Origin of the sequence: Paracidovorax konjaci (assembly GCF_900112675.1) — a bacterium.
GTDB lineage: Bacteria > Pseudomonadota > Gammaproteobacteria > Burkholderiales > Burkholderiaceae_C > Paracidovorax > Paracidovorax konjaci.
The window spans coordinates 398356-446024 of the sequence record NZ_FOMQ01000004.1 but is presented as its reverse complement, the minus strand read 5'-3'; the positions used below and the strand labels follow the sequence as shown (position 1 = coordinate 446024).

At 69.5% G+C, this 47669-nt stretch carries 46 protein-coding genes and 1 riboswitch; of the genes, 23 read left to right on the top strand and 23 right to left on the bottom strand.

Features of this window, described 5'->3' with window-relative positions:
• A partial coding sequence (locus BM144_RS08530; RefSeq protein WP_139225676.1) for a transposase occupies positions 1-282 on the bottom strand: 282 nt, incomplete at its 3' end.
• Between the two features lie 80 nt (positions 283-362).
• Between BM144_RS08530 and BM144_RS08525 the strand changes: the two genes are divergently transcribed.
• The 3 genes from BM144_RS08525 to BM144_RS08515 all read left to right on the top strand — a co-directional run bounded on the left by BM144_RS08525 (position 363) and on the right by BM144_RS08515 (position 3412).
• Positions 363-1055 carry a CoA transferase gene (locus tag BM144_RS08525; RefSeq protein WP_092951076.1) on the top strand — a complete coding sequence of 231 codons (693 nt, stop codon included), beginning with the start codon at positions 363-365 and terminating at the stop codon, positions 1053-1055.
• Positions 1056-1234: 179 nt separating this feature from the next.
• A complete protein-coding gene (locus BM144_RS08520) occupies positions 1235-1648 on the top strand; it encodes a hypothetical protein (protein ID WP_092951074.1) in 414 nt (137 codons plus the stop codon).
• A 105-nt stretch (positions 1649-1753) separates the two neighbouring features.
• The gene (locus tag BM144_RS08515) at positions 1754-3412 is read left to right on the top strand and encodes a GGDEF domain-containing protein (protein WP_092951072.1); all 1659 of its coding nucleotides are present in this window, start codon (positions 1754-1756) and stop codon (positions 3410-3412) included.
• Positions 3413-3547: 135 nt separating this feature from the next.
• Here BM144_RS08515 and BM144_RS08510 read toward each other — a convergent pair whose 3' ends face one another.
• The 3 genes from BM144_RS08510 to azu all read right to left on the bottom strand — a co-directional run bounded on the left by BM144_RS08510 (position 3548) and on the right by azu (position 6945).
• Positions 3548-5971, bottom strand: a complete 2424-nt coding sequence (locus tag BM144_RS08510) for a YgiQ family radical SAM protein (RefSeq protein WP_092951070.1) — start codon at positions 5969-5971, stop codon at positions 3548-3550.
• A 178-nt stretch (positions 5972-6149) separates the two neighbouring features.
• Entirely contained in the window at positions 6150-6350 is a 201-nt protein-coding gene (locus tag BM144_RS08505; protein WP_092951068.1) for a hypothetical protein, read from the bottom strand.
• Positions 6351-6489: 139 nt separating this feature from the next.
• Positions 6490-6945: an azurin gene (azu, locus tag BM144_RS08500; protein ID WP_092951163.1), complete on the bottom strand. Its 456-nt coding sequence runs from the start codon at positions 6943-6945 to the stop codon at positions 6490-6492.
• A 203-nt stretch (positions 6946-7148) separates the two neighbouring features.
• Between azu and BM144_RS08495 the strand changes: the two genes are divergently transcribed.
• From BM144_RS08495 to BM144_RS08485, 3 genes are all read left to right on the top strand, one after another.
• Positions 7149-7736, top strand: a complete 588-nt coding sequence (locus BM144_RS08495) for an IMPACT family protein (RefSeq protein ID WP_092951066.1) — start codon at positions 7149-7151, stop codon at positions 7734-7736.
• A 139-nt stretch (positions 7737-7875) separates the two neighbouring features.
• Positions 7876-9288: a dihydrolipoyl dehydrogenase gene (locus tag BM144_RS08490; RefSeq protein ID WP_092951064.1), complete on the top strand. Its 1413-nt coding sequence runs from the start codon at positions 7876-7878 to the stop codon at positions 9286-9288.
• Positions 9289-9426: 138 nt separating this feature from the next.
• Positions 9427-9630 (top strand): YjfB family protein, encoded by a 204-nt coding sequence (locus tag BM144_RS08485; protein ID WP_092951062.1) that lies wholly within the window; start codon positions 9427-9429, stop codon positions 9628-9630.
• A gap of 76 nt (positions 9631-9706) precedes the next feature.
• Here BM144_RS08485 and BM144_RS08480 read toward each other — a convergent pair whose 3' ends face one another.
• The 4 genes from BM144_RS08480 to dsdA form a co-directional block, all read right to left on the bottom strand.
• Positions 9707-10849, bottom strand: coding sequence for an NAD(P)/FAD-dependent oxidoreductase (locus BM144_RS08480; protein ID WP_092951061.1), 1143 nt, complete (start codon positions 10847-10849; stop codon positions 9707-9709).
• A 23-nt stretch (positions 10850-10872) separates the two neighbouring features.
• Entirely contained in the window at positions 10873-12450 is a 1578-nt protein-coding gene (locus tag BM144_RS08475) for an amidase (protein WP_092951161.1), read from the bottom strand.
• A 124-nt stretch (positions 12451-12574) separates the two neighbouring features.
• A complete protein-coding gene (locus tag BM144_RS08470; protein ID WP_092951059.1) occupies positions 12575-13558 on the bottom strand; it encodes a Bug family tripartite tricarboxylate transporter substrate binding protein in 984 nt (327 codons plus the stop codon).
• 102 nt (positions 13559-13660) lie between these two features.
• Positions 13661-15022, bottom strand: a complete 1362-nt coding sequence (gene dsdA, locus BM144_RS08465) for a D-serine ammonia-lyase (protein ID WP_092951057.1) — start codon at positions 15020-15022, stop codon at positions 13661-13663.
• A gap of 93 nt (positions 15023-15115) precedes the next feature.
• Here dsdA and BM144_RS08460 point away from each other — a divergent pair, with 93 nt between their 5' ends.
• From BM144_RS08460 to BM144_RS08445, 4 genes are read left to right on the top strand one after another with little or no spacing between them, the layout of a single operon-like run.
• Positions 15116-16090, top strand: a complete 975-nt coding sequence (locus tag BM144_RS08460) for a LysR family transcriptional regulator (RefSeq protein WP_092951055.1) — start codon at positions 15116-15118, stop codon at positions 16088-16090.
• Positions 16091-16130: 40 nt separating this feature from the next.
• Positions 16131-16442, top strand: a complete 312-nt coding sequence (locus BM144_RS08455; RefSeq protein ID WP_092951053.1) for a helix-turn-helix transcriptional regulator — start codon at positions 16131-16133, stop codon at positions 16440-16442.
• Positions 16443-16481: 39 nt separating this feature from the next.
• Entirely contained in the window at positions 16482-17828 is a 1347-nt protein-coding gene (locus BM144_RS08450; RefSeq protein WP_092951051.1) for a type II toxin-antitoxin system HipA family toxin, read from the top strand.
• A gap of 54 nt (positions 17829-17882) precedes the next feature.
• Positions 17883-18458, top strand: a complete 576-nt coding sequence (locus BM144_RS08445; RefSeq protein ID WP_175525979.1) for a prolyl hydroxylase family protein — start codon at positions 17883-17885, stop codon at positions 18456-18458.
• A gap of 105 nt (positions 18459-18563) precedes the next feature.
• On the opposite strand, the gene BM144_RS08440 is transcribed toward BM144_RS08445, so the two are convergent.
• The 4 genes from BM144_RS08440 to BM144_RS08430 all read right to left on the bottom strand — a co-directional run bounded on the left by BM144_RS08440 (position 18564) and on the right by BM144_RS08430 (position 23760).
• Complete coding sequence (locus BM144_RS08440) at positions 18564-19970, bottom strand: PQQ-dependent sugar dehydrogenase (RefSeq protein ID WP_092951049.1); 1407 nt, start codon at positions 19968-19970, stop codon at positions 18564-18566.
• Positions 19971-20487: 517 nt separating this feature from the next.
• A complete protein-coding gene (locus BM144_RS22700) occupies positions 20488-21762 on the bottom strand; it encodes a S1 family peptidase (RefSeq protein WP_139225675.1) in 1275 nt (424 codons plus the stop codon).
• A gap of 202 nt (positions 21763-21964) precedes the next feature.
• A complete protein-coding gene (locus BM144_RS08435; protein ID WP_092951047.1) occupies positions 21965-22810 on the bottom strand; it encodes a fumarylacetoacetate hydrolase family protein in 846 nt (281 codons plus the stop codon).
• A 212-nt stretch (positions 22811-23022) separates the two neighbouring features.
• A complete protein-coding gene (locus BM144_RS08430; RefSeq protein ID WP_092951045.1) occupies positions 23023-23760 on the bottom strand; it encodes a transporter substrate-binding domain-containing protein in 738 nt (245 codons plus the stop codon).
• 293 nt (positions 23761-24053) lie between these two features.
• Here BM144_RS08430 and BM144_RS08425 point away from each other — a divergent pair, with 293 nt between their 5' ends.
• From BM144_RS08425 to BM144_RS08415, 3 genes are all read left to right on the top strand, one after another.
• The gene (locus BM144_RS08425; protein ID WP_092951043.1) at positions 24054-24659 is read left to right on the top strand and encodes a chromate transporter; all 606 of its coding nucleotides are present in this window, start codon (positions 24054-24056) and stop codon (positions 24657-24659) included.
• The gene (locus BM144_RS08420; protein WP_092951157.1) at positions 24656-25246 is read left to right on the top strand and encodes a chromate transporter; all 591 of its coding nucleotides are present in this window, start codon (positions 24656-24658) and stop codon (positions 25244-25246) included. The genes BM144_RS08425 and BM144_RS08420 overlap by 4 nt, the downstream gene beginning before the upstream one ends.
• Positions 25247-25407: 161 nt before the next feature.
• Positions 25408-26376 (top strand): aldo/keto reductase, encoded by a 969-nt coding sequence (locus tag BM144_RS08415; RefSeq protein ID WP_092951041.1) that lies wholly within the window; start codon positions 25408-25410, stop codon positions 26374-26376.
• A 31-nt stretch (positions 26377-26407) separates the two neighbouring features.
• On the opposite strand, the gene ribB is transcribed toward BM144_RS08415, so the two are convergent.
• The 4 genes from ribB to BM144_RS08395 all read right to left on the bottom strand — a co-directional run bounded on the left by ribB (position 26408) and on the right by BM144_RS08395 (position 29868).
• Positions 26408-27019, bottom strand: a complete 612-nt coding sequence (gene ribB, locus BM144_RS08410; RefSeq protein ID WP_245783595.1) for a 3,4-dihydroxy-2-butanone-4-phosphate synthase — start codon at positions 27017-27019, stop codon at positions 26408-26410.
• Between the two features lie 256 nt (positions 27020-27275).
• Positions 27276-27458, bottom strand: a riboswitch (FMN riboswitch).
• Between the two features lie 54 nt (positions 27459-27512).
• Entirely contained in the window at positions 27513-28250 is a 738-nt protein-coding gene (locus BM144_RS08405; protein WP_092951039.1) for an SIR2 family NAD-dependent protein deacylase, read from the bottom strand.
• Between the two features lie 5 nt (positions 28251-28255).
• A complete protein-coding gene (gene rlmB, locus BM144_RS08400) occupies positions 28256-29008 on the bottom strand; it encodes a 23S rRNA (guanosine(2251)-2'-O)-methyltransferase RlmB (protein WP_092951037.1) in 753 nt (250 codons plus the stop codon).
• Between the two features lie 149 nt (positions 29009-29157).
• The gene (locus BM144_RS08395) at positions 29158-29868 is read right to left on the bottom strand and encodes an ABC transporter ATP-binding protein (protein WP_092951035.1); all 711 of its coding nucleotides are present in this window, start codon (positions 29866-29868) and stop codon (positions 29158-29160) included.
• 18 nt (positions 29869-29886) lie between these two features.
• Between BM144_RS08395 and BM144_RS08390 the strand changes: the two genes are divergently transcribed.
• Complete coding sequence (locus BM144_RS08390; protein ID WP_092951153.1) at positions 29887-30555, top strand: arylesterase; 669 nt, start codon at positions 29887-29889, stop codon at positions 30553-30555.
• A gap of 27 nt (positions 30556-30582) precedes the next feature.
• Here the strand turns inward: BM144_RS08390 and BM144_RS08385 are convergent, their stop codons facing one another.
• From BM144_RS08385 to BM144_RS08375, 3 genes are all read right to left on the bottom strand, one after another.
• On the bottom strand, positions 30583-30786 hold the full coding sequence (locus BM144_RS08385) for a hypothetical protein (protein ID WP_092951033.1): 204 nt from the start codon (positions 30784-30786) through the stop codon (positions 30583-30585).
• A gap of 91 nt (positions 30787-30877) precedes the next feature.
• The gene (locus tag BM144_RS08380; RefSeq protein WP_092951031.1) at positions 30878-32122 is read right to left on the bottom strand and encodes a PLP-dependent transferase; all 1245 of its coding nucleotides are present in this window, start codon (positions 32120-32122) and stop codon (positions 30878-30880) included.
• A 73-nt stretch (positions 32123-32195) separates the two neighbouring features.
• The gene (locus BM144_RS08375; protein WP_092951029.1) at positions 32196-32666 is read right to left on the bottom strand and encodes a BON domain-containing protein; all 471 of its coding nucleotides are present in this window, start codon (positions 32664-32666) and stop codon (positions 32196-32198) included.
• A gap of 117 nt (positions 32667-32783) precedes the next feature.
• Here BM144_RS08375 and BM144_RS08370 point away from each other — a divergent pair, with 117 nt between their 5' ends.
• The 4 genes from BM144_RS08370 to BM144_RS08355 all read left to right on the top strand — a co-directional run bounded on the left by BM144_RS08370 (position 32784) and on the right by BM144_RS08355 (position 37135).
• Positions 32784-34550 carry a SulP family inorganic anion transporter gene (locus tag BM144_RS08370; RefSeq protein ID WP_092951027.1) on the top strand — a complete coding sequence of 589 codons (1767 nt, stop codon included), beginning with the start codon at positions 32784-32786 and terminating at the stop codon, positions 34548-34550.
• Between the two features lie 83 nt (positions 34551-34633).
• Positions 34634-35377 carry a GGDEF domain-containing protein gene (locus BM144_RS08365; RefSeq protein ID WP_434802654.1) on the top strand — a complete coding sequence of 248 codons (744 nt, stop codon included), beginning with the start codon at positions 34634-34636 and terminating at the stop codon, positions 35375-35377.
• 10 nt (positions 35378-35387) lie between these two features.
• The gene (locus tag BM144_RS08360; protein ID WP_092951023.1) at positions 35388-36251 is read left to right on the top strand and encodes a MinD/ParA family protein; all 864 of its coding nucleotides are present in this window, start codon (positions 35388-35390) and stop codon (positions 36249-36251) included.
• An 80-nt stretch (positions 36252-36331) separates the two neighbouring features.
• On the top strand, positions 36332-37135 hold the full coding sequence (locus tag BM144_RS08355; RefSeq protein WP_092951021.1) for a sulfurtransferase: 804 nt from the start codon (positions 36332-36334) through the stop codon (positions 37133-37135).
• Positions 37136-37201: 66 nt separating this feature from the next.
• Here BM144_RS08355 and BM144_RS08350 read toward each other — a convergent pair whose 3' ends face one another.
• From BM144_RS08350 to BM144_RS08340, 3 genes are all read right to left on the bottom strand, one after another.
• Positions 37202-38152: a pirin family protein gene (locus tag BM144_RS08350; protein WP_092951019.1), complete on the bottom strand. Its 951-nt coding sequence runs from the start codon at positions 38150-38152 to the stop codon at positions 37202-37204.
• 106 nt (positions 38153-38258) lie between these two features.
• The gene (locus BM144_RS08345; protein ID WP_092951017.1) at positions 38259-38813 is read right to left on the bottom strand and encodes a flavodoxin family protein; all 555 of its coding nucleotides are present in this window, start codon (positions 38811-38813) and stop codon (positions 38259-38261) included.
• Positions 38814-38888: 75 nt separating this feature from the next.
• A complete protein-coding gene (locus BM144_RS08340) occupies positions 38889-39590 on the bottom strand; it encodes a pirin family protein (protein WP_092951015.1) in 702 nt (233 codons plus the stop codon).
• Positions 39591-39692: 102 nt separating this feature from the next.
• Between BM144_RS08340 and BM144_RS08335 the strand changes: the two genes are divergently transcribed.
• The 5 genes from BM144_RS08335 to BM144_RS08315 all read left to right on the top strand — a co-directional run bounded on the left by BM144_RS08335 (position 39693) and on the right by BM144_RS08315 (position 44703).
• Positions 39693-40640, top strand: a complete 948-nt coding sequence (locus tag BM144_RS08335; RefSeq protein WP_092951013.1) for a LysR family transcriptional regulator — start codon at positions 39693-39695, stop codon at positions 40638-40640.
• Between the two features lie 125 nt (positions 40641-40765).
• Positions 40766-41881, top strand: a complete 1116-nt coding sequence (locus BM144_RS08330) for an NAD(P)/FAD-dependent oxidoreductase (RefSeq protein ID WP_175525978.1) — start codon at positions 40766-40768, stop codon at positions 41879-41881.
• Complete coding sequence (gene gluQRS, locus BM144_RS08325) at positions 41878-42858, top strand: tRNA glutamyl-Q(34) synthetase GluQRS (protein WP_092951011.1); 981 nt, start codon at positions 41878-41880, stop codon at positions 42856-42858. Before BM144_RS08330 ends, gluQRS begins: the two co-directional genes overlap by 4 nt.
• On the top strand, positions 42855-43613 hold the full coding sequence (gene trmB, locus BM144_RS08320) for a tRNA (guanosine(46)-N7)-methyltransferase TrmB (protein ID WP_245783584.1): 759 nt from the start codon (positions 42855-42857) through the stop codon (positions 43611-43613). Before gluQRS ends, trmB begins: the two co-directional genes overlap by 4 nt.
• Positions 43614-43659: 46 nt before the next feature.
• A complete protein-coding gene (locus BM144_RS08315; protein WP_092951009.1) occupies positions 43660-44703 on the top strand; it encodes a GGDEF domain-containing protein in 1044 nt (347 codons plus the stop codon).
• A gap of 179 nt (positions 44704-44882) precedes the next feature.
• On the opposite strand, the gene alaS is transcribed toward BM144_RS08315, so the two are convergent.
• Positions 44883-47570 carry an alanine--tRNA ligase gene (alaS, locus tag BM144_RS08310; RefSeq protein WP_092951007.1) on the bottom strand — a complete coding sequence of 896 codons (2688 nt, stop codon included), beginning with the start codon at positions 47568-47570 and terminating at the stop codon, positions 44883-44885.
• Between the last annotated feature and the right edge of the window lie 99 nt (positions 47571-47669).

The window sequence follows — 47669 nt, the reverse complement described above, 5'->3', positions numbered from 1 at the left end:
GCGCAACTCATCGAGCAACAGCAGATGCAGGCGATGCCACACTCCCACGGCCTGCCAGTCACGTAGACGCCGCCAGCAAGTCATGCCGCTGCCAAAGCCCAGTTCCTGGGGCAACTCTTCCCAAGGGATGCCGGTGCGCAAAACGAACAGGATGCCGTTGAGGGCCATCTCGTCGCTCACCCGCGGGCGACCGCCCTTGGCCGAGGCGGCGACTACCGGCAACAGCGGCGCAACCTTCTTGAACAGTGCTGCGCTTATCTCTTTTTTCTTGTTTCGACTCATGCATCACCAAACGCTCTTCGCTCGATTTGCGATGACATGGTTTTGTTAGCCGCTTTTATTGCCCGGAGGCCTATTCCGACTTGCACGAGGGCATCCGGGTCCTTCGCGCAGATCTCAAGACGGATGCGGGACGGCAATTGCTTCAGCAGGAGTTGGCCGCCACGGACGTGCTCATCACGTCCTTCCGTCCATCCGCGCTCCGCAGGCTGGGCATGGACTGGGATGTGCTCCACACGACATATCCGGCGCTGTCACTGGTCCGGATCGTAGGGATGCGGGGCGACAAGGCCGAAGACCCCGGCCATGACCTCACCTACCAGGCTGCAGCCGGGCTGATCCCATCAGGAACCGATGTACCCCCCTCGCTGTACGCGGACATGGCCGGCGCCCTTCTGGCCAGCGAAGCCGTGCTGCGCTCCCTGCTGGCGCGGCAGGCAAGCGGCCGGGGCGTGCTGGAGGAAGTAGCCCTGGCGGACGCGGCGCACTGGCTGGCCGCGCCACGGGGCTGGGGCATCGCGCTGCCGTCGGGCGACGTCGGAGGAGCGCACGCGGGCTACCGTGTCTATCGGTGCGCGGATGGCCGGGTTGCGGTGGCAGCGCTGGAGCCGCATTTTCTCGCCCGGCTGTCCGCTGCAGCGGGTTGGCAAAGCTCCCCGGACCCCAGGAAACCCGCCACGCATGACGCCATCGCGGCATACCTCAGTACACGCACACGGGCCGAACTGCAGTGCCTGGCCGACGAGAAAGACCTGCCCCTGCATCCGCTCGACTGAGCCTGGGTGGGGCCTTGGCCCATCCATCGGCTGAATCAGCCGACATGCAGAGGCCGATCGCCGCCGTCCGACAGTGCAGCGCTGGGTTGCCCTACCCTCCCGCCCAAGGCGCCATAGCCCAATGGACCAGGAAGCGCAGCACGGCCGCGCTGCGCACGAACCTCACCAAAGGCAAGTCCATGAAGCCCTTCGCACTCGATCCCGACATGACGTCGTCCACCGGCACGTTCTATCCCACCGGCTACGTGTTTGCCCTGTTCCCGGGCGAGCAGCCGAGCCGCGATGCGGCCCAGGCTCTCTCGGACCAGGGTTTCGCCGACATTGCCCATGCCGCACCGGACGCGATCCACCAGCATGTGGTCCGCACGCTGGGCAATGCGGACACGCCCTTGCCGAGCGTGGGCGCCGAGGGCGTGATCGTGCGGCGCATCGCTGACCTGGCGGCGCAGGGCCACCATGCCCTGTTGATCCGTCCGCGCGATGACGATGGCCCCGAATCGCTGCAGGCGGCGCTGCAACCTCTCGGGGCAGGGGCTGCCTTTTTCTATCGGCGTCTTATCATCGAAGATCTGATTCCCCAGCCCGCTGCGTGATCTCGACATGCCCCGGACTGGTCCCGCGGGCAGTCTTCCTTTGAGGCGGCAGGCGCTGCCGCGAAGGCTGGCGGCCCGCTGCAGCCCTTACCAAGACCTGCACCCATGACCTTGGACGCCGCCTCAGCATCCCCCCTGCGGAGCCGTATCTGGCCATTCGTGGCGATCGTGATGCTGCAGGTGCTGCTGGCGTCCGGCAGCATCTACGTGCTGTCGGCGGTGCGCGCCTTCGTCGCGGGTGAAAGCCAATGGTCGAAGGCCCAGAAAGACGCGATCCACCGACTGGACCACTACATCGTCTCCGGAGATCGCCAAAGCTATGACCGTTTCCGAGAAGCCCTGCAGATCCCGCAGGCCGACCAGGAAGCGCGCGAGTTGCTGGAGACGCCCGATCCCGACATGGACAAGGTGTTCGATGCCGTGGTGCGCGGCGGCAACCACCCGGAAGATGCGGGAGCACTCATCTGGATGCTGCGCAACTTGCAGCACCATGCCCTGCTGAGAGAGCCGCTGAACCACTGGAGAGTGGGCGACCGGTACCTGCACGATCTGGCAGTGCTGGCCGAGGAGGTCCGCGATCGGCACGAGAACGGCGACGCGCCGGACGCGCCGTCGGTGCAGCGCTGGCAGCGCGCGCTGCAGGACATCGATGCAGGCGCCAGTCCGGCCGCCTCGGACTTCAGCGAAGCGATGGGACGAAGTTCGCGGCGCATCGTGGCATGGCTGCTGTGGTTGAACGGCACGGCGGCGTTCGTGCTGGTGGCCCTGGCCCTGTGGCAACTGAGGCGCGCCAGGCTGCACCGGCGCCGCTCCGCGGATGCACTCGCCCAGGAGCGCGCCCGGGGCGATGCGACCCTGGCGGCCGTGGCCGATCCGCTGCTCAGGGTGGACGCGCAGGGGCGGATCGAAGCCGCCAACCCGGCGGCACAGCGGCTGCTCGGCCGCTCGGCTCCCGCCCTGCAGGGGCAGGCGGTGGAAGAATTGCTGGCCTTCGCCCCCGAGCCAGGCGTGCTGGACGCGGAGCCGGTCACCCGGCAATGGCTTGCCCGATTGCTGCATGGGGCCCCCTTCCCGGGCGCGGACCGCATCCACCACCTGTACCCGCCGGCAGGGCCACCGCTGCCCGTGCGCCTCGGCGGGGGCCCGCTGTTGCGTGACGGCGTCTCCACTGGCGCCGTGCTGACCCTGCACGACAGCCGGCGCGAGGCGCAGACCTCGGAGCGCCTGGATTGGCACGCCACGCACGATGCGCTCACGGGCCTGCTCCACCGCCAGGCGTTCATTGCAGAGATGGCGTCCGTATTGGAGCAGCACCGTGCGGCCAACGCGGCTGGCGGTTTGCTGCATCTGCACCTGGACGCATTGAAGGCCATCAATGAAGCCCATGGGCACATGGCGGGCGACGAATTGCTGGCCAGCGCAGCCCGCGTATTGCAGGCCGACCGGAACACGCAGGCCCTGCCCGCGCGGCTGGGCGGTGCGGAGTTCGCTGTGCTGCTGCCCGGATCCCGCGCCGCAGTGCAGGAAACCGCCGAGCGGCTGGGCAACGCCCTTCGGAACATGGAGGTGCCCTGGCACACCGACCGGCTCCGCACGACGGCGAGCATCGGCATGGCTTACCTGACGGCCGATGTGGTGACGGTCGAAGAGGCGCTCCAGGCAGCGCGCCAGGCGTGCGGCGCGGTCAGGCGCCAGGGAGGCGACGGAGTGGGGCCGTGGGCCCCCGCCGGCAAACCGCACTCGCCAGGGCCGAGCCCGGTCTGAAATCCAACGGCCACCGCGCGCCGCAGAGGCCCGGGCGCTTCAGGCCATATGAAAGGTCGGCCGTTGCGACGGCCGTCTGACAGGCCACCATGCTCTTCACGCGGTACGGAACATACGGCGAGGAGCCACCGCCGTTCAGCGGCCTTTGCGCAACCCGCCACCGGGCCGGGGAGTCCCCCCCGCCTTCGGCGCTCCTGCGGCGGGCTTGGGGCCACTGCGCACGCCCGCCCGGGGCGGGAGGCCCGTGTGCTGGGTCAGCAGCTTTCCGGGCGCAGGGCCCTTGCCGGGGCCGGCCCCGGTACTGTTCTTGCGGCGGGCGCTCTGGTAGCTGCCGTCGGTCATCGGCTGGAAGGTAGGGATCAGGTGCTGCTTGCCATTGCCGATGAGGTCGGCGCGGCCCATGCTTTTCAGCGCTTCGCGCAGCAACGGCCAGTTGTTCGGGTCGTGGTAGCGCAGGAACGCCTTGTGCAGGCGCCGCCGCTTCTCGCCGCGAACGATGTCCACCGACTCGCTGTCGCGTCCGATCTTGCGCAGCGGGTTCTTGCCCGAGTGGTACATCGCCGTGGCGGTGGCCATGGGGCTCGGATAGAAGGTCTGCACCTGATCGGCACGGAAGCCGTTCTTCTTGAGCCAGATGGCGAGGTTCATCATGTCCTCGTCGCTGGTCCCAGGGTGGGCTGCGATGAAGTACGGGATGAGGTATTGCTTCTTGCCGGCCTCGGCACTGAACTGCTCGAACAACTGCTTGAAGCGGTCGTAGCTGCCGATGCCCGGCTTCATCATCTTGGTCAGCGGGCCCTGCTCGGTGTGCTCCGGAGCGATCTTGAGGTACCCGCCCACATGGTGCTGCACCAGCTCCTTCACGTACTCGGGCGACTGCACGGCCAGGTCGTAGCGCAGCCCCGAGCCGATCAGGATCTTCTTGATGCCCTTGAGCGCCCGCGCGCGCCGGTAGATCTTGACGAGCGGGCCATGGTCGGTGGTCAGATTCTGGCAGATGCCCGGGAAAACGCAGCTGGGCTTGCGGCAGGCCGCCTCGATCTCGGGGCTGCGGCAGCCCAGGCGGTACATGTTGGCGGTCGGGCCGCCCAGGTCGGAGATGGTGCCCGTGAAACCCTTGACCCGGTCGCGGATCTCCTCGACCTCCTGGATGATGGAGTCCTCCGAGCGGCTCTGGATGATGCGGCCCTCGTGCTCGGTGATCGAGCAGAAGGTGCAGCCGCCGAAACAGCCGCGCATGATGTTCACGCTGAAGCGGATCATTTCCCAGGCGGGGATCTTGGTCGCGCCGTCGTGGCTGCCGTTCTCGTCGGCATACGAGGGATGCGGGCTGCGCGCGTAGTGCAGGCCGAACACCCAGTCCATCTCGGCCATGGTGAGAGGCACCGGAGGCGGGTTGATCCAGACGTCTCGCGCCGTGACGCCTTCGCCGTGGGTCTGCACCAGCGCACGGGCGTTGCCGGGATTGGTTTCGAGGTGCAGCACGCGATTGGCATGGGCATAGAGCACCGGATCGCTCTTGGCCTGCTCGTAGCTGGGCAGGCGGATCACGCTGCGCTCGCGCGGCGGTACCTTGATGCGTGCCCGGAGCGCCGGATTGGGCACGAAGCGCAAAGGCTGGATCACGGCGCCACCGGGCTGCGACTGCGGGTCTTTTGTGCCGCATGCCGCCGGATCCATTACATTGTTTGCTACATTATTTATAGCATCCTGCGGCGCATCGTCCTTGCTGCACGACGCCCCCTGCGACGCCGCCTGCTCGCTGGTGGTCATGTAGGGGTTCACATGGGCTTCCACGCGGCCCGGCTCGTCCACCGTGGTGGAATCGATCTCGAACCAGCCCTTGCCGGTCTCGTCGTCGGCACGGCGCACGAAGGCCGTGCCGCGCACATCGGTGATGCGCTCGATGGGCTCGCGCGCAGCGAGGCGGTGCGCGACCTCGACCAGCGCGCGTTCGGCATTGCCGTAGAGCAGCAGGTCGCACTTGGCGTCGACGACGATGGAGCGCCGGACCTTGTCGCTCCAGTAGTCGTAGTGGGCGATGCGGCGCAGGCTGCCCTCGATGCCTCCCAGGACGATGGGCACGTCCTTGTAGGCCTCGCGGCAGCGCTGGCTGTAGACGATGGAAGCCCGGTCGGGCCGCTTGCCGCCCACGTCGCCGGGGGTGTAGGCGTCGTCGCTGCGGATCTTCCGGTCGGCGGTGTACCGGTTGATCATGGAATCCATGTTCCCAGCCGTCACGCCCCAGAAGAGGTTCGGGCGGCCCAGCGCCTTGAAGGGCTCGCTGCTTTGCCAGTCGGGCTGCGCGATGATCCCCACGCGGAAACCCTGGGCCTCCAGCACGCGCCCGATGACGGCCATGCCGAAGCTCGGGTGGTCGACGTACGCGTCGCCCGTCACGAGGATGACGTCGCAGCTGTCCCAGCCGAGGCGTTCCATTTCGGCGCGGCTCATCGGCAGGAACGGCGCGGTGCCGAAGCGCTTCGCCCAGTAGGGGCGGTAGCTCGTCAGCGGCTTGGCGGCGCGCGCGAAAAAGGAAACGTCGACGGGGGCGTTCATGGACTGCAGGCGTGGGGAGGGCCGCCGATTTTAGGCGCTTGGCCGTCGCCCGCCTGCAGGCAGGGACTCTCTGCCTGGCCTAAGCCGTGAAATGCGTTGTTGCTATGCACCGCGCGCGCACCAGGGCAGCGCCGGAAATGGAAGGGATGCGAAGGAGTACTCAGCGAAGACCCGTGCTCTACCACTCCCCGGAAGCCCGCACCCGCTGGTCCAGATCATGGGCCGGCGTCTCGTAGGCGGAGCGCAGTTCCTGCTCCGCCATGGTGCCGCCCTGCCCGGCCGGCACGGCGGCACGCCCCGCGGAGGCGCCTGCCTCCACGGGCAGGAGCGGCGCCGAGAACAAGGCGCTGAAGGTCTGGGTCAGGGCGTTGGCGAACATGGCGTCTCTTGGGGCATCGGCGAGCAGGGCATCGATCCTTCGAGCGTAGCGGCCGCCCATGACGCTTCCGTGTAGGAACACGCCGTTTCCAGCCCGGCCGGGCCCATGTGTCGCCATTGCCACACCCGGCCGGACGCGGTCACTTCACCAGCGTCAGCGTGCCCTTCATCAGCGCTGCGTGGCCCGGGAACGAGCAAAAGTACGCATAGGTCTCTCCGGCCTTGAGGGCGCTGGTGGAGAAGGTCACGGCGTCGGATTCGCCGCCGCCCAGCAGCTTGGTGTGGGCCAGCACGCGCTTGTCGCCTGCGGCCACGTAGTCCTTGGCGGCACCGGCGGCGATGCCGTCGGTCACCACCGGTTGCTGGTCTGCCGCCTTGGAGAGCACCCAGTTGTGGCCCATGGCCGTCTTGGGCAACTTGCCCACGTGCTTCAGCTTGACGGTGAACTGCTTGCAGCTCTGGGGCACGGAGATCGCAGCCTTGTTGAACTGCATCGCGTCATTGCCTTCGATCTCCACGGCGCAGTCGGCCGCCCAGGCGGATGCGCCCGATCCGAGCGCCAGTGCGAGGGCCAGGGCTTTCCAATGTCTTGCCATTTCAGTTTTCTCCTTGATGAATGCAGGCGCTCCCGCGCCGATGGAACGCCATCGGTCGAAGCCCGGGAAGCGGCGATGGCCCATCGTAGGAAAACGGGGCGGATCGCCCGTTGACATGCATCAAGCGCGCGCCGATTGCGCGCTGGCGCCATCGATGCCGCACGCCGCCAAGCGACTGCCGCGCGCCTACACTTTCGCACCCCATGCCGCAGACACTCCACGCCCCGACGCACAGCGAAATCGTCATCAAGAAGAGCCGGTTCATCGGCTGCGTGCAGCCCATGGCGGACAGGGCCGCCGCCCAGGCGGTGGTGGAAGCGCTGCGCCGCGAGCATCCGGGTGCCGCCCATGTCTGCTGGGCCCTGCTGGCCGGCGGCCAGTCGGCCGCGGTGGACGATGGCGAGCCTGGCGGCACCGCCGGCCGGCCGATGCTGGAGGTGCTGCGCCACCAGGACCTCGAAGGCGTGCTCGCGACGGTGGTGCGTTACTTCGGCGGGGTCAAGCTCGGTGCCGGCGGGCTGGTGCGCGCCTACACCGACACCGTGGCACAGGCCCTCCTCCATGCGGACAAGGTGCCCCTCGAACGCATGGCGGTGCTGCGCTGCCAGGTGCCCTATGCGTTCGAAGGTCTGGTGCGCCGCGAGGTGGAAGCGGCGGGCGCTGCGCTGCAGCAGGTGGAGCACGGATCGCTGGTCACGCTGCAGGTGCAGTTGCCCGAATCCCGGGCCGCGGCATTCCGCCAGCGCATCGACGATGCGGCGCAAGGCCGCGCAGGGTGGCTGCGCGCCTGAGGGATTGGAAGCATCAGCGAAAGCGGCAGAAGGCTTTCGCCCCAAAGCGCCCGGGCAAGACTGCCTTTCCACCTACACGCCGCCGTGATCGCGCACCGCGACACTGTCCAGCCAAGTTACATGCTGGAGAGCTTTCCCCATGAGTGCTGCGCTGGACGCGATCATCATCGGAGCCGGATCCGCGGGCCTGGCCGCGCTGCGGGAGGTGCGCAAGCGCACCGACCGGGTCCGCATCGTCAACGACGGTCCGTGGGGCACCACCTGTGCCCGCGTGGGCTGCATGCCGTCCAAGATGCTCATCGAAGCGGCCGAAGCCTTCCACCGCCGCCAGGCCTTTGATACCTTCGGCATCCGCGGTCAGGCGGGGCTCAGCGTGGACCTTCCGGCCGTGCTGGAACGTGTGCGGGCCCTGCGGGACGACTTCGTGGCGGGGGCTCGCAAGGCATCCGACATCGGCACGCTGGGCATCGCGGGCCGCGCCCGCATCCTGGGGCCGCACCGCGTGGAGGTGGACGGGCAGGTGCACGAAGCCGGCAGCATCGTGATCGCCACGGGCTCGCGGCCCACGGTGCCGGAGGACTGGCTCGCGTTCGGCGACCGGATGCTCACCACCGACACACTGTTCGAGCAACCCACCCTGGGCCCGCGCCTCGCGGTGATCGGCCTGGGCCCGCTGGGCGTGGAAATGGCCCAGGCGCTCGCGCGGCTGGGCGTGGAAGTCTCGGCCTTCGCCACCGGCAAGGAACTCGCGGGCCTGTCCGACCCCGCAGTGAACGATGCGCTGCACGGCCTGCTGAAGGACGAATTCCTGCTGCACATCGGCGGCGACGTGCGCCTGCGGGAAGTGCCGGGCGGCATCGAGGTGACGAACGGCAGCGCGACGGTGGTGGTGGACCAGGTGCTGGCCGCCATGGGCCGCCGCCCGAACGTCGAGCACCTCGGCCTGGAGACCCTGGGCCTTGAACTCGATGAACACGGCATGCCCCCGGTGGACCGCCGCAGCACGCAGGTCGGCGACCTACGGGTGTTCATGGCGGGGGATGTCGACGGCCACCGCACGCTGCTGCACGAGGCCGCGGACGACGGGCACATCGCCGGGCTCAATGCGCTGGCGCCCGACGTGCGGGGGTTCCGCCGCCGCACGTTGCTGTCGATCGTCTTCACGCACCCCAACGCGGCCGTGGTCGGGCGGCGCTACAAGGACCTCAAGCGGGGCGAATCGGTGACGGGCACCGTCGATTTCACGCAGCAGGGCCGCGCCCGCGTGGCCCTGCGCAACCACGGGCGGCTGAGCGTCTATGCCCAGCGGGACACCGGCCGCCTGCTCGGCGCGGAGATGTGCGCACCCGGCGGCGAACACATGGCGCACCTGCTGGCCCTGGCCGTGGACCGCGAGCTGACCGTGCAGGATCTGCTGCGCATGCCCTTCTACCACCCCGTGCTGGAGGAAGGGCTCCGCACCGCCCTGCGCGAGGCCGCGGGCCAGTTGCCGAAAGGGAGCGATTCCGATCTGTCCGCCTGCGGGGCCTACGGCTCCAGTGCGCTGGACTGACACCGGCTGCCGGGCGGCGGGAGGGCCGGGCCGGACGGCGGGGCGCTGAAATAACGTTCAAGTTGGCGCGGGCCCGGCCGATACAGCAAAGGTCTTTCGCCATCGGCCTCCGCCTGGAGGCCCCACCAGGAGCCCCCCATGGATGTCAGCCTTGCCCAGTCCGTCGTCAACACCGCTACGGCCCTGGCCAGCCAGAAAACGTCGGACGCCGTGAACATCACTGTGCTCAAGAAGGCCCTCGACATCCAGAAGTCGTCCGCCGCACAGTTGCTCGAAGCGCTGCCGCAGCCGCAACTCGCCACCTCCGGCAGCCTGGGCACCCAGGTCAACACCTTCGCCTGACGGCGAACACCCCTTTGCGGCCAGTGCCGCAGGCGCGGCGCCTGCCGTGCCCGCCCATGGCGACGCAGCGCCGCCGTCAGCGCAGGCGGGCAGGCGACAGCGCCGCCGCCTCCACGCCCTGCCGCGCCAGGGCGGCGTCCATCGGCTCGCGCAGCAGCAGGCCCCGCGCCAGCAGTGCGGCCCCGGCGGCACTCTGGATGCCGTAGCCCCCCTGCCCCGCCAGCCAGAAGAATCCCTCGGCGTGGTTGTCCCACCCGATCACCATGTCGCCATCGGCCACGAAGGAGCGCAGCCCTGCCCAGGTGTGCGAGGGCCGGCGGATCTCGAAGGTGGTCATCTGCTCGATGTTCCAGATGCCCGTGGCCACGTCGAGTTCTTCCGGCACGACATCGTGCGGGTGCGTGGGGTCGGCATTGGCCGGCGAACCGAGCAACTGGCCCGCGTCGGGCTTGAAATAGAAGCTCTCGTCGATGCCGATCACCGCCGGCCAGCGGGCCGCGTCCATGCCCGCGGGCACCGGGAAGGTGAACGCCGTGCGCCTGCGCGGCTCCAGCCCGCTGGCCGGCACGCCCGCCATCGCGGCCACGGTATCGGCCCAGGCCCCCGCCGCATTGACGACGGTGCGCGCGGAGATCGACTCTCCCGAGGCCAGGCGCACGCGCCAGCCATCGCCCTCCCGTTCGATGGCGCCCACCTCGGCATGGGGGCGCAGCTGGCCGCCGCGCTGGCGCATGCCGCGCAGATAGCCCTGGTGCAGGGCGTGCACATCGATGTCGGACGCGCCGGGCTCGCTCATGCCGGCCGCAATCGCCTCCGGCCGCAGGCACGGCAACCATTCCAGCAGCCGCTCGCGGGACACCCGCTCCACGTTCGGCGACCGCGCCACAGCCTCCGCATAGGCGGTCTCCAGCAGGTCGAGCTGGTCCGGCCCGGCCACATAGACCACGCCGCGCGGCGACAGCAGCGGCCCGTCGTCGGCGAACCCGGCGGGCGGCTGGTCGTAGAACGCCCGGCTGGCCCGCGTGAGCGCCTGGATCTGCGGCGTGCCGTAGGTTTCCATGAACAGCGCGGCGGAACGGCCGGTGGTGTGGTAGCCGGGTTGCGACTCGCGCTCCAGCACGAGCACGCTGGGGCGCGAGGGCGTGTGCGCCAGCTCCCAGGCCACGGAGGCCCCGGCGATGCCGGCGCCGATGACGAGGAAATCCACGGATTCGGTCATGCGGTGGTCCTTGCTTCGGTGCGTTACACGGCCGAGGCCTGCGCATGCCCGGTGCCCGGCGCGCCGCCAGCCCGTGGCACGCCCTTGGCGTCACGCGGGTCGGGCGCCACGGTCACGAGGGAATCGAGCGCGGGCTCCACGCGGGCCAGCCGGTCCAGGGCCGGCCGGGGGCGCTGCAGGCCGGCGATGCCCGTGAAGGCCTGCTCCATCGCGCGGCCGATGGCCAATGTGCCCAGGTCGTCGCGGAAGCGCCCCACCACCTGCAGGCCGAAGGGCATCTCGCGGCCATCGCGGCCGCACGGCAGGCTGAGCGCCGGGTGGGTGGTGAGCGTGGTCACGTAGGTCAGCGCGAGCCAGCGGTAATAGTTGGCCTGCGGCTCGCCGTTGATATGGCTGGCATACAGCTCGGTCCACGGGAACGGCGACACCGGGGTGGTCGGCGCGAGGATCACGTCGAACGACTCGAAGGCCTCCTGGAAGCGCGCCAGGATGCGCGTCTGCTCGGCCTGCGCCCAGGCGCTGTCGATCAGCGTCATGGCCGCGCCCATTTCATAGTTGGCCCGGGTGTTGGGCCCCAGGCTGGAAGGATCGCGCTCATACGCCTCGCGGGTGCCGGCCACGAAGGCTTCGGCACGCAGCACGTCGAAGCAGCGATGCACGTCGCCCAGGCCGAACGCGACCGGATCGCAGCTGCGGAACAGATGCCGCATGGCCGCGATCTTGGCCCGGAAGGTGGCGCGAATGCCCTCGTCCACCGCGCAGGCGCCGAAATCCTCGGTGTAGCCCACCCGCAGCCCGGCCAGATCCACCTCGGGCAGCGACAGGAAAACGCCCGGGTCCAGCGGATAGCTGAGGGGATCGCCCGCCGACATGCCGGCCGTGGCGGCCAGTTGCAGGCAGGCCTCTTCCACCGTGCGGCCCATGGGGCCCACGACGGAGATGGGCGTCCAGCCCAGCAGCTTGCGCGAGCTGGGCACCACGCCCGGCGAGGGCCGGAAACCCACCACACCGCATTTGGCGGCGGGGATGCGCAGGGAGCCTCCGGTATCGGAGCCCGTGCAGACGGGCAGCATGTCGCAGGCCAGCGCCGCGGCGGAGCCGCCGGACGATCCGCCCGCATTCAGGCGCGGATCGAAGGGATTGCCCGTCGCGCCCCAGACCGTGTTGCGCGAATTCGCGCCGGCGCCCATCTCGGGGATGTTGGTCTTGCCGGTCACGATGGCGCCGGCCCGGCGCAGACGCTCGACCAGCACGTTGTCCTGCGCGGGAATGTGCTCGCGGTAGATCTGCGACCCGTAGGTGGTCAGCAGGCCGGCCGTGGCCTCCAGGTCCTTCACGCCCAGCGGCAGGCCGTGCAGCAGGCCCAGCGCGTCGCCGCGCAGCACGGCCTGCTCGGCCGCCCGGGCCTCGGCCCGCGCGCGGTCGTAGCAGGTGGCGGTGATGGCATTCACATACGGGTTGACCGCCTCGATGCGGTCGATGCAGGCCTCCAGCAGTTCCACGGGCGAGACGCTCCGGTCCGCGATGCGGCGGCGCAGTTCCGGGGCGGTCATCTCGACCAGGGACGACGATGGCGAAGGGGTCGGGGCGGCAGGGTTCATGTCGGTCACCGCGGGCGCGGTGTTGTCTCGGGTGGGGGCATTGTGGACGGACGCAAGGCGCCCGCACAGCCGCCGGCGATGCCGGCGGCCCGCGCGGGCAGGTCACGGGCGGACAGCGGCGGGCTCAATCCGCGGTGATCGCGGCGCGCTGCGCCACCGCGCGCATGAGCGGCAGTTCCTTCTCGATCAGCGCCGCGAGCGCCTTGGAGGAGCCATAGGCCGGCTCGAAGCCGTTGGCCAGGAGCTTGTCGCGCGTGTCGGGATCGGACACCACCTGGGCCAGCGTGAGTTCCAGGCGCGATTTCACCGCCGGCGGCAGCCCGGCCGGCGCCACCACGGCCAGCCACGTGTCCATCTCCACACCGGGGTAGCCGCTTTCCACCAGCGTCGGCACGTTGGGCAGCAGGGCGGACCGCTTGGCCGAGGTGACGGCGATGGCCTTGATCTTGCCGTCCTTGAGCTGCGGAATGGCCGCCGACACGGTATCGACGGTGAAGGGGATCTGTCCGCCCATCAGGTCCACCATGGCCGGCGCGCTGCCCTTGTACGGCACGTGCTGCACCTTCACGCCCGCCGCGTTGAAGAAGGCCTCGCCCGCGAACTGCGACGTGGTGCCCGAGCCGAAGGAGCCGTACGAGTATTTGTTGGGATCGGCCTTCACGAGGGCCACGAACTGCTTCGCGTCCTTCACCGGCACGTCCTTGTTGGCCAGCAGGATCAGGCCCGTGCGACCCGTGATGCCGATGGGCTCGAAGCTCTTGACCGGGTCATAGGGCAGCCGCGGACGCACGGCGGGATTGACCGTGAAGGTCGTGCCCGAACTCATGAGCAGCGTGTAGCCGTCCGGGGCGGCCTTGGCCACGTAGGTCGCGCCGATCACGGTGCCCGCACCCGCGCGGTTGTCGATCACCACGCTCTGACCGAGCTTGTCGCCCAGCTTCTTGCCGATCAGGCGGCCCAGCACATCGGTGGCGCCGCCCGGGGGAAACGGGATCACCAGCGTGATCGGCTTGCTGGGATAGACATCTTCCGCCAGTGCCGGGGTGAGCGCGGCGGCTCCCAGGCTGCAGGCGATGGCGGACAACAACATCCTCTTGGCGCGGTTCATGGCGGTCTCTCCGGGGTGGCGATGGGTCAAAGGTCAGTCAACGAACGAAAAACAAACGAAAGCGGATGCGGGCGAACGGCACGATCTCCGGCGCGGAGCGCGTCAGCCCCGGGCCAGCAGTTCCCGGCCGCGCTGCTCGAAGCGCTGGTGTTCGGCCTCCGGCACGAACAGCCCGCCCGTGGTCCACACCACGTGCGTGGCCCGCGGCAGGTGCGGCGCGAGGCCCTGGGCATGCAGCCAGCGGCGCCCGGCTTCCGAGCCGGTGAGCCATCCCGGGCCGTCGAACCCGGCGGCCGCCGAGGGCTCGATGCGCTCGCCCGTGGCGTCCAGGACCCGCACGAGGTGTTCGAACAGCGTGTCGTCGCGCACGGTGAAAACGCCCGAGAGCAGCGGCTCCATGAGCCGGGCGGCCAGCAGCGAGGCGCGCGGCACCGCGAGGCCGTCGGCCTCGGTGCGGTTGTTCAGCCCGATGTCGTAGACCGATGGATGCGCGCCTTGCGGCGCGGCCATCTGCACCAGGAAGCACGGCGACTGCACGGGCTCGGCGAAGAAGCAGTGCACGTGCGGCCCGAGCAGCAGGCGCAGCCCGAAGGCGATGCCCGCGGGCGCGCCGCCCACGCCGCAGGGCAGGTAGACGAACAGCGGATGCTCCGCATCCACCGCGATGCCCTGCGCGGCCAGTTGCCCGCGCAGGGCGAGCGCCGCGGCGCTGTAGCCCAGCAGCAGCGACAAGGAGCGTTCGTCGTCCACGAAGTGGCAATACGGATCGGACGCGGCCTGGCTGCGGCCCGCGGCCACGGCGCGCTCGTAATCCCCGCTGTGCTCGACGACCTCCACGCCGCGGCGGCGCAGGCGCTCCTTCTTCCACGCCTTGGCGTCGGCGGACATGTGCACCGCCGCGCGCAGCCCCAATGCCGAAGCGGCCACCCCGATGCTGAGGCCCAGGTTGCCGGTGGAGCCCACGGCGACCTGGTAGCGGGCGAACACGGCACGGGCCGCGGGCCCGGCCAGGCTGCGGTAGTCGGCGCCAGGGGCGACCAGCCCTTCGCGCAAGGCGAGCGCCTCGGCGAATTCCAGCACCTCGTGGATGCCGCCGCGGGCCTTGATGGAGCCCGCCACGGGCAGGCCGTGGTCGGCCTTGATCCAGAGCCGGCCTTCCTGCGCGCCCAGGCCCAGCCCGGCGGCCAGCGCGTCCGCAGGCACGAGGGGCGATTCGATCGCCCCGCCCGATGCCCGCAGTTCCGGAAACAGCTCGGCCAGCAGGCCCGCGAACCGCCCGAACCGTGCCGCAGCGGCGTGCGTATCATGCAGACTAATGCGCTGGCCTTCCGCCTCCAGCGCGTCCGGGGTTTCGCCGCGCCGGCGCGGATTGAGCCACAGGCAGGGTTCGGCCCGGCGCAGCGCGCTGTCCACTGCTTCGTCCAGAAGCAGGCGGGTCGCGGGAGGTGAAAGGGTTTCGGTCATGGCGCGGCAGAAGGGAAGGCGTGGCGTGCATTCTTGCCCCGGCCATTCGTGCCGCACAACGCATTTATATTGACGACAGCATTAGTTTCATCAATGGATTCACGCCTCTCCAACTCGGTGCTCGCTTGGCTGCGCTGTTTCGATGCAGCCGCCCGGCAGGGCAGCTTCACGCGCGCGGCGGCGGAACTGTGCATCACCCAGGGCGCGGTGAGCCAGCAGGTCAAGCACCTCGAAAATTGGCTGGGCCGGCCCCTCTTCCTGCGCACGCCGCGCACGCTGGTGCCCACGCCCGAGGGGCAGTGGCTGTCCGTGGTGCTGCGCGAGAGCTTCGAAGCCATCGAGAGCACGCTGGCGCAGATGCGGCTCACGGCCACCGCGCACGCGGCCGCCACGCTGAGCTGCTCGCCCTCCTTCGCCATGCAGTGGCTGACGCCCCGGCTGGGGGACTTCTTCCGCCAGCACCCCGACATCGGCCTGCGCGTGTTCGGTGAATTCCACCGGCTCGACCGCACCCGCATGGTGCGCGACGGCGTCGAGGCCGCGGTGCGGTTCGACCCGGGCGGCTACACCGACCTGGAAGCCACGGAATTCCTCGACGAATGGCTGACGCCCGTCGCCAGCCCGGCCTTCGTCGCGGCCCACCCGGCGCTGCAGCAGGGCGACCCGGCCTGCCTGCGCGCCGAGTGGCTGCTGCACGACGGGAGCGCCTGGGAAGGCGCCAACACCTTCGAGGAATGGCAGCACTGGTTCGCCGGGCTCGGCATTCCGGTGCTGGCCTGGCAACTGGGCCCGCAATTCAACCTCTCCCAGCTGGCGGTGAGCGCCGCCATCGCCGGCCAGGGCATCGCGATGGGCCGGGCGGCGCTCGTGTGGGAGGATGTGTCCGCAGGCCGGCTGGTGCCGCTCTTCGGCCGCAGCGTGCTGTCGCGCGCCCGCTATTCGTTCGTGACCCCGCCCCCGCCGGGCCCGGCCATGCTGCGCGTGCGCGAGTGGCTGATCGATGCCGGCCGCCGTTTCCGGGAGCTGCGCGGGGCTGTTCTGCCCGCTCCACACCCACAAAAAGATTAAATATCTACTCTTTCAATCGAAAAAGAGTATAAACACGATCATGAATCACCCATTGATCCACGGCCTGGCCGCAGCGCGCAAGGCCCGCGGCATGACCCAGGCGGAGTTGGCGGAACAAGCGGGGCTGTCGCGCATGACCGTACAGCGCACGGAAGGCGGCGACCTCGATCCGCGGTTTTCCACCCTGGCGGAGATGGCGCGCGTGCTGGGCCTGGAGCTGCTGGCCGTGCCGGCCGCGCTCAGTTCCGACCTGCAGGCCTTCATCCAGTCGGGCGGGCGCTTTCTCGCCCAGCCTGCCGGCGCCGACGCGCCGCCCTCCATCGTGGAGGGGCTGGGACGCAAGGCGCCCTGACCCCGGGCCTTCTTTCTTTTTTGCACCGGCTGATCGCCCATGCCGCAGCTCCCGCCCTCCTCCACCACCGCGATCCGCTACCTGCGGCTGTATTTGCATGCGCCGCCCCTGCCCGGCGGCGCCGCCGGTCCGAGGCGGGGCATCGGCTACCTGTCGCAGTACGGGGACATCCTGCGGATGTCGTTCGATGCCGACTACATCGCTGACCCGGACCGCCCCGTGCTGTCGCTCAGCTACCGCGGCGACGACGAGGCCGCCACGCGCCAGATCCTGCAGTCGGCGCGGGACGCCCGGCTCGTGCGCACCGATGGCCGCTGGCCGGCGTATTTCCAGAACCTGCTGCCCGAAGGGCACAACCGCGACCGCCTCGCGCGCGAGCGCGGCTGCGGGCCCGACGACGAGTTCGAACTGCTCGCCGCGGCCGGCCACGACCTCATGGGCGCGCTCGAGGTCGAGCCCACGCCGCCGCACGAGGGCGTGCCCGAGGTGGTGCGCCACTGGCACACCACGCAGGGCCTGGACGTGCTGGAGCCCGGCTTCGTCGAATACCCCGTGGAGGACGCCGCCTCCCTGCCCGGCGTGGTCACGAAATTCAGCGCGGTGCAGGATGGCCGGCGCTACACCGTGCACCGCAAGGGCCAGGCCGGCAGCGTGATCCTCAAGCTGCCCACCAGCGCCCACCCCGACCTCGTGGCGAACGAAGCCGCCTGCTACCGCCTCGCCGCCGCGCTCGGCCTGCACTGCGCCGAGGCGCGCGTCATCTCGCGGGCCGAGGCCGAACTGCCCGAGCACGTGCCCTTCGACGAGATCCTGGCCGTGCAGCGGTTCGACCACCTGCCCGGCGGCGGCCGGATCCACATGGAGGAGTTCAACCAGGTGCTGGGCTACGCCCCGCGCCAAAAGTACGGCCGCGGCATCGCGCACGACTGGGCCACCATGCTGCGCGTGCTCGACCGCCTGAGCGCCCGTCCCGTGCAGGACACCCGCGAATTCCTGGCGCGCATGGTCGCCTTCATCCTCATGGGCAACACCGACGCCCACCTGAAGAACTGGGCGCTGCTCTACCCCGACGGCCGCACGCCGCAGCTCGCGCCGCTCTACGACCCGGTCTGCGTCAGCGCCTTCTTCGATGCCGTGCCCGAACCGCAATACGCCGTGAACCGCGCCATCGACCGCACGCTGCGGGCGTTCTCGTGGGACGACCTGCGCGCCCTGCTGGCTTCCGCGGGGCTGCTGCGCATTCCCAGGCACGTGGCGCTGCTCAAGGAGACCGTGGGCGAGGCACAGGCCCTCTGGCCGGCGCTGCTGGAAGAGGCCCCCCCCGCCGTGCGCCAGTGCGTGCTGGAGCGGCTGCGGGGCGGCGTGACGCTGGCGGCCGGTGGGTGAACCGCCAGGCGTGCCGGCCAACCCCGAAAGAACCAGCCCCTCCACTGTGCTTCCATGCCCACGCGATTCGTCCTCCACACGCCCTGCGCCCTCTCCGCCCCCGGCCTGTTCTCGCCCGCCGAATGCCAGGCGCTGATCGCGCTGGCCGAGCGCGAGGGGTTCGAGCCCGCCGCCGTGCGCATGGCGTCGGGCACACGCCCTTTGCCGCAAGTGCGCAACAACGAGCGCGCGCAGTTCGCGGCGCCGGACTGGGTCGCCACGCTGTGGGAGCGCGTGCGTGCCCTGCCGCTGCCCGGGCTGGCCGGCGAGGCCGCCGTGGGTCTGCCGCGGGAGCTGCGCTTCTACCGGTACCGGCCCGGCCAGCGCTTCAGGATGCACAAGGACGGCCCCTGGACGGAAGACGGCCTCACGAGCCGGCTGACGCTGCTGGTCTACCTGAACGACGACTTCGAGGGCGGCGATACGGGGTTCCGCGATTTCCGCGTGCAGCCGCGCACGGGCTCGGCGCTGGTGTTCGTGCACGACACCTGGCACGAGGGCTCCGCGGTGGCGGCCGGCACCAAGTACGTGCTGCGGTCGGACATCCTCTGCGCACCCGGCCTGCCGACCGGCACCAGCCATTCACTATAAAAACAATAGCAAACTATTGAATGGAACCGGCGGCATGGAGCAATTTTTGCTTCAAACCTGCCTGCCGGGGTCTGCGCGCAGACGTGCGCCACCCCGCGCCGTCGCTCACGGCTTCGGAGCCGCCACGCGCCAGACGGCATTGCCCACGTCGTCGGCCACGAGCAGCCCGCCGCGCCCGTCGAGCGCCACGCCCACCGGGCGGCCCCAGGCATCGCCCTCCCCGCTCACGAAGCCCGTGAGCACATCCAGCGGCATGCCCGCGGGCTTGCCGCCCCGGAAGGGCACGAACACCACCTTGTAGCCGCTGCGCGGCTTGCGGTTCCAGGAGCCGTGCAGGCCCACGAATGCGCCTTCGGCCAACTGCGGGGTGACGGGCTGGGCGGCGGCCGGGCCGGCGCTTCCCGCGAAGGCCATGCCGAGCGGCGCCACGTGGTTGCCCAGCGCGTAGTCGGGCACGAGGGATTTCTCGACCAGGTCGGGGCGCGGCGGCTGCACGCGCGCATCCCCGTGCCGGCCCCAGTAGCTGTAGGGCCAGCCGTAGAAGCCGCCGTCCTGCACGGAGGTGAGGTAGTCGGGCACCAGATCGCTGCCGATCTCGTCGCGCTCGTTCACCACCGTCCAGAGCGCGCCCGTGATGGGCTCCCAGCCCATGCCGTTGGGGTTGCGCAGCCCGCTCGCGAAGACGCGGTGCGCGCCGGTGGCGCGGTCCACCTCCCAGATCGCCGCGCGGCCGGCCTCGGCCTCCATGCCGTTCTCGCCCACGTTGCTGTTGGAGCCCACGGTGACGTAGAGCCTGGCGCCGTCCGCGCTCGCGATGAGGTTCTTGGTCCAGTGGTGGTTGAGCGGGCGCGCCGGCAGATCGACCACCTTGGTGGGCGCGGCCGTGATGCGCGTCTGGCCCGGGCTGTACGGAAACTTCACCACCGCATCGGTGTTGGCCACATACAGCTCATTGCCCACCAGCGCCATGCCGAACGGCGAGTGGAGCCCTTCGAGGAACGCGCTGCGCGTCTCGGCCACGCCGTCCCCGTTGGCATCGCGCAGCAGCGTGATGCGGTTGGCCGAGGGCACGCCCGAGCCCGCCTTCGCCATCACCTTGCCCATCACCCAGTTGCGCACCTTCTTGATCAGCCCCTGGTCGGGCGGTGGGCCCTCGGGCGCGGGCTTGTCGCTCTCGGCCACCAGCACATCGCCGTTGGGCAGTACGACCACCCAGCGCGGATGGTCGAGCCCGCGCGCGAATGGCGTGAGCGCCAGCCCGGCCATCGGCTGCGGGGCGCCGCCCTCCGGCCAGCCCTTGGCCGGAGCGATGTGCACGGTGGGAATGAGCGCGGGGCGCGGCTCGGGCAGCGTGGGGCTGGCGCCCACGCCGGCCTCCGGTGGCAGGCGGGCCGTGTCGCCGCAGCCGGCCAGCAGCGCGGCCGCGGCCAGCGAAGCCAGCACCCCGGCGCACGGCCGGCGGCGCGGCGCCGCGGAAGGAAAAGTGGTGGGGAAGGCGGCGGTGGGGCGCATGGCGGTCCGGCAGCGCCGGTGTTGGGGAGGGATGCCCGACAGTCTCGCGAGCGCGGCACCCTTCCCCTGTCAGCGGATGCCGCGAACGCCGAACCTTCGGACCAGTACGTAACTACAGCTAACGCTCGGGATCACACTGCCTAGCAGCAACAGCATTAACTACACACCAGAACCATCCCATAGCTCGCATTGCCTTTCCAGGCAAAGTACATGAGCACAACGACCAAGCCAGACTCGAAATAAAGGTGAATGCTGGCAACGAGACATTCTTGTCTGCGCACTTTGCGACTGCGGGATGAGATAAGGCCGCGGACACATCGGCTACCCTGCGCAGCGCCTCTTACTTTTTATACCGAGAGGGCCGGCGCAGCCTATTCGATAGGATGGACTGGCACGCTTTGTTGGAATCAAGCTTGCTGATACGGGAATTTCAACTCCAGACAATGGAAGGCACCTTTATGAATTCCCAACTGACAAAACAACCAAACTACTTGACAATTTCCATTATCAGTACCAATCAATCTATCCGCAATTTTACATTTGGATATTTCGCCAAGTAACGATCGAGTGGCTGGACAATCGAATTAGGGCGCACTTGCCCTCCAAAAGCGGTGCCGCATGTACCATTTGGAAATTTTCCAATCGTCCCCGAATAAATTCCTTGAGCATTATGTTTCTGAGAAACCACAGGACCACCAGAATCTCCGCCTTTGCCACAAATATCAACCTCCACAAAGTACCAAAACTCCCCATCGACATACTGCGGACTGCTGATTGCCACAGTTCTTCCACATCGCCAACCACTAGAACTGCCATGGGTGCAAACCATTTGGTTTTCTCGCATCAACTCAAGCTCTTTTACTTTGACGATTGAAGCTTGGCCAGTTGTCAGCATCGTGCCCGCTTCAGTGTGAACAAAATTGGTATTCCCAAATATTATCGCATCATCTTTTTTAGCCCAGCCGCTAGCAAAGAACTCGCCGATCTGATCACCCAGAATGCTTCCTGTTGGACTAGTGCCGAGATTAAAATAAACATTTTTCCACTTATTCCCCTCATAACAATGAGCAGCGGTAACCGAAGCAGGATATACATTATCAACAATAACATTAAACCCTGTGGTGCAGGTCATCGCAGAGGTTGACTGGGAACTCTCAGCCGCCAATATCTTTGTGCCACCATGTACTATGCCCGTGAATGTCGCCGGCCCGCTTTGTTTCTCGAAGTCCAATACCTCAAAATCAAAACCTTCATTCCACAATATTTCTTTGACTTTGACTAAATTATCTTCCTCTGCACGAATTAAAATATTATTCTTTTGCTGAATCAATGCCGCGCCATAAATTGCCGGAAATCCATTTATTTTTTTACCAGAAAAAATTTCAAGAATTTTTTTCTGCATCAACTCAAGCTCATTGAGACTGTACTTCACGTTGAGCACCTTCACGCCTGAAAGGCTTTCGAGCGCAATTTTCTGGTTGACTCCCGCTATTCCAGAATAGCCAACAACCAGCTGAACCAAGCCATTCTCAAGATAATCTACCCAGATACCACCATAATTATCACCAAATACTCTTCTAGCTTCCTGCTGTGTTTTTTCCGAGGAGTTTAATATTAGTTCATTTTCTTTGGTATCATATTTCTGCATTCCAGTGGCAATCAATGCCTCTTCTTGGCTGAGAAATGCACTATCTTTTTTGGCCCCACCCATTTCAAGATCAATAGTTTGCGAATAGGAGCTTGCTGATAATGCAAGGCCAACCAATATCGAATATAAATTCTTAAGCAACATAAATCTCCCTATCAATTGAATAGTTTATAAATCTTTAAGCCAATTCTTTGAAATGATTGACTTCCCTCATCTCTTAGGGATGTCTATCAAGCTCATTCTCGCTAGACATTTAAGTTCTAAGCTCGAACAAATCATCCACACGTGAAAGGTCTGCGAGAAATTCCGTCTCGCAGAATACACCGTTTGATTCTTGAAGGAAACACTAGCCGCCCACGCACTCCAGGCGCTGCTCGCCCAGGCCGGTGGCTCCCAGCCGCATCAGGTCGCCCGCGCGCAGGAAGCGCGGTTCGGGCTTCTTGCCCAGGCCCACGCCGGCGGGGGTGCCGGTGAGGACGATGTCGCCCGGCTCCAGCGTCATGAACTGGCTGATGTAGGCCAGCACGGTCGGCACGCCGAACAGGAAGTCGCGCGTGTGGCCGTCCTGCATGCGCTCGCCGTTCACCTCCAGCCACAGGCCGATGGCATGCGGGTCGGGCAGCTCGTCGCACGTCACGAGCCAGGGGCCGATGGGGGCGAAGGTGTCGCAGCCCTTGCCCTTGTCCCACTGGCCGCCGTGTTCCATCTGGTAGCTGCGCTCCGAGACGTCGTTGGCCAGCACGTAGCCCGCCACGTGCGCCAGCGCCTGGGCCTCGGGCACGTGCTGCATGCGCGTGCCGATGACCACGCCCAGTTCGACCTCCCAGTCGGTCTTGCGCGCACCCGGCGGGATGCGCACGGCATCGAACGGCCCGCTGACCGCGCTCGTGGACTTCATGAACAGCACCGGCTCCGCGGGCGCGGCCAGGCCGGCCTCGCGCGCATGGTCGGCGTAGTTGAGGCCCACGCAGACGATCTTGCCGATGCCCCCCACGGGGCAGGCCAGGCGCGGGGCGCCCTCCACCGCCGGCAGGCGCGCGGCATCGAGGGCCGCGAGCGCCGACAGCGTGCGCGGCGAGAGCTGGGCGGGGCCGATGTCCGGCAGCAGCATCGAGAGATCGCGCAGGGTGCCCTGCGCATCCACCAGCCCCGCGCGCTCGGCGCCGGGCTGGCCATAACGGACCAGTTTCATCGTGCAGACTCCATCGCGGCGAAGGCCGCCGCGCCGGCATCTTAGATGCGGCTGGCACAACCCAGCGGAGCGGTTCTGGCCAGGCGCCGCGTCGCAGGCAGTACGAGGAGTACGACAAGACGTGGCGACGACGCCCGAAGAGTTTTGGGGCCGCTCCCAGGCCGGTCAGGCAGGGACGGAGCCCGCACGCCCCGCACGCCGGGCCGTGGCTTTCAAGCCTGCGAGGGAGGCGCCACGGTCGCGCCCCGGATGCCGTGGCGCTCCAGCGCCTGCGCCACGAAGCCCGAGCGCTTGGCCTCCTCGACGAAGTCCGACAGCGCCTGCTGCGCGGCGGCGCCGCGCGCCCGGGGAATGCCCAGGGCCTGCTGGATCACCATGAAGCGCCCGGGCAGCAGCCGCAGGCCGCCCAGCCGCTCTGCATCGGCCTGCAGTTGCTGCTTCACGCCCGCGGCCACGTCGGCCGTGGAATCGACGAAGGTGCCCACCACGGCGGGCGAGGTGGGCGCGCGCAGGATCTGCGCGTGCTTCAGCTCCCGCGTGAGGTAGAGGTCGTACGCGCTGCCCTGGCCCACGACGACGGTGTGCCCGGCGCGGTCCACCGCGGCGTTGTCGGTGAGGGGCGAATCCTCCCGCACGAGGTAGCTGCCCTCGATCAGCACGTACGGCGCCGAGAACAGGATGCCTTCGCCGCGCAGCGGGTCCACCGCGAAGAAGCCGAAATCCGCGGCCTCGCGCGCCACGGCCTCCACGGATTTGCCCGCGGTATCGAACACCACCAGCTCCAGCTCGGCGCCCAGCGCCTGGGCGAAACGGCGGGCCAGGTCCACCGAAACGCCCTCCGGCGGGCTGCCCGCCGCCTGCCGCGCCAGGATGGGGTTGCCCGTGTTGATGGAAGCGCGAACGCGGCCGCCCGGCGCGAGGGCCGAGCGCAGCTCTGGAGGAAATTCCATGGCGAAGTCCTTGTGTGTCCTGCACCGCAGGCGAACGGCACGCAGTGTGCCGGCGCTGCAGTATCCCGGAAACGGCGGCGCCGGCCGATGCCCTGCGGCGCACCGGGCCGCAAATCGCCGCGGCGGCCCCGGCCGCCCCCGGGTGCCGTGCCACCGCGTGCGGCGCGCCGTACGATGCAGGCCGCCGCCGCCCTTACGCACCGCGCATTTGCTATAACTTAAATAGCAAACTATTCAATGGATACGGCGGCATGAGGCATATTTCGATCAAACCCCTGCCCTCCATACCCGCCATGCCCGATCCCGCGCCCGCCGAGCCCTCCAGCCCCCTTGCGGGCCCTGTCCCCCGACCGCGCCCGCGCGACTGCACGGACCTGTTCTGGTCGTTCACCTGGCTGGCGCTGCAGGGCTTCGGCGGGGTGCTGGCCGTGGTGCAGCGCGAGCTGGTGGACCGCAAGGGCTGGCTCACCAACGACGAATTCATCGAAGACTGGGCCGTGGCGCAGATCCTGCCCGGCCCGAACGTGGTGAACCTGTCGGTGATGGTGGGCGACCGGTACTTCGGCTGGCGCGGCGCGGCCGCGGCGCTGGCGGGCATGCTGCTGCTGCCGATGCTGGTGGTGCTGGGCCTGGCCGTGGTGTATGCCCGTCATGCGGCGCACCCGGCGGTCGCCGGCGCCCTGCGCGGCATGGGCGCGGTGGCCGCCGGGCTGGTGGCGGGGGTGGCGCTGCGCATGGGCGTGGGACTGCGCAAGCACCCGCTGGGCCCACGCATCGGCGTGGCGTTCGTGGGGCTCACCTTCGTGGCCATGGCGGCGCTGCACTGGCCGCTGGCGGCGGTGCTGCTGGTGGTCGGCGGCGCGGCCTGCGCCTGGACGTGGCGGAGGCTGCCGGCATGACCGGCGCCACGCCGCTCGCGCTGTCGCTCGGGCCCTCCGACTGGCTGCAGCTGTTCGCGTACTACCTCTCGCTGTCGCTGCTGACGGTGGGCGGCGCCATCGCCACGGCGCCCGACATGCACCGCTTCCTGGTGGGCCGCCAGGGCTGGCTGACCGACCTGCAGTTCAACGCGTCCATCGCCATCGCGCAGGCGGCGCCGGGGCCGAACGTGCTGTTCATCGGCCTGCTGGGCTGGCAGGTGGGGCTCAATGCCGGCGGCTGGGCCCTGGGCCTGCTGGGCATGGCGCTGTGCCTCGTGGGCGTGATGCTGCCCAGCACCCTGCTCACCTGGGCGGCCGCGCGCTGGGGCCACCGCAACCGCGACCGCCGCGTGGTGCGCGCCTTCAAGCAGGGCATGGCGCCCGTGGTCATCGGGCTGCTGCTGTCCACCGCCTTCGTGCTCGGCAGCGCGCACGGCGGCTTCGCGCAGAGCTGGCGGCTGTGGGCCGTCTCGGCCGCCTGCATGCTGATCGTCTGGCGCACGCGCATCCATCTGCTGTGGCTGCTCGGGGCAGGCGCGCTGCTGGGGGCGCTGGGCTGGGTGTGAGCGCCAGGCGGCGCGCCCGGGCAGCCTCGGGATGTCGCCCACGGGACGGGGGCACACAGGCGCTTACAACTGCGCCGGCACGAGGGATACGCTGCGCCGCAACAATGGGTCGCACGGGGCCGCCGCGCCCCGCTTCCCCACTCACCTCCAGGAGACTTCCCATGCAATTGCGCCCCCTCGGCCGTTCCGGCCTGCAGGTTTCGCCGCTGTGCTTCGGCGGCAACGTGTTCGGCTGGACCGTGGACGAGCCGACGACGTTCTCCCTGCTCGACGCCTGGCTGGACGCGGGCTTCAATTTCGTCGATACGGCCGATGTGTATTCGCGCTGGAACCCGGGCCACATGGGCGGCGAATCCGAGGCGCTGATCGGCCAGTGGCTCAAGCGCAGCGGCAAGCGCGACCGCATCGTGCTGGCCACCAAGGTGGGCAAGGACATGGGCGACGGCAAGGTGGGCCTCAAGCCCGACTACATCCGCCGCGCGGTCGAGGATTCGCTGCGCCGCCTGCACACCGACCGCATCGACCTCTACCAGTCGCACGACGACGACGCCTCCACCCCGCTCGAAGACACACTGGGCACCTATGCCGACCTGATCCGCGAGGGCAAGGTGCGCGCCATCGGTGCCTCCAACCACACGGCCGCGCGCCTGTCCGAGGCGCTGGCCACCAGCGAGCGGCTGGGCCTGCCGCGCTACGAATCGCTGCAGCCGCTCTACAACCTCTACGACCGCGCGGTGTTCGAGGCCGAACTGCAGCCGCTCTGCGTGGAGCAGCAGATCGGCGTCATCAACTTCTACGCGCTCGCGGCGGGCTTCCTGACCGGCAAGTACCGCAGCGAGGACGATGCCTCGAAAAGCGCGCGCGGCGCCAAGACGGTGGAGAAATACCTCAACCCGCGCGGCCTGCGCATCCTGGCCGAACTGGACGAAGTGGCCGAGCGCTACGAAGCCACCCCGGGCCAGGTGGCCATCGCCTGGCAGATGGCGCAGCCCGGCATCACCACACCCATCGCGAGCGCGACCTCGCTGGAGCAGTTGCACGACCTCGTGCGCGCCGCGCAGCTCCAGCTCGACGCCGATGCGCTAGAAGCGCTGAGCCAGGCCAGCGAAGAGGCGCCGGCCGAAGCCTGACCGCCGCAGGGCCCGCCGCTGCGGCTGGGCATCAACCGCCCTCGCCGGTGCTGCGCCGGTGGGTGGCCAGCGCCTGCACCGTGGTGCAGAGCAACCCGTGCGTGCGGGCGAAGCGGACAACGTCTGCGCCGCGCGCCATCGTTCCGTCGGGATTCATCAGCTCGCACAGCACGCCCGCGGGCCGCAGCCCGGCCAGGCGGGCCAAGTCCACGGCCGATTCCGTGTGCCCGCCGCGCTCGAGCACGCCGCCTGGCCGCGCCACGAGCGGGAACACGTGTCCCGGGCTGACCACTTCCGGTGCGGCACCCAGTGGGGGCGTGCGCAGCGCGCAGCGGATGGTCTGCACGCGGTCCGCGGCCGATACGCCCGTCGACACGCCCCAGGCGGCCTCGATCGACTGCGTGAAGGCGGTCGCGAACGACGACCGGTTCACCTCCACCATCGGCCGCAGCCCGAGCGCGAGCGCATGGTCCGGTGGCAGGCAGAGGCACACGATGCCGCTGCCCTCGCGGATCATCAGCGCCATCGTGGCCTCGATGAGGTTCTCGGCCGCGCAGATGAGGTCCGCCTCGTTCTCTCGGTCGGCGTCGTCGAGCACCAGCACAGGGCGGCCGGCTGCGATCTGCGCGAGGACGTCGGCCATGGGCGCCAGCGGAACGCCGTCGGAGGTGGCGCACGGAAGGCAGCGGGCCTGCGGCCCGTCCGCGCCATGGACGGGCGGTATGGGAGAGGGAATGGCGAGGGTATTCATGGAAACGCTCCTTGGTTGGAAAAGAACGCTCCAAGGCTTGGCATGCGGCCGGCCGCGCGCCGGCGCACACCCGCACCGCCGCGGCGGAACTGGCATGGCACGGCGCGGCCGTCCGCACTCGGCCCGAAAGCACGCGCGAGACGACCGGCAGCATCTTCTTTCATCCGGACTATGACCGTCGGCCCCAGACTGAAGGCAGCCATGGAGGCCGCCTCGCACTGGGTCTGCTGACCTCCCGCCTCGCGGCAGGAGCGCTCGCGGGCTCGCGGCCACGGTGATTCCGCGTCCGCCTACCGCCGGTGGGGAATTGCACCCCGCCCTGAAGACCGGCGGATTATGCCGGGCGGTGGGCACCAGGCGCGGCCCGCCTCCCGCCAACGCAGCTCTACCCGGCCAGGATGGCCGGCAGCGCCTGCGCCGCGGTGGAGGCCACCACCAGATCCGCCAGGTCGTCGAGCGCGCTGGGCGCCGGGTTGACGACGGCCACGCGCGCGCCTGCCCGGTGCGCGATGTGCGCCAGCCCGGCGGCCGGATAGACCACGCCCGCGGTGCCCACCACCAGCATCAGCGCGCACTCATGGGCGGCGTCCTGCGCCTTCTCCAGCAAGGCCTCGGGCAACGCTTCGCCGAACCACACCACCGCGGGGCGCAAGCGGTTGCCGCAGGTGCCACAGGTGGGCGGGCTGCCCGGCACGGCCGCCGACACGTTGCAGCACAGGCGCGGCGGATCGAGCCACCGGTCGGTGCGCAGATCGCCGTGCAGGCAGAGCACGCCGGTGCTGCCGGCGCGCTGGTGCAGGCCATCCACATTCTGCGTGGCGAGGGTGAGCCGGTCCGGGTAGCGGCGCGAGAAATCGGCCAGCGCGCGGTGGCCCGCGTGGGGCTCGACGCCGGCCAGTTGCGCGCGCCGGTGCGCGTACCAGTCCCAGACCAGGCCGGGCTGCGCGCGAAAACCCTCCACGCTGGCCATTTCCTCGGGGCGCAGGTGGGCCCAATGGCCGGTCTGCGCATCGCGGAACGTGGGCACGCCGGACTCGGCGCTCATGCCCGCGCCGGTGAGCACGAGGATGCGGGGCGCCTCGGCAACCCAGGCGCGCAGCGTGTCCAGGGGCGCGCCGGCCATGGCGTTCAGCCCCCGCGCTGGCGCAGCGCCTCGTAGAGGCACACGCCGCTCGCCACCGAGACGTTCAGGCTCTCCACCGCGCCCTTCATGGGGATCGAGACCAGCTCGTCGCAGGTCTTGCGCGTGAGCTGCCGCATGCCGGCGCCCTCGGCGCCCAGCACCAGCGCGACGGGACCCTTCAGGTCCACCTGGTAGAGCGTGCGCGGGGCGTCGTCGCTGGTGCCGATGCACCAGATGTTGCGCTCCTTCAGCTCGCCCAGCGTGCGCGAGAGATTGGTCACCATGAAGTACGGCATCGTCTCGGCCGCGCCGCTCGCGACCTTGGCCACCGTGGCGTTGATGCCCACGGCATGGTCCTTGGGGGCGATCACCGCATGGGCGCCCGCGCCCTCGGCCACGCGCAGGCAGGCGCCCAGGTTGTGCGGGTCGGTCACGCCGTCGAGCACCAGCAGCAGCGGCTTCTCGACGCCGTCGGCCTCCAGTTGCTCCAGCAGCTCGTCGAGCGAATGGACCTGGGCCACGGCCTCGACACGCGCGGCCACGCCCTGGTGGCCGTGGCTGCCGGCGAGCTTGGCGATGCGCATCGCGTCGGCCTCGATGAGGCGCGCGCCCGCCTCCTTGGCGCGGTCGAGGAACTGGCGCATGCGCGCATCGCGCCGCGTGGCCTCGTAGTAGATCTCAATGATGGACTGCGGCGCGGTCTTCAGGCGCACGCCCACGGCGTGGAAGCCGAATAGCACTTTGGGGCTGGAGGACATGCGGGCGATTATCCGCGCCCGGCGGCCTGCGATCGAATGCTATATTTTCAATAGCAAACTATTCAATGGAATCGGCGGCATGGAACACAAAAGACCTGAGCCCGTGCGCAAGCGGCCGGGGGCGCCGGAGGCGCCGAAGCGCTCCCGTCTCAATGCTCCGGCACGATCCGGCCGGCATCGATGGTGATGCGCCGGTCGCACTGCGCCGCGATGCCGCGGTCGTGCGTGACCAGCACCAGCGTCGTGCCCAGTTCGCGGTTCAGGTCGAACATGAGCCGCATGATCGTCTCGCCGGTGGCGAAATCCAGGCTGCCGGTGGGCTCGTCGGCCAGCAGCACGTCGGGCTGCACCACGAAGGCCCGCGCGAGCGCCACGCGCTGCTGCTCGCCGCCCGAAAGCACCTTGGGGTAGTGCGACAGGCGCTGGCCCAGGCCCACGCGGCCCAGCATCTCGGTGGCGAGTGCGCGCGCATCGCGGCGCTGGGCCAGCTCCAGCGGCAGCATCACGTTCTCCAGCGCCGTAAGGTTGCCCAGCAGCTGGAAGCTCTGGAACACGAAGCCCATGCGCCGCGCGCGCAGGGCGGCGCGGTCGTCCTCGCCGAGGGCGAACAGGTCCTCGCCGCCCAGCCGCACCGTGCCGCGCGTGGGCGTATCGAGCCCCGCGATGATCGACAGCAGCGTGCTCTTGCCCGAGCCCGAGGCGCCCACGATGGCGGCGGTGTCCCTCGGTGCGAGCCGGAAATCGATATCCCGCAGAATGTCGAGCGTGCCGGTGGAATCCGTCACCGATTTGTGCACATGCTCCACGGCGATGATGGGAGCGGCGGGCTGGGACGGTGTTTCCGGCGAATGTTCCGACATGAAAGGTGCTTTGCAGTGATGCGAATGGATGGATTCCGGCGAGACTTTATCGTGGCGGCCGCAAGCGCCGCCGTTCTGGGGCTTTATGCCCCCATCGCGGCCGCGCAACCCGCCGCCGCGGCCGGCGGCCAGCCCGTGATCCTGGTGGTGGGCGATTCCCTGAGCGCCGAATACGGCCTCGCGCGCGGCACGGGCTGGGTGGCCCTGCTGGAGAAGCAACTGTCGCAAGAAAAGATCGCTGCCACGGTAGTGAACGCCAGCGTGAGCGGCGACACCACGGCCGGGGGCCGTTCGCGCCTGCCGGGCCTGCTGGCCCAGCACCGTCCGACCCATGTCATCCTCGAATTGGGGGGCAACGACGCGCTGCGCGGGTTGCCGCTGCAGGGCACGGAGGCCAACCTGCAGGCCATGGCCGAGGCCTCGCGCAAGGCCGGCGCCCGGGTGCTGATCGTGGGCATGCAGGTGCCCCCCAACTACGGCTCGGACTACACGCGGCGTTTCGAGGGCGTGTTCGCCGCGGTGGCCAAGAGCACGCAGTCCGCGCTGGTGCCCTTCCTGCTGAAGGGCGTGGCCGACGGGCCGAATCCGACGGCGATGTTCCAGGCGGACCGCATCCACCCGCGCGCCGAAGCGCACCCTCTCATGCTGGCCAACGTGTGGCCGGAGCTGCGCCGGCTGCTGCGCTGAGGCAGCCAGCCTGCGCGGGGCGGCGCGTCAGCCGGCCCGGTTGCTGTCGGCGGCGCCGTCCGCAGCGGGAGCGTCGGTGCCCGCGGCATCGCCCGTGCTGCCATCCGCCTCGGATTCGCCACCGGGTTCATCGGTCTTGCGCTGGGACTTGGCGAATGCCTTTTCTTCCTTCTTTTTCTTCTTGGCGAGTTCACGCTGCCGCTTTTCGTATCCGTAATTGGGTGTTGCCAAGATGAGGACCCCTTGAATGCTGTATGGAAAGCCAATGTATCAGGACGCCCCGAGACCCCTCGGTGCGTGCTGATACCGATGGTACCCGCACTCAGCCGGCGGGAAACGCAGCCGCGAGGGCCTGGGCGAGGTCGGCCTGCAGGTCGGAAACGCCTTCCAGCCCGATGGAGAAACGCACCACCGTGCCCTCCCGCAGATGGGGGGTCGGGCGGCTGCGCATCGACCGCAGCTCATAGGGCACGACCAGGCTCATCGGCCCGCCCCAGCTGTAGCCGATCTTGAACAGCCTGAGCGCATCGCAGAAGGCATCCACCCGGTCCTGCGCATGCCGCGCGTCGATGACCACGCTGAACAGCCCGGCCGCGGCGCCCTCCCCGCCTCCGCGGGCGCAGAGCGCGGCCCAATGCTCGTGCCCGGGCGACCCGGGCAATGCGGGGTGCAGCACCTGCACGACCGCCGGCTGGTCGGCCATCCAGCGCGCCAGCCGGCGTGCCGCCACGTCGTGCGCACCGTACCGCAGCCCGATGCTGGGCAGCGAACGCAGCACGGCTTCGACATCGTTGGCACCCACCCCGAATCCCAGGCGCATGTGCGTGAGCTTGATGCGCAGGTGCAGGGCGGGGTCGCGCGTGATCGCGCTGCCCATGAGTACGTCGCCGCCGCCGCTGGGGTACTTGGTGAGCGCGTGCACCGACACGTCCACGCCCAGTTGCCCGTCGCCCAGCAGGTCGAACGGATTGAAGGCGATGCCGGCCCCCCAGGTGTTGTCCAGCGCCGTGGTCACGCCGCGCGCGCGGCAGATGCGCACCTGTTCGGCCAGGTCGGGGAATTCCAGCGTGACCGAGCCCGGCGCTTCGAGCCAGACGAGCCGGGTCGCATCGGTGATGCGCGCGGCGAGGTCGGCCGGATCGAGCGGGTCGTAGTAGCCGTGGCGAATGCCGTAATGGGCCAGTTCCACCTCGGCCAGCGCCTTGTTGGGGCCGTAGGAGTTGTCGGGGATCAGCACCTCGTCGCCGGAGCGCAGCAGCGCGAGCGCAACGTTCGCGATGGCGGCCAGCCCGCTGGGCATGAGCACGCACTGCAGGCCGCCTTCCAGCTCGCACAGGCGTTCCTCCAGGATGTAGCTCGTGGGCGTGCCGTGCAGGCCGTAGGTGTAGCTGGTCTTGTCCTTCCACTCGCGGGCGCGCATCGCCGCGACGTTCTGGAAGATCACGGTGGAGGCCTTGTGCACGGCCGGCTGCGGCGCGGAGAAACCGGCCGGCGGCACGTAGGCGTGGTGGATCAGGCGTGTCGCGGGCTCGGAGCCCGGCGTGGCGTCGGAGTCAGGAAAGGTCATGCGGCGATGGTATCGCCGCCGGCCCGTCCGCTGGCGCACCGGGGCGCACAGCAGGGGCCTTCGGTCGCCGCGGTCAGCCCGTGGCGCCCGGCGCGATGGTGAGCTGGTTCACCACCGAGTTCACGCCCTTGACGTTCTCGGCGATGCGGCTGGCGCGCTCGCGGGCCACGTCGTTCTTCACGGGGCCGGACAGCGTCACGATGCCGTTGCGGGTGTCCACGTCGATCTTGATGGCGCTCAGTTCGGCATCCTGGGCCAGTCCGGCGGTCACCTTCGCGGTGATGCCGGCGTCGTCCATCACCTCGGCCGCGCGGGCGGCAGCCTGGCGCGATGCCTGGCTGGCTTCGGTGGCCGCGGCTTCCATGCGACGCTGCGCGTCGGAGGCGGCCTCGCCCGTGCGTTCGATCGTGGCGTCGATCTTCTGGCCAACGGTCTGCTCGTCCTGCCGGTTGCAGGCGGCCAAGCCGAACGCGAGCGCGGTGGCCGACAGGATGGTCAGCACGCGCTGCTGGGTGCTCTTGGGGGAAGGGGCATCGTGCGTCATGGAGGTCTCCTCGAAGGGTCCGGGGAAGGGGTTGGAACGAATGTAGGCTCGACCGTGGCGCCCCCCGGTCGGACAACGCCGAAGCTTGCGTAGGACGCCTGAGGCGAGAATCGCCCCATGCCTCCCGCACCGTCTCCCGCACCGTCTCCCGCACCGTCTCCCGCACCGTCTCCCGCCCCCGGTCCGCAGCCCGCGGCCGCGCCACCCGCACCGTCCGACCGCCGCCGCGCGCTGCAGCGCTGGTTCCCTTTCCTCGGCTGGCCGCGGCCCGATCCGCAGTTGCTCCAGGGCGAGTTCTGGGCCGGCATGACGGTGGGCCTGATGCTGGTGCCCCAGGGCGTGGCCTATGCCGCCCTCGCCGGCATGCCGCTCGTGACGGGCATCTACGCCTCGCTCGTGCCGGCGCTGATCGCGGTGCTGTGGAGCTCTTCCACGCGCCTGGGCGTCGGCCCCACGGCCCTCACCAGCCTGCTGATCGGCGCGTCGCTCACGGGCATGGCCGAGCCGGGCAGTGCGCAGTGGGTGGCACTGGCGGCGTGGATGGCCCTGCTCTCGGGCCTGGTGCAACTGCTGCTGGGCGCCGTGCGGGGTGGCTGGCTGCTCAATCTGGTGACGTCGCCCGTGCTCAGCGGGTTCACGCAGGCCGCGGCGCTGCTGATCCTGGCTTCGCAGTTGCCGGCGCTGCTCGGGCTGCGCACCACCTGGCATGCGCTGGCCGCGTCGCCCTCAATCCACCATTTCGATGGCACGGCCGCCGCCTTCGGGCTGGGCAGCCTCGCGCTGCTGACGCTCGCGCGCCGCTGGCGCTCCAGCTTTCCGTCGGCCATCGTGATCGTGGGCGTGGCCGCGCTCGCAAGCCGCGCGCTCGGCTATGCCGACCACGACGGGGCCGTGGTGGGCCACCTGCCGTCCGGGCTGCCGCAGCCCTACTGGCCCGGCTGGCTCAGCTGGGAGCAGTTCGGGCAGTTGCTGATGCCGGTGCTCGTGGTGACGCTGGTGAGTTTCCTGGAGACCGCATCGTCGGCCAAGGTCGAGCACCAGCAGGGCGGCACCCGCTGGAACGAGAACCAGGACCTCATCGCCCACGGCCTGGCCAAGATGAGTTCGGGTCTGTGCGGCAGCTTCGCCACCAGCGCATCGTTCTCGCGGTCGGCGATCAACCTGTATGCCGGCGCCCGGAGCGGCTGGGCGACGATCTTCGCGCTGGCCCTCGTGCTGGCGGTGCTGCTGTGGCTCACGCCGGCGCTCTACCACGTGCCGCAGTCGGTGCTCGCCGCCGTGGTGGTGGCCGCCGTGACCAGCCTCATCAAGCCGGCGGTGCTCTGGCGGCTGTGGCGCATCTCGCGCGTCGAGGCGTTGATCGGGGGCCTGACGTTCTTCCTGACCCTGGCGACGGCGCCGCGCATGTACTGGGGCGTGCTGGCAGGCCTGGTCATGAACCTGTGCCACTTCCTCTACCAGCGGCTGCATCCGCGCATCATCGAAGTGGGGCAACACCCCGATGGCAGCCTGCGCGACCGCCACCTGTGGCTGCTGCCCCCGCTGGCGCCCGCGCTCTTCGCGGTGCGGATGGACGCCGAGCTGGACTTCGCATCCGCAGCGGCGCTCGAACGCCGCATCTCGGACCACCTGGCGGCCCACCCGGACATGCGGCACGTGTGCCTTTTCGCGCTGCCGGTGAACCGCATCGACGTGACCGGCGTGGAGTGCTTCGCGCGGTTGCGCGGGCTCGCCCGGGCCCAGGGCGGCGTCCTGCACGTCAGCGGCATGAAGCTGCCGGTCGAGCAGGTGCTGCGCCGCGCAGGCCTGCTGGACGGACCGGGCCTGGTGCTTTACCGTACCGACGGCGAAGCGCTGATGGCGTTGCAACGGTTACCCCTGTAGTTACCTATGGGGGCACGCGCGCTGATACACTCGACCCACACTGTTTGTTGCATTTTGTGTCTGAATCTGCGACCCCTCCATCCGTGGACCTGCGCGACCTGCGCCTGACGACAGCGCACGCTCTGGTCGCTCAGGCGCTGGGCTCCGAAGCCGCCATACCGCGCGATACGCCACTGCATTACCTGCAGGGCCTGATCGACGGCCTGTGCGAGCTGTCGCTGAAGGATCCCCTCACCGGCCTGGCCAACCGCCGCCATTTCCGCACCGTTCTGGAGCGCGAGATCGACCGCGTCACGCGCGCGGGCGAGGCGGCCTTGCTGCTGATGCTCGACATCGACCATTTCAAGCGGGTCAACGACACCTACGGGCACCTGGCGGGCGACATCGTGCTGCAGTCGGTGGCGCGCACCCTGAGCAACTGCGTGCGGCCCATGGACACGCTCTCCCGGTACGGCGGCGAGGAGTTCGCCGTCGTGCTGCCGGCCTGCCAGGCCGGCTTCGGCCGCGTGGTCGCCGAGCGCATCCGCCGCGCGGTGGAACGCACGCCGGTGCGGATCTCGCCCACGGTCGAGCTGAACATCACCGTCAGCGTGGGCGGCGCCTTCGCGCTGCAGTGGATCCGCAGCACCACGCTGCTCTGGACCGAGCGGGCAGACAGCCAGCTCTACAAGGCCAAGATGGCGGGCCGCAACCGCGTCAGCATCGAGGACCAGCCGGACAGCACCGTGAGTGCCGAGGAGAAGAGTTTGCTTTTCGGTCCGCTGTACACTCCCTCGGGTTGGGGCGACCTTCCCCCGCCCTTGGATTCCACAGGCAGCGCCTATTGAAAGCACAGAGATGACCGACGCGCTGTCACCCCGTTCCACACCGCCGGCTCCTCAGGCCTCCGTGCCGGGCCGGCCCCCTGCCCCCACGCCCGCGCCCACCGGCGCACGCATCATCGCCATCACCAGCGGCAAGGGTGGCGTGGGCAAGACCTTCGTTTCCGCCAACCTCGCTGCGGCGCTCACCCGCCGCGGGCACCGCGTGCTCGTGCTCGACGCCGACCTGGGCCTCGCCAACCTCGACGTGGTCCTGAACCTGCACCCCAAGGTCACGCTGCACGACGTGTTCACCGGCAAGGCCGACCTCGAAGACGCGGTGATCGATGCGCCCGGCGGCTTCTCCGTCGTGCTCGCCGGCTCCGGCATGGTCGAGTATTCGCGCCTCACGCCCGAGGTGCGCAGCGAATTCCTCAACGTGATCCAGACGCTGGCGCCGCGCTTCGACGTGGTGCTGCTCGACACCGGGGCCGGCATCTCCGACGTGGTGCTGTTCTCGGTCTCGCTCGCGTCCGAGGTGCTGATCGTGGCCACGCCCGAGCCGACTTCGCTCACCGACGCCTACGCGGCCATCAAGGTGCTGGCGACCCAGCAGAAGCGCCAGTACGTGCGCATGGTGGTCAACCAGGCCGCGCGCCCGGGCGACGGCCGTGCCATCACCAGCCAGCTCCAGCAGGTGCTGGACCGCTTCGTGACCACCGAATCGGGCCGCCCCATGCGGCTGCTGCACATGGGCGACATCCCCGCCGACACCTCCGTGCGCGATGCGGTCATGCGGCGCCAGTTGCTGCTGATGCAGATGCCTGGCTGCCCCGCGGCCCTGGCGATCGCGCAGCTGGCCAACAAAATCGATTCCACGCTGCTCACGCCCGCGGCCTGACGCCGCGGCGCGGGCGGGGCGCGGGGCCGGCGCCCCTGCCCCACGCGGCGCAGCGCTGCCCGCCGGACGAGCCCATCGCGATGAACCACAACGACGTCCTCAACATCTCCTGCTATCTGTTCGTGCCGCTGCCCGACGCGGCCGACCTGCGCGACCGCATCCACGCCCGCTGCGTGGAGAGCCACCTCAAGGGCACCATCCTGCTCGCCGAGGAAGGCATCAACATGTTCCTGGCGGGCCCCGCGTCCGCCGTGCGCGGCTTCGTGGCGTGGCTGCGGGAGACGGATGCGCGTTTCGCCCCGCTGGAACCCAAGGAAAGCTGGTCCGCCACGCAGCCCTTCCGCAAGATGCTCGTGAAAGTGAAGCGCGAGATCATCCGCATGGACCACCCCGCCATCCGCCCCGCCGCCGGGCGGGCACCCGCGGTGGACGCGCCCACGCTGCGCCGCTGGCTCGACCAGGGCCACGACGATGCGGGCCGGCCGGTCGTCACGCTCGACACCCGCAATGCCTTCGAGGTGGACCACGGCACGTTCGAAGGCGCCATCGACTGGCGCATCGCGAAGTTCACCGAATTCCCGCCCGCCCTGCGCGCGCACAAGTCCGGGCTGCAGGACAAGACCGTGGTGAGCTTCTGCACGGGCGGCATCCGCTGCGAGAAGGCCGCGATCCTCATGCGCGAGGAAGGGCTCGAACACGTCTACCAGCTCGAAGGCGGCATCCTCAAATACTTCGAGCAGACCGATGGCGCGCACTACCGCGGCGGCTGCTTCGTGTTCGACGAGCGCGCAGTGCTGGCCGCGGACCTGTCGGCGCCGGCTGCGCCCGTGGCACCGGCGCCAGAAGACGCGGCGCAGGACACGCCGATCGCTATCGAAAAGTGAGCAAACTATTCAATGAATCCGGCGGCATGGAGCCGATTCGACTATTGAACACTCCGGCCACTGCGCTCACGGCTTGAAATGCCGCTCGGGCAGCGGGATGCGCTCCGGATCGCCCGCAACGCTGCCCAGGCGCCCGGCCTCCCAGTCGTCCGCGGCCTGCACGATGCGCTCCTTGCGGTCGGAGACGAAGTTCCACCAGATGTGGCGCGGGCCGTCCAGCGGCGCGCCGCCGATCACGACGCAGCGCACCGGGCCCTCGCCATCGGCCGCCTGTATCCGCACCGGGCCATCGCCCAGCGGGACGGCCAGCGTGCCGGCGGGCTGGGCCATGGCACGGCCGGCGGAGTCCTCCAGCCGCAGCGCGCCCTCCACCGCGTAGATCGCCATTTCGGGCACGAGCGACGGCAGGGGCAGCGCGCCGCCCGCGGGCAGTTGCACGTCCAGGTACAGCGTCGGCGAGAGCGTGGCCACGGGCGAGGTGGTGCCGAAGGCACTGCCGATGAGCACCCGCACGCGCCCGCCCAGGGCGTCGTGCACCTCGGGAATCGCGTCTGCGGGCGTGTGCACGAAGGACGGCGCCGTCTCCCCGTGCTCCGAGGGCAGCGCGGCCCAGAGCTGGATGCCGTGGTTCACATACGAGCGACCGCGCAGCCGCTCGGGCCGCCGTTCGGAATGCACGATGCCGCGGCCGGCGGTCATCCAGTTGATGGCACCGGGCGCGATCTCCTGGGCGGAGCCGAGGCTGTCGCGGTGCATGATCGCGCCGTCGAACAGGTAGGTGACCGTGGCGAGCCCGATGTGCGGATGCGGTCGCACGTCGTACTCGGACTCCGGCTGCACATCCACCGGCCCGAAATGGTCGAAGAAAACGAAGGGGCCGATGGACCGCCGCTGCAGCGCCGGCAGCAGCCGCCGGACATGGAAGCCGCCCCCGAGGTCCTTGGCGTGGCCGTTCAGCAGCAGGAAGGGCGGCGCGGCGGCGCCGTTGTCGTCGGGGGGAGCGGCATTCGTGCCCATGGGCGGTCCTCCGGGTGCGGGCCTGCGCTTTCAGCGGAGGCAGACAGGGGAGCGGGCGGCGGACGGACCTGGCCGGCGGTGCCGCCCGCGGGAAGGGCGAACCGTATCAGCCGCGCAGCCGCTGCGCAATCTGGGCCACGCGGGCGCCGTAGGCACGGCCGGTTTCGAGGTCGCCGGGCAGCATTTCCTGCACGCTGGCGTCCGAGGGCGACTGCGCCAGCACACCCACCGAACCGCCGAGGTTGTTGACGTCGTTGCGCGTGGCGGCCTTGGCGTTGCTGGGGAGCATGCCCAGGCTGACCCAGATGCCGCCGTGCTGCGATGCCAGCGTCTGCAGGGCGATCAGCGACACCTGCTTGTCGCCGTTCAGGCTGGCGCTGTTGGTGAAGCCGCCGAAGACCTTGTCCTGCCAGGCGCGGCTGAACCAGGCCTTGGACGACGCATCGGCGAATTTCTTGAACTGCCAGCTCGGGCCGCCCATGTACGTGGGGGTGCCGAAGATGATGCCGTCCGCGGCGGCCAGGGTGTCCCAGCCGCCCTCGGGCAGGTTGCCGTCGGCATCGATGGCGACGAGTTGCGCGTTGGCGCCGTCGGCGACGGCCTGGGCCAGGCGCTGGGTGTGGCCGTAGCCCGAGTGGTAGACGACTGCGATGTTTGCCATGGAAGAACTCCGGGTTGGTGGGTTGAGTGAAAACGAAAAGCGAGGGGAAAACGTGTGCGGACAGTGCCGGTCAGGTCAGGCGGCGAGATCGAGGACCAGCACCTCGGCGCCTTGGCCGTGGCACAGGTCCAGGCGGGTTTCATGCTCGATGAACACCGCATCGCCGCCGGACAGCGCCCGGCCGTTGGCCTGCAGGGTGCCGCGCACCATGTGCACGTAGCATTTCCGGGCCGGGTCGAGCGCCAGCCCGGCGGCATCCGCGCCGTCGAAGCGGCCCGCATAGAGGCGGGCATCGGCATGGAGCGCGAGCGCCCCCGGCGGGGCCGCCGGAGCCGCCAGCAGGTGCAGCAGCCCGGCTTCCTGGAGGGCGGGGCCCGGCACCTGCGCGCATTCGGGCACGGCACCCCGGCAACCCGGCTCCAGCCAGATCTGCAGGTAGTGCGCGGCCTGGTCGGGGGCCTGGTTGAACTCCGCGTAGGTGACGCCCGTTCCCGCGCAGATGCGCTGCACATGGCCCGCGGGAATCGACTGGACCCGGCCGCCGCAGTCGCGGCAGGCGAGCACGCCCGAGAGCACGTAGCTCAGGATCTCGACGTCGCGGTGGCTGTGCAGGCCCAGGCCGGCGCCGGGCGCGATGCGGTCTTCGTTCAGCACCCGCAGGTTGCCGAAGCCCATGTACCGCGCGTCGCGGTAACCGGCGAAGGAGAAGCTGTGGAGCGAGCGCAGCCAGCCGTGGTCGGCATGGCCCCGGTCGCACGATTTGCGGACAGTCAGCATGGAGCGGCAGTGGACAGTGCCGCCACTGTAGAAGCCGGCTCCGCCTTGCGGGCGCAGCGCGATTGAAGGCATCATTCAAAACCTTTGAATCGCCAGCCGCCCATGACCTCGAACGCCACCGCCCGCGACGCCCTGACGCCCGACACCCTGGCCATGCTGCAGGTGATCGCGGAAACCGGCAGCTTCGCGGCGGCAGCCCGGCAGCTCGGTCTGGTGCCCAGCGCCCTCACCTACCGGGTGCGCCAGATCGAGGAAGCGCTCGACGTGCTGCTGTTCGACCGCAGCGCGCGGCAGGCGCGCCCCACCGCCGCCGGCAGCGAACTCCTGCGCGAGGGCGCGCGCTTGCTCGAAGAAGCCGAGGCCGTCGCGCACCGGGTGCGCAGGGTCGCCACGGGCTGGGAGCCGCAGCTCACCATCGCCGCCGACGGCGTGATCTCCCCCACCACCCTGCTGGAGCTGGTCGAGGCGTTCTATGCCCAGTCGCCCCCGACGCGGCTCAAGCTGCGCGACGACATCCTCACGGGCACGCTCGAAGCGCTCACCACCGGCCGCGCGGACCTCGCGATCGGCGTGGCCGTGAACGCATCCAACGCGGCGGGCCTGCAGGGCGCGGTGATGGGCGACCTGCTCTTCCTGTTCACCGTGGCGCCCCACCACCCGCTCGCGACCGCGCCCGAGCCGCTCACCGACACGGTCCTGCGCCAGCACCGCGCCATCGCCGTGGCGGATTCGGCGCAGCGCGGCGGTGTCACCATGGGCCTGCTGGGCGGGCAGGACGTGCTGACCGTGGACAGCATGCAGACCAAGCTGCAGGCCCAGTTGCGCGGCCTGGGCGCGGGCTTCCTGCCCGAGCCGATGGTGCGGCCCTACGTGGACGCGGGGCGCCTGGTCGTGCGCGAGGTGGCCCGCCCCGCGCGGCGCGTGCGCCTGCACTACGCGTGGGGCGGCGCCGGCCATGCGCCGCCCGGCCGCGCGCTGCAGTGGTGGCTGCAGCAGCTCGAAAGCCCGGCCACGCGCGCCGCGCTGCTCGAAAACCACCACCCTTTCTGACCCCGGTGCGATGCGCCGCACACCCCCCTGTTTTTCCCACCTCCGCGGCGCCGCATGCCGTGTAGAGTGAACCCATCCCCGGTGGCCGCCAGGCCCCCGACGATGCATCCCAGAAAGGCCGGACCATGACCTCTTCCCGATCCCATTCCCGCTTCCGCACCCGAGACACCGCCGACCGCGCGGCCCCCGCTGCGGAGCCTTCCCCGGCCCGGCGCTTCGCGGTGATCGGCGCAGGCATGGCCGGCATCGCCTGCGCCCGCACGCTCGTGCAGGCCGGCCACGCCGCGGTGGTCTTCGAGCAGGGCGAGCGGCCCGGCGGACGCACGGCCACGGTGGATTCGCCGTTCGGCGGGTTCGATGCCGGCGCCCAGTACTTCACCGTGCGCGACGGCCGTTTCGCACGGGCCCTGGAAACCGTGCCGGGCCTGTGCCGGCCCTGGAGCGCCACCACCGTGCGCGTGCTGGACGCCGCGGGCCGCGTGGCCGCCGCCGCACCGCCGCCACGCGAGCCGCACTGGGTGGCCACTCCGGGCATGCAATCGCTGGTCGGCGCCTGGGCCGAGCCCCTGGCGCGCGCCGGCCAGTTGCTGACCGACGCCCGGGTGACGCACATCGCCCGCGATCCGCTGCAGCCCACGGGCTGGCAACTGCGCACCTGCGCACAGGACGGCGCGCAGCACGTGCACGCCGGCTTCGATGCGGTGCTGCTGGCCCTGCCCGCCTCCGAGGCCCGTGCGCTGCTGCAAAGCTGCGGCCTGGCGTCCGCACTGGCCAAGGCGCTGGAGGCCGTCGAGGTGGCGCCCTGCTGGACGCTGATGCTCGCCTACCCCCATGCAGTGCAGCCCGGCCTGAACACGCTGGGCCCGCAATGGAACGCGGCGCGCAGCACCCACCACCGCATCGCCTGGCTGGCCCGCGAATCGTCCAAACCCGCGCGCTCGGGTGTGGAGCGCTGGACCGTGCAGGCCAGCCCGGCCTGGTCGGCCGAACACCTGGACGACGCGCCCGAGCGCGTGAAGGCCAAGCTGCTCAAGGCCTTCGCGGAAGTGACGGGCGTGCGCGCCGCGCCGGGCCATGCCGAGGTGCTGCGCTGGCGCGACGCGCAGACGGCGCGCCCGCTCGGCCGCAGCCACCTGTGGGACGCGGGTGCGGGCATCGGCCTGGCGGGCGACTGGTGCCTGGGTCACCGGGTCGAGGATGCGTTCGTGTCGGGCCTGGAGCTGGCTCTGGCACTGGCATGAGCCGGCGCTACATCGGCCGGTTCGCTCCTTCGCCCACCGGCCCGCTGCATGCCGGGTCGCTGGTCGCTGCGCTGGCCAGTTGGCTGGACGCACGCGCCGCGGACGGCGGGCGCGGCGGACGCTGGCTGGTGCGCATCGAAGACGTGGACGGCCCGCGCTGCCAGCCCGGCGCCGCCGAAACCATCCTGCGCCAGCTCTCGGACTGCGGCCTGCAGCCCGATGGGCCGGTGCTGTGGCAATCGTCGCGGGAGGCGCGCTATGCGGCCGTGCTCGGCGGCATGGTCGAGCGCCGGCAGGCCTATCCCTGCGCCTGCACGCGCGCCGACATCGAGCGCATCCACCGCCAGCACCACGGAGAACGCCACCGGCATGCCGAGCTGCCCTATCCCGGCACGTGCCGGCATGGGCTCGGCGGGCGCGCGGCACGCTCCTGGCGGTTCCATGCGACGGAAATCCAGAAAAGATTCGCACAAGCCGCCCCCGCGCCCGCAGCGCCGGACGCGGCCCTGCAACCCCGGTTCGATGCCCACGGCGTGGCCTGGCACGACCGCCGGCTCGGCGCGCGCCACCAGGACGTGGCCGGCGTGGTGGGCGACTTCGTGCTGCGCCGCGCCGACGGGCTGTGGGCCTACCAGCTGGCCGTGGTGGTGGACGACGCGGACCAGGCCGTCACCCACGTGGTCCGCGGTGAAGACCTGCTGGACAACACGCCCCGGCAGCTCCTGCTGCAGCATGCCCTGGGGTGGCCCGCGCCCGTGTACCTGCACACGCCGCTGGTGCGTGCGGCCGACGGAGAGAAGCTTTCCAAGCAGCACGGCGCTCCGGCCGTGGACACGCGCGAGCCGGTGGCCGCGCTGTCCGCCGCCGCATCCGTGCTGGGCCTGCCGGCCCTGCTGCATCCGCACGACAGCGGCGTTTCCGGGGCGTTGGCTTACTGGGCGCAGGCGTGGCCACGAATCTACAATCCACCATCGTGACAGCTACGCAATCCCCCCTGGCCGACACCGGCCCCGCCTCCCCCGCCGCACCGCGCGGCGACGGCCTCGCGCCCGCGGACGTTCCGTATCCCAAGGCCATCAAATCCTATGTCCGGCGTGCCGGCCGAACCACCACGGGCCAGGCCAAGGCGCTCGAAACCTGGGGCGCCGAATTCATCCTCGACTACGCACCGGAGCCCATCGATGCCGACGCCGCCTTCGGCCGCTGCGCGCCGCTGATCCTGGAGATCGGCTTCGGCATGGGCGAGGCCACCGCGCACATCGCGGGCGTGCGCCCGCAGGACAATTTCCTGTGCTGCGAAGTGCACGAGCCCGGCGTCGGCGCGCTGGTCAAGCGCATCGGCGAGCAGGGCCTGTCCAACATCCGCATCCTGCAGCACGACGCCGTCGAGGTGATCGACCACATGCTGCCGGAAGGCACGCTCCAGGGCGTGCACATCTTCTTTCCCGATCCCTGGCACAAGAAGCGCCACAACAAGCGCCGACTGATCCAGCCGGCGCTGGTCGCCAAGCTCGCACGGCGCCTGCGCACCGGGGGATACCTGCATTGCGCCACCGACTGGCAGCCCTACGCCGAACAGATCCTGGAAGTGCTTTCCGCCGAGCCGCTGCTCTCCAACACGGCGGATGGCTATGCGCCCCAGCCGGATTACCGCCCACTCACCAAGTTCGAGAACCGGGGCCTGCGCCTGGGCCATGGGGTGTGGGATCTCGTGTTCGAGCGCAAGCCCTGACCCGCCCGCGCCTCTGCATTCCGCAACGCCACGCACCCACCATTCCATGAAGCCCATCCTCGACAACCTGGTCGAAATGACCGGCCACCGCGACCACCTGCGGCTGGAAGTGTCGGTGCTCTCGACGCTGCAGAAGCTGCCTTCGATCAAGTCCGTGCGCGCGCTGGAGGTCTTCCAGTCGGGCGGAGAGGCCTACGTGCGGCCACGCACCTGGCACGAGAACGGGCAGATGGTCACGAGCGACTGGGAGGCGCCGGCCGATCCGCGCCGCAAGCCGCTGTCGGACTATCCGGCCCTGCAGGAATGCATCGTGCGCCGCGAGCAGCACGGCCTGCAGTCGGTGCGGCGCGGCGAATACATGCTCTGGATGCCCGTGTGGCTGCACGACCAGGTGCACGCCTGCATCGAGGTCACGCAGTCGCGGCCCTTCGCAGCCCACAAGCTCGACGTGATCCAGAGCGTGTTCTTCGTCTACCAGAACTACCAGAGCCTGCTCGACTACAGCGAGCGCGACGCGCTCACGGGCCTCTTCAACCGCAAGACCTTCGACGAGCAGTTCGCCCGGCGCGCCGGCGTGCCGAGCGGCACCCTGCCGGCCGAGAGCATGCACCCCGAGCCCGATCCCGCGCTGCGCGGCGAGCCGCCTCAGCACTGGCTGGCCGTGGTGGACATCGACCACTTCAAGCAGGTGAACGACCGCTTCGGGCACCTGTACGGCGACGAGGTGCTCATCCTGATCGCCAACATCCTGCGCAGTTCGTTCCGCAGCCACGACCGCATCTTCCGTTTCGGTGGCGAGGAATTCGTGGTGCTGCTGCGCTCCACCACGCTCACCACCGCGCACAAGGTCTTCAACCGGTTCCGTACCGCCGTGCAGGAGTACCGGTTCCCGCAGGTCGGGCAGGTCACGGTGAGCCTGGGCTTCGCCAACACCGACCGCGGCGCGCCCGTGGAAATCCTGGGCCAGGCCGACCAGGCCCTCTACTACGCCAAGGAAAACGGCCGCAACCGCGTGTGCTACTACGACGACCTGGTGCGCGACGGCCACCTGCACACCAAGGTCGCGAACGATGACGTCGAACTCTTCTGAACGGAGCCGCCCGCCACGCGGCGTGCTCTCCCGGCCAGAAAGCACAAAGCCCGCGTCAGCGGGCTTTGTGCTTTCTGGCGCGCGTGGGCGGCGCCTGCCTGTCCATCGACGTGCCCTGGCCCGGGGGCCGGGCCAGCCAGGCCGGCACGCGGCAGGCCGCCGCGCCCCGATGCCCCGTCTCAGGCGCGCTCGCCCACCCAGCCGGCCACGGCGGCCAGCGCGGCCGGCAGCGCCGCCGGGTTGGTGCCGCCGGCCATGGCCATGTCGGCCTTGCCGCCGCCCTTTCCGCCCACCTGGCCCGCAACGAAGTTGACCAGCTCGCCGGCCTTGACCCGGCCCGTGCTGTCGGCGGTCACGCCCGCGGCGATCTGCACCTTGTCGCCATCGACGGCCGCCAGCACGATGGCGGCGGTCTTGAGCTTGTCCTTGAGCTTGTCCATGGTGTCGCGCAGCGTCTTGGCATCGGCGCCGGGCAGCGTGGCTGCCAGCACCTTCAGGCCCTTGACCTCCACGGCCTGGCCGGCCAGTTCGTCGCCCTGGCTGGAAGCGAGCTTGCCCTTGAGGGCCGCCACTTCGCGCTCCAGCGCCTTGAGCTGGTCCAGCGCCTGCCCGATGCGGCCCGTGAGTTCCGACGCCGGAGCGCGCAGCGCGCCCGAGGCCTTCGTCACGGTGTCTTCGAGCTGCTGCAGATAGGCCAGCGCACCCGCGCCCGTCACGGCCTCGATGCGGCGCACGCCCGCGGCCACGCCGCCCTCGGCCACGACCTTGAAGAGGCCGATGTCGCCCGTGCGCGCCACGTGCGTGCCGCCGCAGAGTTCACGGCTGGTGCCGATGTCGAGCACGCGCACGGTCTCGCCGTACTTCTCGCCGAACAGCATGACCGCACCCGTCTTCTGGGCGGATTCGATGTCCATCACGCGCGCATCGGTGGGCGTGTTGGCGAGGATTTCGGCATTCACGCGCTGCTCGATATCGCGGATCTGCGCGTCGGTGAGCGGTGCGTTGTGCGCGAAGTCGAAGCGCGTGCGCTCGGCGTTCACGAGCGAGCCCTTCTGCTGCACGTGGCTGCCCAGCACTTCGCGCAGGGCCTTGTGCATGATGTGCGTGACCGAGTGGTTGCGCATGGTGGCCAGGCGCAGCGAGGCATTCACCTCGGCCTGCACGGCATCGCCCACGCGCAGCGCGCCGGCCTCCAGGCGGCCGTGGTGGCCGTACACGTCGGTGCGGATCTTGAGCGTGTCGTCCACCGCGAAGCGCGCGCCGCCCGCCTGGATCACGCCCTGGTCGCCCACCTGTCCGCCGCTCTCGGCGTAGAAGGGGGTGTTGTCCAGCACGACCACGCCGCTCTGGCCGGCCTCCAGCACCTGGGCGCTGGTGCCGTCCACGTAGATGGCGACGACCTTCGCGCTCTCGGTCAGGCCGTCGTAGCCGCTGAAGCGGTTGGCCTCGCCCGCGTAGTCGAGGGCCTTGTCCATCTTGAACTTGCCGGCCGCGCGGGCCTGTGCCTTCTGCCGCTCCATCGCGGAGCGGAAGCCCTCCTCGTCCACCGACACGCCGCGCTCGCGGCACACGTCGTTGGTCAGGTCGAGCGGGAAGCCGTAGGTGTCGTGCAGCTTGAAAACAACTTCGCCAGGAATTTTAGGAATGAGTTCCCCGATTTCTTTTCTATTAGAAGAGCTAAAGCGGCGTTTGGCCTGAACTGTCGCTTCTTCTATAGATTGCTCAAGAATTACCATGCCATTGCCAAGCGTTTCGAAGAAACGCTCTTCCTCGGTCCTGAGCACCTCGGTGATGCGCTGCTCCTGCTCGCGCAGCTTCGGGTAGGCATCGCCCATCTGCAGGACGAGGTCCTTGACCAGCTTGTGGAAGAACGGCGTCTTGCGGCCCAGCTTGTAGCCGTGGCGGATGGCGCGGCGCACGATGCGGCGCTGCACGTAGCCGCGGCCTTCGTTGCTGGGGATCACGCCGTCGCTCACGAGGAACGCGGTGGCGCGGATGTGGTCGGCGATGACCTTGAGCGACGGCGTGGCCAGATCGGCCACGCCCGTCTCGCGACCGGCCGCGCGGATGAGCGCGTCGAACAGGTCGATCTCGTAGTTGCTATGCACGTGCTGCAGGATGGCGGCCAGGCGCTCCAGGCCCATGCCGGTGTCCACGCAGGGCGCGGGCAGCGGCGTGACGGAGCCGTCCTCGGCCATGTCGAACTGCATGAACACGTTGTTCCAGATCTCGATGAAGCGGTCGCCATCTTCATCGGGGCTGCCCGGGGGGCCGCCGGGGATGTGCGGGCCGTGGTCGTAGAAGATCTCGGAGCACGGGCCGCAGGGGCCGGTGTCGGCCATCATCCAGAAGTTGTCGGACTTGTAGCGGCCGCCCTTGTTGTCGCCGATGCGGATCACGCGCTCGGGCGGCAGGCCGATCTCCTTCGTCCAGATGTCGTAGGCCTCGTCGTCCTCGGCGTAGACCGTGGCCAGCAGCCGCTCCTTGGGCAGGCCGTACACCTCGGTGAGCAGCTCCCAGGCCCACTTCAGCGATTCGCGCTTGAAGTAGTCGCCGAACGACCAGTTGCCCAGCATTTCGAAGAAAGTGTGGTGGCGCGCCGTATAGCCCACGTTCTCCAGGTCGTTGTGCTTGCCGCCGGCACGCAGGCAGGCCTGGACGGAGGTGGCACGCACGTAGGGGCGCTTGTCGGTGCCCAGGAACACGTCCTTGAACTGCACCATGCCGGAGTTGGTGAACATCAGCGTGGGGTCGTTGCCCGGCACCAGCGGGCTGGACGGCACCACGGTGTGGCCCTTGGATGCGAAGAAGTCCAGAAAACTCTTGCGGATGTCGGCAACGGACGACGGCGGGGTCGGTTTCGTCATGGGCGGAAGGGGCGCGAGCCTGTAGGTGCGTGCGCTGCGCCGGGCGCAGCCGCGGGAATATGAAGACGTAACCCGTGATTCTATCGAGCCGGGCCCGCC

What these genes read in the sequence shown, in the direction of transcription:
- BM144_RS08460 (WP_092951055.1), top strand. Translation starts at nt 15,116, where the DNA reads ATGGATTCACGCCTCTCCAACTCGGTGCTCGCTTGGCTGCGCTGTTTC.
- BM144_RS08515 (WP_092951072.1), top strand. Translation starts at nt 1,754, where the DNA reads ATGACCTTGGACGCCGCCTCAGCATCCCCCCTGCGGAGCCGTATCTGG.
- BM144_RS08405 (WP_092951039.1), bottom strand. Translation starts at nt 28,250, where the DNA reads ATGGCCGGCGCGCCCCTGGACACGCTGCGCGCCTGGGTTGCCGAGGCG.
- ribB (WP_245783595.1), bottom strand. Translation starts at nt 27,019, where the DNA reads ATGGCCGACGTCCTCGCGCAGATCGCAGCCGGCCGCCCTGTGCTGGTG.
- BM144_RS08375 (WP_092951029.1), bottom strand. Translation starts at nt 32,666, where the DNA reads ATGACGCACGATGCCCCTTCCCCCAAGAGCACCCAGCAGCGCGTGCTG.
- BM144_RS08315 (WP_092951009.1), top strand. Translation starts at nt 43,660, where the DNA reads ATGAAGCCCATCCTCGACAACCTGGTCGAAATGACCGGCCACCGCGAC.
- BM144_RS08390 (WP_092951153.1), top strand. Translation starts at nt 29,887, where the DNA reads ATGCGAATGGATGGATTCCGGCGAGACTTTATCGTGGCGGCCGCAAGC.
- alaS (WP_092951007.1), bottom strand. Translation starts at nt 47,570, where the DNA reads ATGACGAAACCGACCCCGCCGTCGTCCGTTGCCGACATCCGCAAGAGT.
- BM144_RS08430 (WP_092951045.1), bottom strand. Translation starts at nt 23,760, where the DNA reads ATGGAATTTCCTCCAGAGCTGCGCTCGGCCCTCGCGCCGGGCGGCCGC.
- BM144_RS08350 (WP_092951019.1), bottom strand. Translation starts at nt 38,152, where the DNA reads ATGGGCACGAATGCCGCTCCCCCCGACGACAACGGCGCCGCCGCGCCG.
- BM144_RS08495 (WP_092951066.1), top strand. Translation starts at nt 7,149, where the DNA reads ATGCCGCAGACACTCCACGCCCCGACGCACAGCGAAATCGTCATCAAG.
- BM144_RS08450 (WP_092951051.1), top strand. Translation starts at nt 16,482, where the DNA reads ATGCCGCAGCTCCCGCCCTCCTCCACCACCGCGATCCGCTACCTGCGG.
- BM144_RS08510 (WP_092951070.1), bottom strand. Translation starts at nt 5,971, where the DNA reads ATGAACGCCCCCGTCGACGTTTCCTTTTTCGCGCGCGCCGCCAAGCCG.
- BM144_RS08455 (WP_092951053.1), top strand. Translation starts at nt 16,131, where the DNA reads ATGAATCACCCATTGATCCACGGCCTGGCCGCAGCGCGCAAGGCCCGC.
- BM144_RS08440 (WP_092951049.1), bottom strand. Translation starts at nt 19,970, where the DNA reads ATGCGCCCCACCGCCGCCTTCCCCACCACTTTTCCTTCCGCGGCGCCG.
- BM144_RS08335 (WP_092951013.1), top strand. Translation starts at nt 39,693, where the DNA reads ATGACCTCGAACGCCACCGCCCGCGACGCCCTGACGCCCGACACCCTG.
- BM144_RS08435 (WP_092951047.1), bottom strand. Translation starts at nt 22,810, where the DNA reads ATGAAACTGGTCCGTTATGGCCAGCCCGGCGCCGAGCGCGCGGGGCTG.
- BM144_RS08345 (WP_092951017.1), bottom strand. Translation starts at nt 38,813, where the DNA reads ATGGCAAACATCGCAGTCGTCTACCACTCGGGCTACGGCCACACCCAG.
- rlmB (WP_092951037.1), bottom strand. Translation starts at nt 29,008, where the DNA reads ATGTCCTCCAGCCCCAAAGTGCTATTCGGCTTCCACGCCGTGGGCGTG.
- BM144_RS08475 (WP_092951161.1), bottom strand. Translation starts at nt 12,450, where the DNA reads ATGAACCCTGCCGCCCCGACCCCTTCGCCATCGTCGTCCCTGGTCGAG.
- BM144_RS08360 (WP_092951023.1), top strand. Translation starts at nt 35,388, where the DNA reads ATGACCGACGCGCTGTCACCCCGTTCCACACCGCCGGCTCCTCAGGCC.
- BM144_RS08380 (WP_092951031.1), bottom strand. Translation starts at nt 32,122, where the DNA reads ATGACCTTTCCTGACTCCGACGCCACGCCGGGCTCCGAGCCCGCGACA.
- BM144_RS08505 (WP_092951068.1), bottom strand. Translation starts at nt 6,350, where the DNA reads ATGTTCGCCAACGCCCTGACCCAGACCTTCAGCGCCTTGTTCTCGGCG.
- BM144_RS08330 (WP_175525978.1), top strand. Translation starts at nt 40,766, where the DNA reads ATGACCTCTTCCCGATCCCATTCCCGCTTCCGCACCCGAGACACCGCC.
- BM144_RS08415 (WP_092951041.1), top strand. Translation starts at nt 25,408, where the DNA reads ATGCAATTGCGCCCCCTCGGCCGTTCCGGCCTGCAGGTTTCGCCGCTG.
- BM144_RS08395 (WP_092951035.1), bottom strand. Translation starts at nt 29,868, where the DNA reads ATGTCGGAACATTCGCCGGAAACACCGTCCCAGCCCGCCGCTCCCATC.
- gluQRS (WP_092951011.1), top strand. Translation starts at nt 41,878, where the DNA reads ATGAGCCGGCGCTACATCGGCCGGTTCGCTCCTTCGCCCACCGGCCCG.
- dsdA (WP_092951057.1), bottom strand. Translation starts at nt 15,022, where the DNA reads ATGACCGAAACCCTTTCACCTCCCGCGACCCGCCTGCTTCTGGACGAA.
- BM144_RS08480 (WP_092951061.1), bottom strand. Translation starts at nt 10,849, where the DNA reads ATGACCGAATCCGTGGATTTCCTCGTCATCGGCGCCGGCATCGCCGGG.
- BM144_RS08485 (WP_092951062.1), top strand. Translation starts at nt 9,427, where the DNA reads ATGGATGTCAGCCTTGCCCAGTCCGTCGTCAACACCGCTACGGCCCTG.
- BM144_RS08490 (WP_092951064.1), top strand. Translation starts at nt 7,876, where the DNA reads ATGAGTGCTGCGCTGGACGCGATCATCATCGGAGCCGGATCCGCGGGC.
- BM144_RS08340 (WP_092951015.1), bottom strand. Translation starts at nt 39,590, where the DNA reads ATGCTGACTGTCCGCAAATCGTGCGACCGGGGCCATGCCGACCACGGC.
- BM144_RS22700 (WP_139225675.1), bottom strand. Translation starts at nt 21,762, where the DNA reads ATGTTGCTTAAGAATTTATATTCGATATTGGTTGGCCTTGCATTATCA.
- BM144_RS08520 (WP_092951074.1), top strand. Translation starts at nt 1,235, where the DNA reads ATGAAGCCCTTCGCACTCGATCCCGACATGACGTCGTCCACCGGCACG.
- BM144_RS08445 (WP_175525979.1), top strand. Translation starts at nt 17,883, where the DNA reads ATGCCCACGCGATTCGTCCTCCACACGCCCTGCGCCCTCTCCGCCCCC.
- BM144_RS08420 (WP_092951157.1), top strand. Translation starts at nt 24,656, where the DNA reads ATGACCGGCGCCACGCCGCTCGCGCTGTCGCTCGGGCCCTCCGACTGG.
- BM144_RS08355 (WP_092951021.1), top strand. Translation starts at nt 36,332, where the DNA reads ATGAACCACAACGACGTCCTCAACATCTCCTGCTATCTGTTCGTGCCG.
- azu (WP_092951163.1), bottom strand. Translation starts at nt 6,945, where the DNA reads ATGGCAAGACATTGGAAAGCCCTGGCCCTCGCACTGGCGCTCGGATCG.
- BM144_RS08370 (WP_092951027.1), top strand. Translation starts at nt 32,784, where the DNA reads ATGCCTCCCGCACCGTCTCCCGCACCGTCTCCCGCACCGTCTCCCGCA.
- BM144_RS08425 (WP_092951043.1), top strand. Translation starts at nt 24,054, where the DNA reads ATGCCCGATCCCGCGCCCGCCGAGCCCTCCAGCCCCCTTGCGGGCCCT.
- BM144_RS08470 (WP_092951059.1), bottom strand. Translation starts at nt 13,558, where the DNA reads ATGAACCGCGCCAAGAGGATGTTGTTGTCCGCCATCGCCTGCAGCCTG.